46 protein-coding genes and 2 tRNA genes (2 of these 48 only partly in view) are annotated in these 57671 nt (G+C 71.8%); 38 read left to right on the forward strand and 10 right to left on the reverse strand.

Features of this window, described 5'->3' with window-relative positions:
* Nucleotides 1–507, reverse strand: partial view of a hypothetical protein gene (locus ACQZOG_RS05685; protein ID WP_359519574.1) — the 5' portion only. 450 nt of this gene lie to the left of the window's left edge; 507 of the gene's 957 nt are visible here — the first part of the coding sequence; the start codon lies at nucleotides 505–507; its stop codon lies off the left edge, out of view.
* A gap of 37 nt (nucleotides 508–544) precedes the next feature.
* Nucleotides 545–1534 carry a hypothetical protein gene (locus ACQZOG_RS05690; RefSeq protein ID WP_033276870.1) on the reverse strand — a complete coding sequence of 330 codons (990 nt, stop codon included), beginning with the start codon at nucleotides 1532–1534 and terminating at the stop codon, nucleotides 545–547.
* Nucleotides 1535–1670: 136 nt separating this feature from the next.
* Between ACQZOG_RS05690 and ACQZOG_RS05695 the strand changes: the two genes are divergently transcribed.
* The 12 genes from ACQZOG_RS05695 (at nucleotide 1671) to ACQZOG_RS05750 (ending at nucleotide 18508) form a co-directional block, all read left to right on the forward strand.
* Nucleotides 1671–4295 (forward strand): valine--tRNA ligase, encoded by a 2625-nt coding sequence (locus ACQZOG_RS05695; protein WP_193468148.1) that lies wholly within the window; start codon nucleotides 1671–1673, stop codon nucleotides 4293–4295.
* Nucleotides 4296–4438: 143 nt separating this feature from the next.
* Nucleotides 4439–5491 (forward strand): acyltransferase, encoded by a 1053-nt coding sequence (locus ACQZOG_RS05700; RefSeq protein ID WP_203550854.1) that lies wholly within the window; start codon nucleotides 4439–4441, stop codon nucleotides 5489–5491.
* 54 nt (nucleotides 5492–5545) lie between these two features.
* Nucleotides 5546–7066, forward strand: coding sequence for a bifunctional tetrahydrofolate synthase/dihydrofolate synthase (gene folC / locus ACQZOG_RS05705; protein ID WP_033276873.1), 1521 nt, complete (start codon nucleotides 5546–5548; stop codon nucleotides 7064–7066).
* Nucleotides 7067–7072: 6 nt separating this feature from the next.
* Nucleotides 7073–7423 carry a DUF4233 domain-containing protein gene (locus tag ACQZOG_RS05710; RefSeq protein ID WP_058916128.1) on the forward strand — a complete coding sequence of 117 codons (351 nt, stop codon included), beginning with the start codon at nucleotides 7073–7075 and terminating at the stop codon, nucleotides 7421–7423.
* A 64-nt stretch (nucleotides 7424–7487) separates the two neighbouring features.
* The gene (ndk, locus tag ACQZOG_RS05715; RefSeq protein WP_033276875.1) at nucleotides 7488–7901 is read left to right on the forward strand and encodes a nucleoside-diphosphate kinase; all 414 of its coding nucleotides are present in this window, start codon (nucleotides 7488–7490) and stop codon (nucleotides 7899–7901) included.
* Nucleotides 7902–8338: 437 nt separating this feature from the next.
* On the forward strand, nucleotides 8339–9358 hold the full coding sequence (locus tag ACQZOG_RS05720; protein WP_033276876.1) for a rod shape-determining protein: 1020 nt from the start codon (nucleotides 8339–8341) through the stop codon (nucleotides 9356–9358).
* A gap of 167 nt (nucleotides 9359–9525) precedes the next feature.
* Nucleotides 9526–10467, forward strand: a complete 942-nt coding sequence (gene mreC / locus ACQZOG_RS05725; RefSeq protein WP_193455223.1) for a rod shape-determining protein MreC — start codon at nucleotides 9526–9528, stop codon at nucleotides 10465–10467.
* 13 nt (nucleotides 10468–10480) lie between these two features.
* Nucleotides 10481–11149, forward strand: a complete 669-nt coding sequence (mreD, locus tag ACQZOG_RS05730; RefSeq protein ID WP_033276878.1) for a rod shape-determining protein MreD — start codon at nucleotides 10481–10483, stop codon at nucleotides 11147–11149.
* A gap of 114 nt (nucleotides 11150–11263) precedes the next feature.
* Nucleotides 11264–13591, forward strand: a complete 2328-nt coding sequence (mrdA, locus tag ACQZOG_RS05735) for a penicillin-binding protein 2 (RefSeq protein WP_033276879.1) — start codon at nucleotides 11264–11266, stop codon at nucleotides 13589–13591.
* Nucleotides 13588–14790, forward strand: coding sequence for a rod shape-determining protein RodA (rodA, locus tag ACQZOG_RS05740; RefSeq protein WP_033276880.1), 1203 nt, complete (start codon nucleotides 13588–13590; stop codon nucleotides 14788–14790). Before mrdA ends, rodA begins: the two co-directional genes overlap by 4 nt.
* A gap of 71 nt (nucleotides 14791–14861) precedes the next feature.
* Nucleotides 14862–16439: a CHAD domain-containing protein gene (locus ACQZOG_RS05745; RefSeq protein WP_391605190.1), complete on the forward strand. Its 1578-nt coding sequence runs from the start codon at nucleotides 14862–14864 to the stop codon at nucleotides 16437–16439.
* Between the two features lie 104 nt (nucleotides 16440–16543).
* Nucleotides 16544–18508, forward strand: coding sequence for a TIGR03960 family B12-binding radical SAM protein (locus ACQZOG_RS05750; protein ID WP_033276882.1), 1965 nt, complete (start codon nucleotides 16544–16546; stop codon nucleotides 18506–18508).
* Between the two features lie 224 nt (nucleotides 18509–18732).
* On the opposite strand, the gene ACQZOG_RS05755 is transcribed toward ACQZOG_RS05750, so the two are convergent.
* Both ACQZOG_RS05755 and ACQZOG_RS05760 read right to left on the reverse strand, forming a co-directional pair.
* Complete coding sequence (locus ACQZOG_RS05755) at nucleotides 18733–19278, reverse strand: IS5 family transposase (protein ID WP_107115341.1); 546 nt, start codon at nucleotides 19276–19278, stop codon at nucleotides 18733–18735.
* A 23-nt stretch (nucleotides 19279–19301) separates the two neighbouring features.
* Nucleotides 19302–20921: a recombinase family protein gene (locus tag ACQZOG_RS05760; RefSeq protein ID WP_058917881.1), complete on the reverse strand. Its 1620-nt coding sequence runs from the start codon at nucleotides 20919–20921 to the stop codon at nucleotides 19302–19304.
* A 184-nt stretch (nucleotides 20922–21105) separates the two neighbouring features.
* Between ACQZOG_RS05760 and ACQZOG_RS05765 the strand changes: the two genes are divergently transcribed.
* Nucleotides 21106–21684 carry an SAVMC3_10250 family protein gene (locus ACQZOG_RS05765; RefSeq protein WP_430741339.1) on the forward strand — a complete coding sequence of 193 codons (579 nt, stop codon included), beginning with the start codon at nucleotides 21106–21108 and terminating at the stop codon, nucleotides 21682–21684.
* 197 nt (nucleotides 21685–21881) lie between these two features.
* Here the strand turns inward: ACQZOG_RS05765 and ACQZOG_RS05770 are convergent, their stop codons facing one another.
* The gene (locus tag ACQZOG_RS05770; RefSeq protein ID WP_058916125.1) at nucleotides 21882–22670 is read right to left on the reverse strand and encodes a DUF2637 domain-containing protein; all 789 of its coding nucleotides are present in this window, start codon (nucleotides 22668–22670) and stop codon (nucleotides 21882–21884) included.
* A 264-nt stretch (nucleotides 22671–22934) separates the two neighbouring features.
* Between ACQZOG_RS05770 and ACQZOG_RS05775 the strand changes: the two genes are divergently transcribed.
* The 8 genes from ACQZOG_RS05775 (at nucleotide 22935) to obgE (ending at nucleotide 33721) form a co-directional block, all read left to right on the forward strand.
* On the forward strand, nucleotides 22935–23903 hold the full coding sequence (locus ACQZOG_RS05775) for a hypothetical protein (protein WP_430741340.1): 969 nt from the start codon (nucleotides 22935–22937) through the stop codon (nucleotides 23901–23903).
* 93 nt (nucleotides 23904–23996) lie between these two features.
* Nucleotides 23997–24950 carry an MHYT domain-containing protein gene (locus ACQZOG_RS05780; RefSeq protein ID WP_107685364.1) on the forward strand — a complete coding sequence of 318 codons (954 nt, stop codon included), beginning with the start codon at nucleotides 23997–23999 and terminating at the stop codon, nucleotides 24948–24950.
* Between the two features lie 190 nt (nucleotides 24951–25140).
* Entirely contained in the window at nucleotides 25141–25929 is a 789-nt protein-coding gene (locus tag ACQZOG_RS05785; protein ID WP_033276885.1) for a TIGR03936 family radical SAM-associated protein, read from the forward strand.
* 261 nt (nucleotides 25930–26190) lie between these two features.
* Nucleotides 26191–30543, forward strand: a complete 4353-nt coding sequence (locus ACQZOG_RS05790) for an Rne/Rng family ribonuclease (RefSeq protein WP_430741341.1) — start codon at nucleotides 26191–26193, stop codon at nucleotides 30541–30543.
* Nucleotides 30544–30625: 82 nt separating this feature from the next.
* Nucleotides 30626–31378, forward strand: a complete 753-nt coding sequence (locus tag ACQZOG_RS05795) for a sugar phosphate nucleotidyltransferase (RefSeq protein ID WP_037639479.1) — start codon at nucleotides 30626–30628, stop codon at nucleotides 31376–31378.
* Between the two features lie 203 nt (nucleotides 31379–31581).
* Entirely contained in the window at nucleotides 31582–31902 is a 321-nt protein-coding gene (gene rplU, locus ACQZOG_RS05800) for a 50S ribosomal protein L21 (RefSeq protein WP_006132815.1), read from the forward strand.
* A gap of 14 nt (nucleotides 31903–31916) precedes the next feature.
* The gene (gene rpmA / locus ACQZOG_RS05805) at nucleotides 31917–32171 is read left to right on the forward strand and encodes a 50S ribosomal protein L27 (RefSeq protein WP_003976205.1); all 255 of its coding nucleotides are present in this window, start codon (nucleotides 31917–31919) and stop codon (nucleotides 32169–32171) included.
* 104 nt (nucleotides 32172–32275) lie between these two features.
* Entirely contained in the window at nucleotides 32276–33721 is a 1446-nt protein-coding gene (gene obgE, locus ACQZOG_RS05810) for a GTPase ObgE (protein WP_037639475.1), read from the forward strand.
* A gap of 93 nt (nucleotides 33722–33814) precedes the next feature.
* On the opposite strand, the gene ACQZOG_RS05815 is transcribed toward obgE, so the two are convergent.
* Together ACQZOG_RS05815 and ACQZOG_RS05820 are read right to left on the reverse strand one after the other, a co-directional pair.
* Nucleotides 33815–35992, reverse strand: coding sequence for an acyltransferase family protein (locus ACQZOG_RS05815; RefSeq protein ID WP_193455218.1), 2178 nt, complete (start codon nucleotides 35990–35992; stop codon nucleotides 33815–33817).
* Nucleotides 35993–36408: 416 nt separating this feature from the next.
* On the reverse strand, nucleotides 36409–37398 hold the full coding sequence (locus tag ACQZOG_RS05820) for a CDP-alcohol phosphatidyltransferase family protein (RefSeq protein ID WP_230227916.1): 990 nt from the start codon (nucleotides 37396–37398) through the stop codon (nucleotides 36409–36411).
* Between the two features lie 448 nt (nucleotides 37399–37846).
* Between ACQZOG_RS05820 and ACQZOG_RS05825 the strand changes: the two genes are divergently transcribed.
* From ACQZOG_RS05825 to ACQZOG_RS05835, 3 genes are all read left to right on the forward strand, one after another.
* Nucleotides 37847–39526 (forward strand): stealth family protein, encoded by a 1680-nt coding sequence (locus ACQZOG_RS05825; protein WP_430741866.1) that lies wholly within the window; start codon nucleotides 37847–37849, stop codon nucleotides 39524–39526.
* Nucleotides 39526–41232, forward strand: a complete 1707-nt coding sequence (locus ACQZOG_RS05830) for a stealth family protein (RefSeq protein ID WP_037639471.1) — start codon at nucleotides 39526–39528, stop codon at nucleotides 41230–41232. Before ACQZOG_RS05825 ends, ACQZOG_RS05830 begins: the two co-directional genes overlap by 1 nt.
* Before the next feature lie 279 nt (nucleotides 41233–41511).
* Nucleotides 41512–43131 (forward strand): phosphodiester glycosidase family protein, encoded by a 1620-nt coding sequence (locus tag ACQZOG_RS05835; protein ID WP_430741342.1) that lies wholly within the window; start codon nucleotides 41512–41514, stop codon nucleotides 43129–43131.
* Nucleotides 43132–43175: 44 nt separating this feature from the next.
* Here ACQZOG_RS05835 and ACQZOG_RS05840 read toward each other — a convergent pair whose 3' ends face one another.
* A complete protein-coding gene (locus tag ACQZOG_RS05840; protein ID WP_430741867.1) occupies nucleotides 43176–45242 on the reverse strand; it encodes a hypothetical protein in 2067 nt (688 codons plus the stop codon).
* Between the two features lie 348 nt (nucleotides 45243–45590).
* Between ACQZOG_RS05840 and proB the strand changes: the two genes are divergently transcribed.
* The 5 genes from proB (at nucleotide 45591) to ACQZOG_RS05865 (ending at nucleotide 50512) form a co-directional block, all read left to right on the forward strand.
* Nucleotides 45591–46697 carry a glutamate 5-kinase gene (gene proB / locus ACQZOG_RS05845; protein WP_033275847.1) on the forward strand — a complete coding sequence of 369 codons (1107 nt, stop codon included), beginning with the start codon at nucleotides 45591–45593 and terminating at the stop codon, nucleotides 46695–46697.
* Between the two features lie 133 nt (nucleotides 46698–46830).
* Entirely contained in the window at nucleotides 46831–47301 is a 471-nt protein-coding gene (locus ACQZOG_RS05850; RefSeq protein WP_063834633.1) for a hypothetical protein, read from the forward strand.
* A gap of 105 nt (nucleotides 47302–47406) precedes the next feature.
* A complete protein-coding gene (locus ACQZOG_RS05855) occupies nucleotides 47407–48693 on the forward strand; it encodes a glutamate-5-semialdehyde dehydrogenase (protein ID WP_033275845.1) in 1287 nt (428 codons plus the stop codon).
* A 74-nt stretch (nucleotides 48694–48767) separates the two neighbouring features.
* Nucleotides 48768–49349, forward strand: coding sequence for a hypothetical protein (locus tag ACQZOG_RS05860; RefSeq protein ID WP_033275844.1), 582 nt, complete (start codon nucleotides 48768–48770; stop codon nucleotides 49347–49349).
* Nucleotides 49350–49435: 86 nt separating this feature from the next.
* Nucleotides 49436–50512: a hypothetical protein gene (locus ACQZOG_RS05865; protein ID WP_193455215.1), complete on the forward strand. Its 1077-nt coding sequence runs from the start codon at nucleotides 49436–49438 to the stop codon at nucleotides 50510–50512.
* Between the two features lie 530 nt (nucleotides 50513–51042).
* On the opposite strand, the gene ACQZOG_RS05870 is transcribed toward ACQZOG_RS05865, so the two are convergent.
* The gene (locus tag ACQZOG_RS05870) at nucleotides 51043–52158 is read right to left on the reverse strand and encodes a M48 family metallopeptidase (RefSeq protein ID WP_382002045.1); all 1116 of its coding nucleotides are present in this window, start codon (nucleotides 52156–52158) and stop codon (nucleotides 51043–51045) included.
* A gap of 296 nt (nucleotides 52159–52454) precedes the next feature.
* Between ACQZOG_RS05870 and ACQZOG_RS05875 the strand changes: the two genes are divergently transcribed.
* The 9 genes from ACQZOG_RS05875 (at nucleotide 52455) to ACQZOG_RS05915 (ending at nucleotide 57348) form a co-directional block, all read left to right on the forward strand.
* Nucleotides 52455–52619, forward strand: coding sequence for a hypothetical protein (locus ACQZOG_RS05875; RefSeq protein WP_006136080.1), 165 nt, complete (start codon nucleotides 52455–52457; stop codon nucleotides 52617–52619).
* A gap of 70 nt (nucleotides 52620–52689) precedes the next feature.
* Nucleotides 52690–53328 (forward strand): nicotinate-nucleotide adenylyltransferase, encoded by a 639-nt coding sequence (nadD, locus tag ACQZOG_RS05880; protein WP_019523116.1) that lies wholly within the window; start codon nucleotides 52690–52692, stop codon nucleotides 53326–53328.
* Between the two features lie 16 nt (nucleotides 53329–53344).
* Complete coding sequence (locus ACQZOG_RS05885) at nucleotides 53345–55075, forward strand: LCP family protein (protein WP_430741343.1); 1731 nt, start codon at nucleotides 53345–53347, stop codon at nucleotides 55073–55075.
* A 90-nt stretch (nucleotides 55076–55165) separates the two neighbouring features.
* Complete coding sequence (rsfS, locus tag ACQZOG_RS05890; protein WP_033275869.1) at nucleotides 55166–55612, forward strand: ribosome silencing factor; 447 nt, start codon at nucleotides 55166–55168, stop codon at nucleotides 55610–55612.
* Nucleotides 55603–56277, forward strand: a complete 675-nt coding sequence (locus tag ACQZOG_RS05895; protein ID WP_193468174.1) for a histidine phosphatase family protein — start codon at nucleotides 55603–55605, stop codon at nucleotides 56275–56277. Before rsfS ends, ACQZOG_RS05895 begins: the two co-directional genes overlap by 10 nt.
* Before the next feature lie 162 nt (nucleotides 56278–56439).
* Nucleotides 56440–56512 (forward strand) — tRNA-Ala (locus ACQZOG_RS05900).
* A 202-nt stretch (nucleotides 56513–56714) separates the two neighbouring features.
* A complete protein-coding gene (locus tag ACQZOG_RS05905; protein ID WP_006136075.1) occupies nucleotides 56715–56888 on the forward strand; it encodes a hypothetical protein in 174 nt (57 codons plus the stop codon).
* 3 nt (nucleotides 56889–56891) lie between these two features.
* Nucleotides 56892–57125, forward strand: a complete 234-nt coding sequence (locus ACQZOG_RS05910) for a hypothetical protein (RefSeq protein ID WP_006136074.1) — start codon at nucleotides 56892–56894, stop codon at nucleotides 57123–57125.
* Nucleotides 57126–57275: 150 nt separating this feature from the next.
* Nucleotides 57276–57348: transfer RNA gene (locus tag ACQZOG_RS05915), tRNA-Ala, on the forward strand.
* 156 nt (nucleotides 57349–57504) lie between these two features.
* On the opposite strand, the gene ACQZOG_RS05920 is transcribed toward ACQZOG_RS05915, so the two are convergent.
* A protein-coding gene (locus ACQZOG_RS05920) for a ferredoxin (RefSeq protein WP_430741344.1) crosses the window boundary here: on the reverse strand, nucleotides 57505–57671 show its 3' portion. 1447 nt of this gene lie beyond the right edge of the window; only the last 167 of its 1614 coding nucleotides appear in the window; its start codon lies beyond the right edge, outside the window — the gene reads right to left on this strand; the stop codon is at nucleotides 57505–57507.

The raw sequence follows: 57671 nt of genomic DNA on the forward strand, positions 1-57671 counted from the left end.
GGCCTTCGCCAGGTCCTTCTCGTCGCTGGAGCTGGCCGACTCCTCCTGGGCCGGGCCCTGACGGTCGTACGTGTCCGAGAGGACGGTAGCGGGCGCGGTGAGCTTGTGCGGGCCGTCGTCCTCCAGGCCGCCCGCGCTCCCGCCGCCGCCGATCAGGAAGTAGGCGCCCACGCCGATGGCCGCGACGACCGCGACCGCGCCGACGATGATCCCGGCCTTCTTGCCGCCGCCACCGCCGGACGCCGGGGGCTGGGGCGGCATGCCGTACTGCGGCTGCTGGCCGTAGGGCGGCTGCTGCGGCGGGACACCCGGGTGTCCCGGCTGGCCGGGCTGCTGCGGGTAGCCGTAGCCGGGCTGGCCGGGCGGGGGCGTCTGCTGGGGGTACCCGTAGCCGGGCTGCGGCTGGGGCGGGGTCGGCGGCTGCTGGCCGTACGGTCCCGGCTGCTGGCCGTACGGTCCGGGCTGCTGGGGCTGCCCGCCGTACGGGCCCGGCTGGTTGAAGCTCATGACTGGGTTCCCCCTCGTGTTCGCTGCTGCGGTGCCGTCAGGCGGTGACGCGGATCTGCTCGCGGAGCTTGGTGGTGAGGTCGACCGCCGTGTCCTTGCCGACCCCCGTGCCGGCGTTGTCGCCGGGCGAGACCATGCCGACCGTGCTGTGGTCGGCCCAGGCGCAGAACCAGTCCGTCGACTCCTTCTTGGTGAGCGCGTTGGTGCTCTTCGTCGACTGGCACTTGGCCACCGTACCGGCGATCTCGACCTCCTCGGGCTCGCCGACGAGCTCCGCGTTGTCCATGCCCCCGGTGTTCTGCCCGGCGCTCTTCTCCACCTTGTCCTGGATGTTGGAGAAGAACGTGTCCAGCGTCTTCTGCGGGTCGGAGATCTCGCCGTAACCGCCCACCATGGTGATGCCCTTGGCCGTCAGGAGTTCCGACTGGTCGGGGAAGTCGCCCGCGGTGCTCGGGTCGGCCGGGTCGTAGTTCCCGAAGTCGGCGGTGGACCACTGGCCGAGGATGGCGGTGCCGTTCTTGACCCCGCTCCTCTCCATGTCCTTCGCGTTCTCCGCGCCACTCTCCTCGGAGCCGTCGCCGAACCGCTGGTACTCGCCCAGCACGGTCTTCGGCACGGTCAGCTTGTGCGGGCCGTCGTCCGTCAGGCCCGCCGCGGTGCTGCCGCTGTCGCCGCCGAGCAGGAGGTACGCGCCGACGCCGATGGCCGTGACGACCGCGACGGCGCCCACGACGATCGCGGCCACCTTGCCGCCGCCACCGCCGCCGGAGGCGGGGGGCTGGGGCGGCATGCCGTACTGGGGCTGCTGGCCGTAGGGCGGCTGCTGGGGCGGGACGCCCGGGTGTCCGGTCTGGCCGGGCTGCTGCGGGTAGCCGTAGCCGGGCTGGGCCGGCGGGGGCGTCTGCTGCGGGTAGCCGTAGCCGGGCTGCGGGGCCTGCGGCTGCTGGCCGTACGGTCCCGGCTGCCGGCCGTACGGGCCGGGCTGCTGGGGCTGCCCGCCGTACGGGCCCGGCTCGTTGTAACTCATGACTGGGTTCCCCTCCAGACGCTTACGTGGTCCACACATCCTGGCTCAGAGTCGACGGCTCCAGTCCGGCGGGGGGCGCACCGTTACAAACGAAACGCGTTTCGGGACACCCCCGTGACGCCTCTAAACTGGGCGCGTGACCGACAACGCTCAGCAGCAGCCACCAGCGCCCACGACCGAACTGCCGACCCAGTACGCGCCGGCCGACGTAGAGGGGCCGCTGTACGAGCGCTGGGTGGAGCGGGGTTACTTCGAGGCGGACGCGAAGAGCGACAAGCCTCCGTACACCATCGTCATCCCCCCGCCGAACGTCACCGGCAGCCTGCACCTGGGCCATGCCTTCGAGCACACGCTGATCGACGCCCTGACCCGCCGCAAGCGCATGCAGGGGTACGAGACGCTGTGGCAGCCCGGCATGGACCACGCCGGCATCGCCACGCAGAACGTGGTCGAGCGGGAGCTCGCCAAGGAGGGCAAGTCCCGCCACGACCTGGGCCGCGAGGCGTTCGTCGAGCGCGTCTGGAAGTGGAAGGGCGAGTCCGGCGGCCAGATCAGCGGCCAGATGCGCCGCCTCGGCGACGGCGTCGCCTGGACGCGTGAGCGCTTCACCATGGACGAAGGCCTGTCCAAGGCCGTCCAGACCATCTTCAAGCGGCTTTACGACGACGAGCTGATCTACCGCGCCGAGCGCATCATCAACTGGTGCCCGCGCTGTCTGACCGCGATCTCCGACATCGAGGTCAACTACCAGGACGACGACGGCGAGCTCGTCTCCATGAAGTACGGAGAGGGCGACGAGACGATCGTCGTCGCCACGACCCGCGCGGAGACGATGCTCGGTGACACGGCCGTCGCCGTCCACCCCGAGGACGAGCGCTACAAGCACCTCGTCGGCAAGCTGATCAAGCTGCCGCTGACGGACCGCTCCATCCCGGTCGTCGCCGACGAGCACGTCGACCCGGAGTTCGGCACCGGCGCCGTCAAGGTGACCCCGGCCCACGACCCGAACGACTTCGAGATCGGCCAGCGCCACGACCTGCCGTCCATCGCCGTGATGGACGAGCACGCCGTCATCACCGCGCACGGTCCCTTCCAGGGCCTGGACCGCCTCGAGGCCCGCTCCGCCATCGTCGCCGCGCTGCGCGCCGAGGGCCGGATCGTCGCCGAGAAGCGCCCCTACGTCCACTCCGTCGGCCACTGCTCGCGGTGCAGCACCACCATCGAGCCGCGGCTGTCCATGCAGTGGTGGGTCAAGGTCGGCCCGCTCGCCAAGGCCGCCGGTGACGCGGTCCGCGACGGCCGCGTCAAGATCCACCCGCAGGAGATGGAGAAGCGCTACTTCGACTGGGTCGACAACCTGCACGACTGGTGCATCTCGCGGCAGTTGTGGTGGGGCCACCGCATCCCCGTCTGGTACGGGCCGGACGGCGAGGTCGTCTGCGTCGGACCGGACGAGGAGCCGCCGAGCGGCGAGGGCTGGCGCCAGGACTCCGACGTCCTCGACACCTGGTTCTCCTCGGGCCTTTGGCCGTTCTCCACGCTGGGCTGGCCCGAGCAGACCGAGTCGCTCGCGAAGTTCTACCCGAACTCCGTCCTGCTCACCGGCTACGACATCCTCTTCTTCTGGGTCGCCCGGATGATGATGTTCGGCCTCTACGCGATGGACGGCACCCCGCCGTTCCACACCATCGCCCTGCACGGCATGGTCCGTGACCAGAACGGCAAGAAGATGTCCAAGTCCTTCGGGAACGTGGTCAACCCGCTGGACTGGATGGACAAGTACGGCTCCGACGCCCTCCGCTTCACCCTGGCGCGCGGCGCCAACCCGGGCGTCGACGTGCCCATCGGCGAGGACTGGGTCCAGGGCTCGCGCAACTTCGCCAACAAGATCTGGAACGCCACGCGCTTCGCGCTGATGAACGGCGCCACGGTCGAGGGCCCGCTGCCGGACGCGTCGAAAATGTCGCCCACCGACCGCTGGATCCTGTCCCGGCTGAACTCGGTCGTCGCCGAGGTCGACGCGTACTACGACGACTACCAGTTCGCCAAGCTGTCGGACGCGCTGTTCCACTTCGCCTGGGACGAGGTCTTCGACTGGTACGTCGAGCTGTCCAAGACGACGTTCCAGGCGGGCGGCGAGGCGGCCGAGGTCAGCAAGCGGGTCCTCGGAGAGGTCCTGGACGTCACGCTGCGGCTGCTGCACCCGGTGGTCCCGTTCGTCACCGAGACCCTGTGGACGACGCTGACCGGCGGCGAGTCCGTCGTCATCGCCGACTGGCCGGCCGACAGCGGTTTCCGCGACGAGGCCGCCGAGCGGGAGATCGGGACGCTCCAGTCGGTGATCACCGAGGTCCGCCGGTTCCGCGCCGACCAGGGCCTCCAGCCCGGCCAGCGGGTTCCGGCCCGGCTGACGCTGGACGGCACCGCCCTCGCCGCGCACGAGCCGGCCATCCGCCAGCTGCTGCGCCTCCAGCCCGAGGGCGACGCCTTCACGGCCACGGCGACCCTGCCCGTCGCCGGTGTCGAGGTCGCGCTGGACCTGTCCGGCGTGATCGACGTCGCCGCCGAGCGCAAGCGGCTCGCCAAGGACCTCGCCGCCGCCGAGAAGGAGAAGACGCAGGCGACGGCGAAGCTCGGCAACGAGGCGTTCCTGGCGAAGGCCCCGGACCACGTGGTCGACAAGATCCGCACGCGGCTCGCCAAGGCGGAGGAGGACATCGTCCGCATCCGCACCCAGCTCGAGCGGCTGCCGCAGGCCTGACCGCAGGCCCGCGGCCCGCACGGCCCCCGACCGGTACGCACCGGCCGGGGGCCGTTCACGTCGTGGTGGGGACCTCGTAACCCGGACGAGGGAATCTGCGGAGCCGCCCGCCGCAGGACCCCGCCGCCAGGAGCTTCCCGCCGATGCCCTCTCCCGCGTCCCCCGCCGCTGTGCCGTCCGCCGCCCGGGACACCCCGGACCGCACCCCCGGCCGGGAGCGGCGCCACGACGTCGACCTGCTGCGCGTGCTGTGCACCGCCGCCGTGGTCCTGGTGCACGCCTCCGCCGCGTTCATCGACGCGGGCCACCGCACCACCGGCGTCCTCGGCGACACGGCCGGGCGGTTCGCGGTCCCGGTGTTCTTCGCCATGGCCGGCTGGGCCGCGCTGTCCGGCGCGCCCGTGGACGACCAGAGCCGCCTGCTGTCCCGGCTCGGCCGGATCCTGCGCCCGATGGCCGTGTGGACCGCCCTGTACCTGCTCTGCGCGTACCTCACCGGCGCATCCGGCGCGGACACGGGCGAGGAGGCGGCGCGGGCGCTCCTCGGCTCCGTCGAGGCGGCCTTCCACCTCTGGTACCTGTACGCCTACGTCCCCCTGCTCCTGCTGCTCGGCGTCCTGGTGCTGGTGGTGCGGCGGCGCACCCTGCCCCGCAGGTCACTGGCGCTGCTCGTCGCCCTCGCGGTCGCGCCCGCGCTCGCCGGGGACGTACGGGAGATCACGGGCTGGACCCTGCCCGGCTGGGGCTGGTCGGTGCCGCTGTCCACGGTGGTGTACGCGGTGGCGGGCGCCGCCCTGCTCGCCGCCCCGCGCCTCGGTCCGAGGGCGCTGTGGGCCGCGGGCGCGGCCGTGGCTTTCGCCGCCCTCGCCGTGTACCAGCTCACGGTGCGCCATCCCGCCGCGTACGGGAGCGTGGCCGTGGCCGCCCTGACCTTCGCGGTGATCGGCACGGTGGCCGGGGTGCGGGTGCCGGAGCGGGTGCGGCCCCTGGTGGCGCGGCTGTCGGACGCGTCGTTCGGGACGTACCTGGTCCATCTGCTGTGGGTACGGCTGCTGGTGGCGCCGGTCGCCGGGCGGCTGCCGGACGGGCCCTGGGCGCCGGCCGCGCTGGCCGTGACCGCGGTGGCGGCGGCCGCGCTGTCCTTCGCCGTGAGCCTGCTGTGGGGGCGGCCGGCGTGGCGGAAGTGGCTCGGCTGACGCCGCGCCGGGGTGTGCGGGGGACCACCCGCGCCGCTCCGTAGACTGGGGACCGTGAGCGAGCGCCCAGATTCAGCAGGTCCCGACCCCGACGACGCCTTCGACGAGTTCGAGGAGCTCGTGGAGGAGGAGACCCGCCGCGACCCCGACCTCGCGGTGATCGAGGCCGGCAGCCGTACGCTGCGCGCCCAGGGCGGCCCGCCGCAGGCGGACGTCCCGGCGCGCCCCGCCGACCCCGAGGTCGACAAGGCCCTGCGCGAGGTGGAGGCGGAGCTCGCCACCCGCTGGGGCGAGACCAAGCTCGAGCCGTCGGTGGACCGCATCGCCGCCCTGATGGACGTCCTGGGCGAGCCGCAGCGCTCGTACCCCTCGATCCACATCACCGGCACCAACGGCAAGACCTCCACCGCCCGCATGATCGAGGCGCTGCTCGGCGCCTTCGACCTGCGCACCGGCCGCTACACCTCCCCGCACGTCCAGTCGGTCACCGAGCGGATCAGCCTCGACGGGGCGCCCGTCTCCGCCGAGCGGTTCGTCGAGACGTACCAGGACGTCAAGCCGTACGTGGAGATGGTCGACGCCGCGCAGGAGTACCGGCTGTCCTTCTTCGAGGTGCTGACCGGCATGGCGTACGCGGCCTTCGCCGACGCGCCCGTGGACGTGGCCGTCGTCGAGGTCGGCATGGGCGGCACCTGGGACGCGACGAACGTCATCGACGCCGGGGTCGCCGTGGTGACGCCGATCGACCTGGACCACACCGACCGGCTCGGCGGCTCGCCCGGCGAGATCGCCGGTGAGAAGGCCGGCGTGATCAAGCCGCAGGCGACGGTCGTCATGGCGCAGCAGCCGGTGGACGCGGCGCAGGTGCTGCTGAAGAAGGCCGTCGAACTGGACGCCACCGTGGCCCGCGAGGGCCTGGAGTTCGGCGTCCTGGACCGGCAGGTCGCCGTCGGCGGCCAGCTGATGACGCTGCGCGGGCTGGGCGGCGAGTACACCGAGGTGTTCCTGCCGCTGCACGGCGCCCACCAGGCGCACAACGCCGCGGTCGCCCTCGCGGCCGTCGAGGCGTTCTTCGGCGTCGGCGCCCAGCGTGCCGAGCCGCTCGACATCGACACGGTGCGCCGCGCCTTCGCCTCCGTCGCCTCGCCGGGGCGGATGGAGGTCGTGCGCCGTTCGCCGACCGTCGTGCTGGACGCCGCGCACAACCCGGCGGGCGCGCGCGCCGCGGCCGCCGCGATCGGCGAGGCCTTCCAGTTCAGCAACCTCGTCGGCGTGGTCGGCGCGAGCGGCGACAAGAACGTGCGCGAACTGCTGGAGGCGTTCGAGCCGGTCTTCGCCGAGGTCGTCGTCACCCAGAACTCCAGCCACCGCGCGATGGACGCGGACGCCCTCGCCGCCATCGCGGTCGAGGTGTTCGGGGAGGAGCGCGTGCAGGTCGAGCCGCGGCTGCCGGACGCCCTGGAGGCCGCGATCACGCTGGCCGAGGAGGAGGGCGAGTTCGCCGGGGGCGGTGTGCTCGTCACCGGTTCCGTCATCACGGTCGGCGAGGCCCGGCTGCTCCTGGGGAAGGGCTGACATCCCGTGCGTACGCTCTGTTCTTCGACGCTGATCGGTGAGTTCTTCGTCATCGGGTTCGCCGGTCTCGTCGCCATGAAGCAGCCCGACCTGTCGACCGGCACGGTGTGGACGGTCTGCGGCGTCGCGATGTTCCTGTCCGTCGCGCTGTGCGGGATGGTCGGCCGGCCGGGCGGCGTCGCCCTCGGCTGGGCGCTGCAGATCGCGCTCATCGCCTCCGGCGTGTTCGTCCCGATGATGTTCTTCCTGGGCGCGGTGTTCGCGCTGCTGTGGTGGGCTTCGGTGCACTTCGGGCGAAAGGTGGACGAGGCGAAGGCCCGTTTCGCCGCGCAGGCGCAGCAGCCCGACACTGCGTGACGGGCCGTCCGACACGCCCGGTAATCTCGGTGCCCCGCACCATTTGACCCGCAAGGAGCCCGCAGTGAGCCAGCGCACCCTCGTCCTCCTCAAGCCCGACGCCGTCCGTCGTGGCCTGACCGGCGAGATCATCAGCCGCATCGAGCGCAAGGCCGGCTGGGTGATCACCGCGCTGGAGCTGCGCACGCTGGACCAGGACACGCTGGAGCAGCACTACGGCGAGCACAAGGGCAAGCCCTTCTACGAGCCGCTGGTGGAGTTCATGGCGTCCGGTCCGGTCGTCGCGATGATCGTCGAGGGTGAGCGGGTCATCGAGGGGCTGCGCCGGCTGGCCGGCCCGACCGACCCGATCGCCGCCGCCCCGGGCTCCATCCGCGGTGACTTCGGCGTCATCGTCCGCGAGAACCTGATCCACGCGTCCGACTCGGAGGAGTCCTCCGCGCGCGAGATCAAGATCTTCTTCCCGGGCCGCGCCTGAGCGTCCCCCGACGCGCGCCGGTCGCGGCCGTGACCGGCGCGCCTGTCCCTCCGGGCGGTCCCTGGCGGTGACCCGGTGCGGCCGCGCGGACACACCGGGGATTCGCCGCGCGCGGGCGTGCCACCGCGACGAAATCCGCGCATAACGATCACGTCGCGGGCGCGGCCCGGTTATTTGTCGTACCTCGCATGGTCTGAGAGCTTTGCCCTCGGGTCTTTTCTGGCATATGCACGGCGTTCGGGGGAACGGATGCCCCCGTTGGCCCGTCTCCAAAGGCAGGGCGACGCGCCATCTGATGACAATGGCGAAGACCCTCGCACAGTGTGCGCGAAGGCACGTCTACCATGGACGCCATCGCGTCACCGCACCCACCTCGCCGACCTGAAAAGCCCTCAAAAGCTCGTGGGAAGGCCAGACGAATCCTGATGGGGAACTCAATGTCGTTCATCGGCCGTGACATGGCTGTCGACCTCGGGACCGCCAACACGCTGGTGTACGTCAGGGGTCGCGGAATCGTACTCAACGAGCCGTCCGTCGTCGCGATCAACACCAACACCGGTGGCATCCTCGCGGTCGGTGCCGAAGCGAAGAAGATGATCGGACGCACGCCGGGCAACATCGTCGCCGTGCGCCCGCTGAAGGACGGCGTCATCGCCGACTTCGAGATCACCGAGCGGATGCTCCGCTACTTCATCCTGAAGATCCACAAGCGGCGGTATCTGGCTCGTCCGCGGGTCGTCGTCTGCGTGCCCTCCGGCATCACGGGCGTCGAGCGCCGCGCCGTCATCGAGGCGTCGTCGCAGGCCGGCGCCCGCCAGGTGCACATCATCGAGGAGCCCATGGCGGCCGCCATCGGCTCGGGACTGCCGGTCCACGAGGCCACCGGCAACATGGTGGTGGACATCGGCGGCGGCACGACGGAGGTCGCGGTCATCTCCCTCGGCGGCATCGTCACCGCCCAGTCCATCCGCGTCGCGGGCGACGAGCTGGACAACGCCATCATCCAGCACATCAAGAAGGAGTACTCGCTCCTGCTGGGTGAGCGGACGGCGGAACAGATCAAGATCACGATCGGTTCGGCGTACGACCTCGACTCCGACGAGCACACCGAAATCCGCGGCCGGGACCTCGTCTCCGGACTGCCGAAGACCGTGGTGGTCTCCGCCGCCGAGGTGCGCAAGGCCATCGAGGAACCGGTCAACGCGATCGTGGACGCGGTCAAGACGACCCTCGACAAGTGCCCGCCCGAGCTGTCCGGCGACATCATGGACCGCGGCATCGTGCTGACCGGCGGCGGCGCCCTGCTGCGCGGCCTCGACGAGCGGCTGCGCCGGGAGACCGGCATGCCGATCCACATCGCCGAGGACCCGCTGGACAGCGTGGCGCTCGGCTCCGGCAAGTGCGTCGAGGAGTTCGAGGCGCTGCAGCAAGTCCTGGACGCCGCTCCCCGCCGATGACACACCGCCACGACTCCGCCGCACGGGACCTTCCGTCCCGTGCGGCGGAGCGCTGGTGTCGAGGGGCGGTCCGGGCGGCAAGGCCCCGAAGACCCCTCGCGCGACCTGACACCTGAACAGAAACCACCTCTTACCCGTTCTCGACGAGGAAGGCACGGCCGCCGCACGTGAGGGACACGAAAGAGAGCCGGCTGCTCCTGGTGCTGCTGATCGCCATCGCGTTCGCGCTGATCACGGTGGACATCCGCGGCGGGGAGGACTCGCCGGTCGACGGTGCCCGCCAGGCGGCGGCGTCGGTCTTCGGCCCGATCGAGAACGGCGTGTCCGGCGCGGTCGACCCGATCGGCAACGCCGTCACCGCCGTCCGCGAGTCCGGCGACCGCCACGACCGGCTCGCCCAGCTGGAGCGGGAGAACGCGGCGCTCAAGGCCGAACTCGGCAGTGACGACCGCAGCCGCAGCCGCCTCAAGCAGCTCGACAAGCTGCTCGGCGTCGCCGGCAAGGGCCAGTACGGCATCAAGGGCGCCCAGGTCATCGCCATAGGAGCGGCCCAGGGCTTCTCCTGGACCATCACCATCGACGCCGGCGCCGACGACGGCATCCGGCGCGACATGACCGTCCTCAACGGCGACGGCCTGGTCGGCCGCGTCACCACCGTCGGACCGAGCACCGCCACCGTGCTGCTCGCCAGCGACCCCGACTTCACCGTCGGCACCCGCATGGAGGCCGGCGACGAACTCGGCTTCGCCTCCGGCCAGGGCGACCGCCCGCTGCGCGTCGAACTGCTCAACGGCAAGGCCGAGGTCAAGAAGGGCGACCGGCTGGTCACCTTCGGCTCGCAGGCCGACAAGCCGTTCGTGCCGGGCGTCCCCGTCGGCGTCGTCTCCCGCGTCGACCCCTCCGGCGGCGACCTGACCCGCACCCTGTACGTCACGCCGTTCGTCAACTTCAGCAAGCTGGACGTGGTCGGCGTCGTCGTCCAGTCGCCGAAGAAGGACCCCCGCGACACGGTGCTGCCCGCGAAGCCCAAGCCGACCCCTACGCCGACCGTGACCGTGACCGTCACGCCCTCGGCGCCCGCCGGCGGTCCCGACCAGCAAGAGCAGTAGGAGCTGTCACCCCATGCGCGTCAACCGGATCCTGCTCTCCAGCTCGCTGATCGTCGTCGCCCTCGTCCTCCAGGTGAGCGTCCTCGCCCGCCTCCACCTCCCCGGCGCCGTGCCCGACCTGCTGCTGCTCGTCGTCCTCGGACTCGCCCTGGTCTACGGCCACGTCGGCGGCGCCCTCGTCGGCTTCGCCGCCGGCCTCCTCGCCGACCTCGCCCCGCCCGCCGACCACGCCGCCGGGCGCTACGCCCTCGTGCTGTGCGTCATCGGCTACCTCGCCGGACTCGTCAAACCCGAGAGCGGGCAGGTGAAGACGGCAGCCGGACCGATGCTCGTCGTGGTCGCCGCCGCCGTCGGCTCCACCCTGCTCTACGCAGGCGTCGGCGCCCTCGTCGGGGACACCGCGGCCCGTCATGTCGGCCTCAGCAGCCTGCTGTTCACCGCCGCCCTGTACGACCTGCTGCTCGCGCCCTTCGTGGTGCCGGGCGTGATGGCCCTGGCACGGCGCGCCGAGAACGACCCGCTCGCCGAGACCAGTTCCGGCACGTCCGGGGACATCTCCTCGGGCTGGCTGTCCGGCGGCACCGGCCTGCGCATCGGCGGCCAGCGCAACGGCCTGCGGGTCAGGGCGGCCCGCGCCCGCTCGGCCCGCGCCGGACGCATCAAGGGGGTCAAGCGCCTGTGACCTCCAAAAACTTCACCGGTACGGGTGAACGCGGCTGGAACGCGCGTCCACCGGCCGGTCGTTCACCACTCGTCACCATCCGCACGCACGCGCTCTGAGAGGGGAGGAAGCAGCGTGACCAACATCCCCGAGACCGGCCGCAGCACACGCGTCCAGGTCCGGCTCGTCGTCATCCAGGTCCTCGTCATCTCCCTGCTCGGCACCCTCGGCGGGCGGCTGTGGTACCTCCAGATCCGTGAGGGCGACCAGTACGCCAAGGAGGCCTCCGGCAACCACGTGCAGCAGGTCGTCCAGCCCGCCGTGCGCGGCTCCATCCTCGACGCCCGAGGCGTGCCCCTCGCGGACAACGAGACGCGGCTGGTCGTCTCCGCCTCCCGCACGGACCTCATGAAGATGGAGGACGACGGCAAGGCGGTCCTCACCAAGCTGGCCGGCGTCCTCGGCATGAAGCCCGAGGACGTCATGATGAAGGTCCGGCTGTGCAACGCCGAGACCCCCCAGCCCTGCTGGAACGGCTCGCCGTACCAGCCGATCCCCATCACCGACGAGGCCACCCCCAAGCAGGCCCTGCAGATCCGCGAGCGCGCCGAGGACTTCCCCGGCATCACCGCCGAGCCCCAGGCACTGCGCCGCTACCCGAGCCCCGGCAAGGCCAACACCGCCCAGGTCCTCGGCTACCTCTCCCCGGTCACCGACGAGGAGATCCAGCAGGCCCAGGACACCGACTCGCCCTACCTGCGCTCCGACATGGTCGGCCGCTCCGGCCTGGAGCGGCAGTACGACAAGCAGCTGCGCGGCAAGGCCGGCGTCACCCGCTACGAGGTCGACAAGCTCGGCCGCGTCCTCGGCCAGGCCAAGGCCGACCCGGCCGAACCCGGCGCCAACCTCGTCACCAGCATCGACTCCCGCGTGCAGCGCATCGCCGAGTACGAGCTGAACGAGGCGATGAAGGAGGCCCGCAAGCAGCACGACCGCAACACCGGGCGGAACTACGAGGCCGACTCCGGCGCCGTCGTCGTCATGGAGGCGAAGACCGGCCGCGTCGTCGCCATGGCCTCCAACCCGACCTACGACCCCAACGCCTGGGTCGGCGGCATCTCCGCCAAGGACTACGCCCAGCTCACCGGCACCAAGTCCAACTACCCGCTGCTGAACCGCGCCATCCAGGGCCTGTCGGCGCCCGGCTCCATCTTCAAGGTGATCCCGACGGCCGCCGCCATCAAGGCCGGCTACTCCTTCGAGGGCCCCTACAACTGCTCCAGCGCGTACTCCATCGGCGGCCAGGTCTTCAAGAACTTCGAGTCGCAGAACCACGGCCCGATCAGCCTCGGCCGGGCGCTCGAGGTCTCCTGCGACACCGTCTTCTACGCCCTCTCCCACGAGGAGTGGAAGCGCGACGGCGGCAACAAGCCGAAGAAGAACGCCAACGACTGGTTCTACAAGACCGCCCACCAGTTCGGCCTCGGCGAGGAGACCGGCATCGACCTGCCCAACGAGGTCACCGGCCGCGTCCCCGACCGCCAGTGGAAGGCCGACTACTGGAAGGCCAACAAGGACGCCTGGTGCAAGTACGGCAAGAAGGGCGGCAGCTACGCCGAGCAGATCGCCTACGAGAACTGCCTCGAAGGCAACCGGCTGCGCGCCGGTGACTCGGTGAACTACTCCATCGGCCAGGGCGACACGCTCGTCACCCCGATCCAGATGGCCACCATCTACGCGGCCATCTCCAACGGCGGCACGCTGTACGACCCGACCGTCGGCAAGGCCGTCATCAGCCCCGACGGCAAGACGGTCAGGGAGATCGAGCCCAAGGCGCACGGCAAGCTGCCCACGTCGAAGAAGACGCTCAAGCAGATAGACGAAGCCCTCGAGGGAGTCGCCACCCGCGGTACGGCCGCGTGGCGGTTCGGGGGCTGGCCGCAGGACAAGATCCCGATGCACGCCAAGACCGGTACGGCCGAGGTGTACGGCAAGCAGACCACCTCGTGGTTCGCCACCTACACCGAGGACTACTCGATCGTGATGACGATCTCCCAGGGTGGTACCGGTTCCGGCGCCTCGGGCCCCGCCGTGCGCAACATCTACAACGCCCTCTACGGCGTGTCCGAGGACGGCGAGATCGACAACAAGAAGGCGCTGCTGCCCAAGCCGCAGAAGACCCTTCCCAAGGTCCGCACGGACGGCACCATCACCTCGCCGAAGATCGCCAAGGACTTCGCCAAGGAGTTCCGTCCCTCGCCCTCCCCGGACGGCGAGGCCACCACCCCGCAGGGCGACGACCCGGCCGACCCGCAGCAGGCGGGCACGACCCCGTCGCCGGAGAACACCAACCGCGACACCCGCCGCGGACGACGGCGGGGCGGCGGCCCCGGCCGCGGGGGACACCCGCGCCGCCGTGCACCCCGGCCGCGCGCGGCACGCCCGGAGAGGACGGCGTCATGACCGGCGGCGTCAACAGCTTCCAGGTCTCCGGGTACGGACCCGAGCGGGCCGGCTGGACGCGGGTGTTCGCCCGCGACGGCCTGGCCCGCCGGCTGGACTGGCCGATACTGCTTGCGGGGCTCGCCCTGTCCCTGCTGGGCTCGCTGCTGGTCTACTCGGCCACCCGCAACCGCACCGAGCTGAACCAGGGCGACCCGTACTACTTCCTGGTCCGGCACTGGCTGAACACCGGCATCGGCGTCGCCCTGATGATCGGCGCCATCTGGCTCGGCCACCGCGGGCTGCGCACGGCGGTCCCCCTGCTCTACGGCGCCTCGGTGTTCCTGATCCTGCTGGTGCTCACCCCGCTGGGCTCCACGATCAACGGCGCCCACTCCTGGATCAAGCTGCCCGGCGGCTTCTCCCTCCAGCCCTCGGAGTTCGTGAAGATCACGATCATCCTGGGCATGGCGATGCTGCTGGCGGCACGGGTCGACGCGGGCGACAAGCCCTACCCCGACCACCGCACGGTGCTCCAGGCGCTCGGCCTCGCCGTCGTGCCGATGCTGATCGTGATGCTCATGCCCGACCTCGGGTCGGTCATGGTGATGGTCATCATCGTGCTCGGCGTGCTGCTCGCCTCCGGGGCCTCCAACCGCTGGATCTTCGGCCTGCTCGGCGCGGGGGCGGCCGGCGCGATCACCGTCTGGCAGCTCGGGATCCTCGACGAGTACCAGATCAACCGCTTCGCCGCGTTCGCCAACCCGGAGCTCGACCCGGCCGGTGTCGGCTACAACACCAACCAGGCCCGCATCGCCATCGGCTCCGGCGGCCTGACCGGCTCCGGCCTCTTCCAGGGCTCGCAGACCACCGGCCAGTTCGTCCCCGAGCAGCAGACCGACTTCGTCTTCACGGTCGCCGGCGAGGAACTGGGCTTCGTCGGCGGCGCGCTGATCATCGGCCTGCTGGGCATCATCCTGTGGCGCGCCTGCCGCATCGCCCGCGACACCACCGACCTCTACGGCACGATCGTCGCGGCGGGCATCGTCGCCTGGTTCGCCTTCCAGACCTTCGAGAACATCGGCATGACCCTCGGCATCATGCCGGTCACCGGTCTGCCGCTGCCGTTCGTGTCCTACGGCGGCTCCTCGATGTTCGCGGTGTGGCTGGCCATAGGGCTGCTCCAGTCGATCCGGATGCAGCGCCCCATGTCCGCCTGACACCGGGCACCGCCTCACCGGTGCGGAGCGGCCCACTGCCGCTCCGCGCCCAGGGCGACTAGATTCGGTACATGGCGGACACCAAGCGCGAGATCGAGCGGAAGTACGAGTCCGACGACGCCGCTCTGCCCGACCTGACCCGCGTCCCCGGCGTCGCGTCCGTGCGCGGCCGGGGCGTCACCCACCTCGACGCCACCTACCACGACACCGCCGACCAGCGTCTCGCCGCGTCCTCCGTCACCCTGCGCCGCCGCACCGGAGGCGCCGACGCCGGCTGGCACCTCAAGTTCCCCGTCGCCCCCGGCGTGCGCGACGAGATCCGCGCCCCGCTCTCCGACACCCTCCCGGACGAACTCGCCGCCCTGGTCCGCTCCCGCGTCCGCGACCGCGAACTGCGGCCCGTGGTCCGCCTCCGCTCCGACCGCGACGTCCGGCACCTCCTCGACGACCAGGACCGGCTGCTCGCCGAGGTCAGCGTCGACACCGTGCACGCCGAACGCCTCACCGGCGGGGGAGGAGAGGCGCGCTGGACCGAGATCGAGGTGGAACTCGCCGACGACGGCGACCCGGCCTTCCTCGACAAGGTGGAGAAAAAGCTGAGGAAGGCAGGCGTACGGCCCTCGTCGTCGTCCTCGAAGCTGGCCCGCGCCCTCGCCGAGACGGAGCCCGCCCCGGCCGCAGGATCCTCCGCGCACCAGGCCGCCGCCCGCACACCCCCCGCGACCGCGCCCGAGGCCGCCCCCCGGCACAAGCACCGCCCCCGCCCGGACGGCACCCCCGTCACCGCGGGCGACCACGTCCTCGCCTACGTCCGCGCCCAGCGCGACGCCCTCGTCGAGCTGGACCCCGCCGTGCGGCAGGACGTCCCCGACGCCGTGCACCGGATGCGGGTCGCCACCCGGAGGCTGCGCAGCACCTTCCGCAGCTTCCGCGCCGTCCTCGACCGCGCGGACACCGACCCGGTCGCCGCCGACCTGAAGTGGCTGGCCGCCGAGCTGGGCAAGGACCGCGACCAGGAGGTCCTCGCCGAACGCCTCACCCAGGCCCTCGGCCGGCTCCCCGCCGACCAGGTCACCGGGCCGGTCGCCGAGCGCCTCGCCGCCTGGTCCGAGGCCCGCCACAAGGGCGCCCACCACGAACTCGTCGCCATCCTCGACTCGCGCCGTCACCTCGCCCTCCTCGACACCCTGGACGCCCTGCTGGAAGGGCCGCCCCTGCGCAGAAAGGCCGCCGCCCGCCCGGACAAGGTCCTCGCCAAGGCCGTCGCCAAGGACTTCCGCAAGCTCGCCGGACTGGTGGAGCACGCGCTGGAGCTGCCGCCCGGCACGGAGCGCGACACCGCGCTGCACGAGGCGCGCAAGAAGACCAAGCGCACGAGGTACGCCGCCGAGACCGCCGTCCCCGCGCTGGGCGGGCCGGCCGAGGAGGCGGTCAGGGACATGAAGGCGTTGCAGAGCCTGCTCGGCGACCACCAGGACAGCGTCATGGCCCGTCGCACCCTGCGCGAGCTGGCCGCCGTGGCGCACGCGGCGGGGGAGAGCGACTTCACGTACGGGGTGCTGCACGCCGGTGAGGCGCACCGCGCCCGGGTCGCCGAGGAGGCGCTGCCCGAGGCGTGGAGCTCGATCAGCCGGGCGTTCCCGTTCTGAGCGCCGTACGGGAGACCCCTCCGGGCGGGTTAGGCTGGATGGTCACCCGCCCCTGAGGCATCGGCCCGGGGGACCAGCAGTCACCCCACACGAAGGTTCGCGAGATGCCTGCCGAAGCCGCCGAGTCTGTGTTCCCGCAGCTCGAAGCTCTGCTCCCGCATGTGCAGAAGCCGATCCAGTACGTCGGCGGAGAGCTCAACTCCACGGTCAAGGACTGGGACTCCTGCGACGTCCGCTGGGCCCTCATGTACCCGGACGCGTACGAGGTCGGACTCCCCAACCAGGGCGTCATGATCCTCTACGAGGTCCTCAACGAACAGGACGGCGTCCTGGCCGAGCGCACCTACAGCGTCTGGCCGGACCTCGAGGCGCTGATGCGCGAGCACCGTGTGCCGCAGTTCACCGTCGACAGCCACCGCCCGGTCAAGGCCTTCGACGTGTTCGGCCTGAGCTTCTCCACGGAGCTCGGCTACACCAACATGCTCGCCGCCCTGGACCTGGCCGGCATCCCGCTGGAGGCCAGGGACCGCGGCCTCGACGACCCGATCGTCATGGCCGGCGGCCACGCGGCGTTCAACCCGGAGCCGATCGCCGACTTCATCGACTGCGCGGTCATCGGCGACGGCGAGCAGGCCGTCCTCGAGGTCACGCGGATCGTCCGCGCCTGGAAGGAGGAGGGCCGTCCCGGCGGCCGCGAGGAACTCCTCCTGCGCCTGGCCAAGACCGGCGGGGTCTACGTCCCCGGCTTCTACGACGTCGAGTACCTCCCCGACGGCCGGATCGCCCGTGTCGTGCCGAACCGCTCCGGCGTGCCGTGGCGTGTGTCCAAGCACACCGTCATGGACCTCGACGAGTGGCCCTACCCCAAGCAGCCCCTCGTGCCGCTCGCGGAGACCGTCCACGAGCGCATGTCGGTGGAGATCTTCCGCGGCTGCACCCGCGGCTGCCGCTTCTGCCAGGCCGGCATGATCACCCGCCCGGTGCGCGAGCGCTCCATCACCGGTATCGGCGAGATGGTCGACAAGGGCCTGAAGGCGACCGGCTTCGAAGAGGTCGGCCTGCTCTCCCTGTCCTCCGCCGACCACTCGGAGATCGGCGACATCGCCAAGGGACTCGCTGACCGCTACGAGGAGGACAAGGTCGGCCTCTCGCTGCCCTCGACCCGCGTCGACGCGTTCAACATCGACCTGGCGAACGAGCTGACGCGCAACGGCCGCCGGTCCGGTCTCACCTTCGCGCCCGAGGGCGGCTCGGAGCGCATCCGCAAGGTCATCAACAAGATGGTCTCGGAGGAGGACCTGATCCGCACCGTCGCCACGGCCTACGGCAACGGCTGGCGCCAGGTGAAGCTGTACTTCATGTGCGGCCTGCCCACCGAGACCGACGACGACGTGCTGCAGATCGCCGACATGGCCACGCGGGTCATCCAGAAGGGCCGCGAGGTCTCCGGCTCGAACGACATCCGCTGCACGGTGTCCATCGGCGGCTTCGTGCCCAAGCCGCACACGCCGTTCCAGTGGGCGCCGCAGCTCTCCTCCGAGGAGACGGACGAGCGGCTGGCCAAGCTCCGCGACAAGATCCGCGGTGACAAGAAGTACGGCCGCTCCATCGGCTTCCGCTACCACGACGGCAAGCCCGGCATCGTCGAGGGCCTGCTCTCCCGTGGCGACCGCCGTATCGGCGCCGTCATCCGCGCGGTCTACGACGACGGCGGCCGCTTCGACGGCTGGCGCGAGCACTTCTCCTACGACCGCTGGATGCGGTGCGCGGACAAGGCGCTGGCCCCGTTCGGCGTGGACGTCGACTGGTACACCACCCGTGAGCGCACCTACGAGGAGGTCCTGCCCTGGGACCACCTCGACTCGGGCCTGGACAAGGACTGGCTCTGGGAGGACTGGCAGGACGCCCTCGACGAGACCGAGGTCGAGGACTGCCGCTGGACCCCGTGCTTCGACTGCGGCGTCTGCCCGCAGATGGACACGGCCATACAAATCGGACCGACCGGGAAGAAGCTGCTGCCTCTGACGGTCAAGAATGCCGCGCCGGCGCCGAGCGGGCACCCACACTGAGATGAGTGACGCACTCGTTCGGGTGATGGATGCCCTGGTGGGGGCGAGTGAGGACGAGGTGGCGGCTGCGTTGGCTGCTGTCGGGGCTTCGAGCCTTCGGCAGTCGGCGCAGCAGAGTGGGCCTTGTACGCCTCTGCCGTGCCCGGGAGGGGCCTCGACCATCCATTCTGAGGTGGAGTGGGTCTGAGGGCTCTCGGAGCTTGCCTGAAGCCTCTTCGCACCTGCTAGAGCCCCCTTCGATCCGGAGGGGGCTCAGTGGTATCGGCGCCCGATGACGGCCCTGCACGGTGTGACGAGGAGGGCCAGAGGACGGCCTTTGCCGTCGCAGGCGAGGTGGATCTTGGTAGTCGGTCCGCCTCGGGATCGGCCGAGGGCGTGATCGTCCGGTTCGTCCGGCCGGTGGATCCCCCTTTTCGGCCGGTGGCGGCGGCGTGCTGGTGGGCGCGGACGATGGTGGAATCGATCTGGACCAGCCAGTCGATGTCCCCGGCGGCGTCCGCCTGGGCCTGGATGTGCTGCAGGGGCCGGGTGAACACGCCGTCGATCGCGTAGCGGCGGTAGCGGGTACAGACCGTCTGCCAAGGCCCGTAGCGTTCGGGCAGGTCACGCCACGAGATGCCGGTGCGGATCTTGTAGGCCATCCCGTTGATGACCTGGCGGTCTGGCACCCGAGGCCGTCCCGTAGCGGCCCGCGGTATCAGCGGAGCGGGCAACTCCCACTTCTGATCGGTGAGTTCATGGCGGCGAATCACGCCGCCATGATCCACCACCCGATGATCTTTGAAGACGGACCCTAGAAGGCCTCCGCGAAGTCGTCTTCCTTGAGTATCAGCCGGTCCCGCACGTCCTTGGGGATCATCAGCTTCATGTGGATGTGTGGGGCGCGTACGCCCTTCACCCTGGTCCGCTTGATCACGCACTTCACGCCGACCCGGAGTAAATCAGCGGCCATGGCCTCCATGCCGCCTTCCTCCCAGTGGCGACGGAACGACTTGCCGTTGTGCACGGCCACCCACCGGTCCTTGGTCGACTCGGGGTCGATGGCCTCCAGATGCTTGATGAGGTCGTCCAGTGTCTTCTCAGCCTGCTCTTTGGTGAAGCGCGTCTTCGTGAAGCGGCCTCCGGGCTCAAGCCCTGTCATGTAGTAGGTGATGGACTGTTCGAGGCGCCGTTGTTCCTTGCGGGCCTCGGCGCCCTGCCGGTACTCGCGTGTCATGACGGGTTCGTCCCCGAGAACCCTCAGAACGTCGTCGACGAGCTTGCTGTAGATCTCATCTGGGTTCGGAGCACCGTGGCCTCCGGCCTTGCACTTGCCGCACCGGAGGTACAAGTAGGACCGATCCTTGACGCGGGTCCTCTGCACGGTCATGTTCGAGCCGCAGTCATGGCACATCAGCACACCGAGGAACTTCGTTGCCCCATCCGGACGCCGGGTGGGCTGGTTCTTGCCTCGGCGGTCGAGGGCCTCTTGGAGGCTGTTGAACTCGTCCTCGGTGAAGATCGGGTCTGCCACGCGGATGGGCTTCGCGTCGCTGCCAAAGACGATCTTCGAGCGGCGTACGCCCCCGTTCTTGTCCTCTTCTACGCGGTAGCCCATGAGTGCCGGGTTCCTGAGTCGGCGAAGCTGTGTGGACGCCGTCAGGCCTGGTCCGCTGAGGCCCGCCCGCACCAAGACCTTGACCATGCGCCGGGCGGAAGCAGGCTTGTCCCGCATGGCGGCCTTGCGGCACCAGTGCAGCGCCCGGTGCGCGTCCTTGTCGATGACGAGTACGACCCTGCCGTTCTCGTCCTCCGCCGTCTTGTAGCCGTACGCCGGCTTGCCCACAAGCCAGTCGCTCTGTGTCTTGGTGTAGTCCCAGAGGCTCGCTACGCGCGTGCTGGTGTTGGCGGCCTCGATCTCCGCGATGCCGCCGACGATCGTGACCATGATCTTCCCGGCCGTCGTGGTCAGGTCAATCGAGTCGTTGTTGGAGACAAGGTTCTTCCCGTACTTCAAGCACCAGTCGATCATGGTGCTGAGGTCAGAGAGACGACGTACGAAGCGGTCCAGCTTCCAGAAGAGGATCTCGTCGAATTCGGGGGCCCGGTTGTTCAGCCAGTCCCCGAGTTCCTTGCGCTTCCACGGCGGAACCTTCGTCGCCGAGACGTTGAGGTCGCTTGCTACTCCGACCACTCGGCAGCCGCGCTTCCTGGCAAGCATGCGCAGATCCAGTTCCTGCCGGACGGGCGACGTCGTGTCGTCGGTGAGGACCGACAGGCGCACGGACAACAGCGCCCGCGGTGCGTCGTCCGGAAGTAGTGCTTCCGCCTTCTTCAGCTCCTGTAAGAGGGCTAAGTCCGCCTCGGACCATTCGGCATCAACTGAGTACTGCCCGCGGTCAGTGGCGGCGCGGGTCCTCGTTCGCTTCCCCATGAGTTGCACGGTAACGGTTATGGGTCCGTTGGCGAATGCCTCTTTATGGAAACGCACATTCAGGCAGAGGATTTGCGACGTCTGACCGTCGTGAGAGGAGAATCCGGTTGGGCTCAAGGTGCCTCCGGGAAGGCTCACATAGTCTTTCTGCACGATGGGCTCGGCTGGCGGTCCTGAAGGTGCCATGAGGGAGTTGCTCTACCTGTCCAATGCGAAGCTCGGAGAGTTTCCGGCCGAGGACAGCGGCGGATTCAGCGACCGCGCAGTGGAGGTAGAGGCATCGGCCCTCGGAGCTGGGGTGCGCCTTGCGGTGGGTGAAGTACCGGCGGCTGAGGAGCCTCTTGGGCAGCGATTGGAGCGGGTGCTTGCTCACGTCCGTGCGAAGTGTGGCGCACACGTCAACGTCCCCGACTCCTGTGAGTCGTTGGCAGCCTATGACTGGATGAAGTTCACGGGCTTCTTCCGGCATGGGCCGAGGCTGCGCGACTGGGGTCTCGACGACAGGGGCGTGTACACCTTTATGTCGCTTGAGGACCCGCCGTGCTCGCTGGGGCGTGGCGAAGGCGCATGCTCCGGTGTTCAGATCATCCTTTGCGGTTCGCGGAACCATGTTTTGACCGAGTTCGATGCCTCACCGACACGGATGGGCTCCGGCTGCTCCGGGTCTGACTGGCTCCATGATCTGGCCGCTGTACTCGCCGAGAGGGAAGCGCAAGGGGGATACGTCCTTGCCGGAGGGCCTCCACTCGACCAGCCGGCGTGACAAAGATGGACACCAGCATCCAGATCGGCCCGACGGGCAAGAAGCTGCTGCCGCTGACGGTCAAGAACGCGGGTCCGGTGCCGAGCGGTCACGCGCACTGAACCCGGCCCGGTCGGCCGGGCGCGGGAACGGAACGGAGCAGCGGCCCCTGGTGAAGGGGCCGCTGCTCCGTTTCGTACGGGTGCGCGATATGCGGGTCATGGGACCTGGCGGCCGTTGAACGTGCGGACGCGGTGGCGGGGGCTGACCGTGCGGCGGGGCGGGCGGGTGAGGGTGATCTGGCGGACCAGCTGCTGGAAACAGGCCAGGGCGGCGACGCCCGGGAGGGCCGCGGCCGCCGTGTCCGTGACGGTGCGGGGCGCCTGGGCCACGCACAGCAGGACCGCGACGGAGGAGAAGAGCAGGACGACGAACCAGGAGTGCAGGGCGCGTCGTTGGTGGAGGGCCGCGCGGAGGATGGAGAGGGAGCCGGCCAGCCAGGGGCCGTAGACCAGGATCGGCCACCAGGACGAGGAGTCGCCGCTGCTGTGCGCCGTGGTGACGAGGAGCAGCGGCTCGTACGTGACCACGCCGCTGAAGACGCTCACCATCGACACGGTGACCGCCGCCATCGCGGCGATGGCGTAGCTGGCGACGCGCAGGGCGTCGGGGCGGGGCCGCGGGGGCTTGCGGTGGGCGCGCGGCGCGGAGCGCAGGGGCGGCAGTTCGGCCGTGATCTCCTGCAGGTTGCCCATGGGGCTGCCGGCCGGGGGAGCGGTGACCGAGCTCTCCTCGCGCGGCGGCGGCACCGTGGGGGCGGCGTACTCGTCGGTGCGGGCCTCCTGGAGGAGGTAGGCCAGTTCCTCGGCCGGGTCCCAGGGGGGCACGGCGGGCTCGACGGGCTCCGCGTAGACGGCTCCGGCCCGGTGCCGGCCGGTTCCCATTTCGGTGAACGGGTCCGCTGCGTCGGCGTTGTACCAGAGCGGGTCGTAGCGTTCATCATTCATGTCAGGATTGATTCATCGGGCCGGCGGGAGCACTCAACAGCGGTCGCTTGAAGTGCAGTTGGGGCGGAGCTGACCTGCTTGCCTTCATACAGCGACTAACGGCGGCACTTTCACTTGGATGCGCGGCGAATGAGTGAACGGCCATAGCGACAATTGGTTTGTCGAAGGCTCCGAAATTCCTTTTTTCGATGGGCCTTTCAGCATATGAAGAGTCCGGAACGGCGTGTCCGGATCCGCGCGGGCGTCGGCGGCGTCCTTGTCGGTATGGATCTGGAGAAGTCGAGGGAGCGGCAGGCCGGAGAGGGCTGCCTCGTCGTCGCGCTGCGCATGCCGGTGCGGATCGTGGCGCTCGTGCTGGTGGTGCCGGTGCGGATGGTGTGGGACGCCCTCGTGGTCGTGGGGCGGTTCCTCCACGACAGGGTGCTCCGTCCGGTGGGGCGCGCGCTGGCATGGGTGGGGCGCGCGGTGTTCGTGTGGCCGTTCGTCGCGCTCTGGCGCTGGGTGCTCGTGCCGCTCGGCGTGGCGCTGCGGTGGCTGGGCACGGTGCTGGTCGTCGTCCCGGCCGGGTGGCTGTACCGGAAAGTGCTGACGCCGGTCGGGCACGCCCTGGCCTGGCTGGGGCAGCGGCTTCTCGTCGTGCCGTCGGTGTGGCTGTACCGGTGGGTGCTCACTCCGGTCGGGCACGCGCTGGCGTGGTGCGGCCGGGGGCTCTACGCGCTGGCCTCGCTGCTCGTCGCCGGGATCGCCACGGCCCTGTACTGGACGGCCCGCGTCCTGCTGGTGTGGCCCGCGTACGCCGTGTGGCGTTGGGTGCTGGCGCCCGTGGGCCGGGTGCTGGCCGTCGTGGCGCGGGAGGTCGGGGCGGCCCTCGGGCACGCCTGGCGGGTCGCCGGGTACGTCTCGCTCGCCGTGGGCCGGGCGATCGCCGCCTTCTTCCGGTGGACGGTCGTGGAGCCGGCCCGATGGGTCCACCGGACCGTGCTCACGCCCGTCGGTCACGCCGTCCGCGACGCGGTGCTGAGGCCCGTCGCACAGGCCGCGCGCGGTGTGGGACGCCTCACACGTGACACCCTCCGTGGCGTGCGTGTGACTGTCCGTCAGGTCCGTCAGGACGTCCGGCGGGCGCTCCTCGGTGATCCCAAAACGCCAGGTGAACAAGGCAATCACGAGGTAAAGGGATCTGTCGGGGTATCAGGCGGGCGGGATGACCGGATTCTGCTGACCAAGCCCTGACCAGGCGTTTCGTCTCAGCTGGGCTTGTTTTTACATGCCTTCTACATGTAGATGTCGCCTTCACGAAAGCTACACACGAGATGCACATCGCACATGCAAGGCACCGTGGACGGATTCAGCTACGGCCTGGTCACCCCTGTCGCGGCCTATCTCGTCGCCTGCCTGGGCGGCGCCCTCGGCCTGCGCTGCACCACCAGGTCACTCCGTGAGGGCGGCCAGTCGTGGAAGCCGGGCTGGCTGGCGCTCGGCGCCGCCTCCATCGGCTGCGGCATCTGGACCATGCACTTCATCGCGATGCTCGGCTTCTCCGTGAACGAGACGTCCATCCGCTACGACATGACGCTCACGCTGATCAGCCTCGCTGTCGCGATCGCCGTCGTCGCCGTCGGCGTGTTCATCGTCGGCTACCGCGGCACCGGCCGGGCGACCCTCCTCACCGCCGGCGTCATCACCGGGCTCGGCGTCGCGGGTATGCACTACATCGGCATGGCGAGCATGCGGATGCGCGGCGCCCTGGAGTACGACACCTTCCTGGTCGTCCTCTCGGTGGTCATCGCGATCGTGGCCGCCACCGCGGCGCTCTGGGCTGCCGTGTCCGTCCGCGGCTTCAAGGCCAGCATGGGCGCCAGCCTGATCATGGGCCTCGCGGTGACCGGTATGCACTACACCGGCATGGCGTCCATGAGCGTCCACCTCCACGGCGCGGGCGGCGCCTCCGGCACACACGTGCTGTCCGTCATGCTCCCGATGCTGCTCGGCCCCCTCGTCTTCCTCCTCTTCGCCACCGCCGTCGTCATGTTCGACCCGCTGCTGATCGCGGGCGACGAACCCGCGGTGGTCGGCCCCGCCCGCCGCGGGCAGACCCCCGTTCCCGGCTTCCCCGCCCAGCGCGACACCGCGTCCGACCCGGCCCCCGCCTTCTTCCACGACCCCGCTCCCGGCTTCCCCGGACCCGCCCCCGCCCCGCACGGGGACGGCATGCCCGACGCGGCCCGGGGTACCGGAGCGGGTACCGGCGGGCAGGGAGAGCGTCCCGCCGGCTGGTGACGCCGGGGAACCGGCGTCCCCACGGGCACGTACCCTGAAGGGGACACGGTCCCGGCGCCCGGCCGGGCCCGCCGGGGCCGTCCCGTACGGCCGTACCCTGGAAGGGGAAGGCGCTCCCCGCGCCCCCTTGCGACAAGGAGAAGATCCACTGGGCAAGCGACAGCCCGAAGGCCCGCCGCCCGCACCCGCGGTGCAGCGCATCCGACTGCGCTACACCAAGCGCGGCCGCCTTCGGTTCACCAGCCACCGTGACTTCCAGCGTGCCTTCGAGCGCGCGCTGCGCCGCGCCGAGGTGCCCATGGCGTACTCGGCCGGTTTCACGCCGCACCCGAAGGTGTCGTACGCCAATGCCGCACCCACCGGCACCGGCAGCGAGGCCGAGTACCTGGAGATCGCGCTCACCGAGCCGCGGGACCCCGAGCGTCTGAGGGCCCTGCTCGACGAGTCGATGCCCGCCGGGCTCGACATCGTCGAGGCCGTCGAGGCCCGCACCTCCGGGCTGGCCGACCGGCTCACCGCCTCGGTGTGGGAGCTGCGGCTGGACGGCGTCGCCCCCGAGGACGCCTGCCGCGCGGTGGACGCCTTCGAGGCGGCCGGGACCGTCGAGGTCCAGCGCCGCATGAAGAACGGCATCCGCACCTTCGACGCCCGGTCCGCGGTCGCCTCCCTCGAAACCGTCGAGGAAGACGCCGCGACGGACTCCTCGCCGGCTGATAGGCCGACCGACCGGCCCTGTGCGATACTGCGGCTGGTTGTTCGGCACGTGACGCCTGCCGTACGACCCGACGACGTCCTGTCCGGTCTCCGCGCCGTGGCCGACCTGGCGCCGCCGGTCCCCGTAGCGGTGACCAGGCTGGCGCAGGGGCTGTTCGATGAAGAGACCGGCACGGTGACCGACCCGCTCGCGCCCGACCGCGAGGCAGCAGCGACCGAGCCGCACACGGCCGCCGCCACTGCCGCCGCGACGGCGCCGGCGTAAGGAAGGTCCCGCGTAGGGACGGACGTCGTAAGCGCCGCCCTCGAACTCGGGAGCCACCTGGGTCGGGCAGCGCACCGACCAGAAGACTTTCGCCAGGCCGTACGCATTCGGCGTACGGAACCGGCGAGACAGGACACAGAGAGCTTCCGAGCGGCGCCCGCGCCCCGGACGGCGGCCACCGCGCACCGCGCGGGCCGCGGACGTCACCGGCATCGCCGGACCAGGCGCGGCGCCCGGGAGCCTGACGGGAGAAACGCCCGCATGCTCGAACCGACCGAGCCCACCGAGGGCTCCGAACCGAACAGCCCGAGCGACACCCTGCCGCCCCGCCGGCGACGCAGGGCCGCTTCCCGCCCGGCGGGACCGCCCGCCGCCGCCGAAGGCGGCACGGCGGAAACGGTCACGCCGGCCATACCGGCCGCCGAGGCCCCCGCCGAGCCGGCGGAGACGCCCCAGGCCGCCGAGGGCGCGACCGACACCCAGCAGGAGACCGGGGCACCCGCGCCCCGGCGTCGCCGTGCGGTCCGCCGCGCGGCCGCGCCCGCCGGAGCACCGGCGTCCGCCGAGGCCGCCGAGACCGTCGTCCCCGCGGCGCAGCCCGCGTCCGAGGCCGCCGCCCCGGCATCCGAGCCGGCCGCCGACACCACCGAGGACGCCGCCCCGCGCCGCGCCCGCCGCCGTGCCACGCGCAGCGTGACCGCCCCGGCGCCGGCCGCCGGCACCGAGACCGCCGCGGCCCCCGAGACCGCCGCGGCCCCCGAGACCACCGACACCCCGGCCGAGTCGGCCGCCGCCGCGACGGAGGACGCCGCCCCGCGCCGCACCCGGCGCCGTGCCACGCGCAGCGTGACCGCACCTGCGGCCGAAACCCCGGCCGAGCCGAAGGCGGAGGAGCCCGCCGCGGAAGAGGCGGAAGAGACCGCCCCGGCCGCCGACACGGCCCCCGAGCCCGCCGCCGGCACCGAGGACGCCGCCCCGCGCCGCGCCCGCCGCCGTGCCACGCGCACCGTGACCGCCCCGGCGCCGGCCGCCGGCACCGAGGCCGCCGACGAGACCGCCGGGGCCCCCGAGACCACCGCGGCTCCCGAGACCACCGACACCCCGGCCGAGCCGGCCGCCGCCGCGACGGAGGACGCCGCCCCGCGCCGCGCCCGCCGCCGTGCCTCTCGGCGCGCGTCCGCGCCCGCCGGTGCTCCCGCCTCCGACGCGACGGCCGAGGCCGTCGCCGCTCAGGGCGACGACGAGACCGAGCAGGCCGCCCCGACCGCCGAGGAGGCCCCGGTGACGGAGAACGACAAGCAGGACGAGACCCCCGCCGAGGCGCCCGCCGTACAGGCCCCCGCCGAGGAGGGCGGCCCGCGCCGCCGCCGGCGCGCCGTCCGCAAGGCCGCCGCCGGGTTCGCCGAGCCCGCGCGCCCCGCCCGCGGCGCCGAGGCCGAGGACAAGGACGACGCCCCGCGCCGTCCCGCGCGTCCCGCCGTCGCCGTGTTCCAGCCGCCGGTGTTCGCCGAGCCCCGCTTCCAGACCCCGGAGCGCGCCGCCGCCGAGGCCGCCGCAGGACTCGCCGAGGCCGCGGAGCCGGAGGAGGAGACCGAGGAGCTCCCGGAGGAGCAGCCCGCCGCCTCCCGCCGTCGCCGTCGCCGCAAGGGCGCCTCCGAGGAGCCCGAGGCCGCCGCTCCGGCCGCCGCCGAGGAGGCTCCCGAGGCCGACGCCGAGGAAGAACCCGATCAGGCCGAGGACCGGAGCGACAACGACGAGGGCGACGACCACGACGACCACGAGTCGTCCGGTTCGCGCCGCCGTCGCCGTCGTGGCGGCCGTCGCCGTCGCCGTGGCGACTCCGCCGACGCCGACAGCGGCGAGCAGCAGGACGGCGACACCGAGGACGCCGAGCGGGCCGGAACCGGGCAGTCCGCGCAGGACGCCGAGGACACCGACGCGCAGAGCGACGAGGATGCCGAGGAGCGCGACGAGCGCGAGGACAACGGCGGCTCCAGCAGCAGCCGTCGCCGTCGCCGCCGTCGTCGCCGCGCCGGGGACAGCGGCGGTGAGCCCGAGCCGTCCGCCGACGACCCCGAGCGCACCGTCGTCAAGGTCCGCGAGCCCCGCCCGAAGGCCGAGCCGTCCGACGAGGTGCAGTCCATCAAGGGCTCCACCCGTCTGGAGGCCAAGAAGCAGCGCCGCCGCGAGGGCCGCGAGCAGGGCCGCCGGCGCGTGCCGATCATCACCGAGGCCGAGTTCCTCGCCCGCCGCGAGGCCGTCGAGCGCGTCATGGTGGTCCGCCAGCACGGCGACCGCACGCAGATCGGCGTCCTGGAGGACGGCGTGCTCGTCGAGCACTACGTCAACAAGGAGCAGGCCACCTCGTACGTCGGCAACGTGTACCTGGGCAAGGTGCAGAACGTGCTGCCGTCGATGGAGGCCGCCTTCATCGACATCGGCAAGGGCCGCAACGCCGTGCTCTACGCCGGCGAGGTCAACTTCGACGCGCTCGGCATGTCCGGCGGTCCGCGCCGCATCGAGTCCGCGCTGAAGTCCGGGCAGCCGGTGCTGGTCCAGGTCACCAAGGACCCGATCGGCCACAAGGGCGCCCGCCTCACCAGCCAGGTCTCCCTCCCGGGCCGTTACCTCGTGTACGTCCCCGAGGGCTCGATGACCGGCATCAGCCGCAAGCTGCCCGACACCGAGCGGGCCCGGCTGAAGACCATCCTCAAGAAGATCGTCCCCGAGGACGCGGGCGTCATCGTGCGCACCGCCGCCGAGGGCGCGAGCGAGGACGAGCTGCGCCGTGACGTCGAGCGTCTCCAGGCGCAGTGGGAGGAGATCAAGAAGAAGTCCAAGAACGGCGGCACCGCCCCGACGCTGCTGTACGGCGAGCCGGACATGACCGTCCGTGTCGTCCGGGACATCTTCAACGAGGACTTCTCCGAGGTCATCGTCAGCGGTGACGAGGCCTGGGAGACCATCCACGGCTACGTCTCCCACGTCGCGCCCGACCTGGCCGAGCGTCTGCAGCGGTGGACCAGCGAGGTCGACGTCTTCGCCACGTACCGGATCGACGAGCAGCTCGCCAAGGCGCTGGACCGCAAGGTCTGGCTGCCCAGCGGCGGTTCGCTGGTGATCGACCGGACCGAGGCGATGGTCGTCATCGACGTCAACACCGGCAAGTTCACCGGTCAGGGCGGCAACCTCGAGGAGACGGTCACCAGGAACAACCTGGAGGCGGCCGAGGAGATCGTGCGCCAGCTGCGGCTGCGCGACCTCGGCGGCATCATCGTCATCGACTTCATCGACATGGTGCTGGAGTCCAACCGGGACCTGGTGCTGCGCCGTCTGCTGGAGTGCCTGGGCCGGGACCGGACCAAGCACCAGGTCGCCGAGGTGACCTCGCTGGGCCTGGTGCAGATGACCCGCAAGCGGGTCGGCCAGGGCCTGCTGGAGTCGTTCTCCGAGACCTGCGTCCACTGCAACGGCCGCGGTGTCATCGTCCACCTCGACCAGCCGTCCTCCTCCGGCGGTGGCAAGCGCCGCAAGCGCGCACGGGCCGGCGCGGCGGACCAGCCGCACGAGCACGAGGCCGCCGTGGAGACCCCCGAGCAGGAGGCCGAGGCCGAGTCGGAGACGCCGGCCGAGGTCGCCGCCGAGGTGGCCGAGCCGGCCGCGCTGCCGGCGCCCGAGTTCACGCCGGACGAGGAGCTGTACAGCAGCGCCGCCGAGGCGGAGGCCGCCGCGTCCCGGGGCCGTACGCGCCGCCGGGCGAGCCGTCGGGCCTCCGCGCCCGCGGGCTCCCCGCAGCGTGAGAGCGCCAAGGGCGGCCGCAAGCAGGCCGAGGAGCGCGCCGAGGAGGCGCCCGCCGCCGAGGAGACGCAGGCCGTCCCCACGGCGCAGGACGTGACGGCCACCGAGGAGGCGCGGCGTCCCGTGCAGCCCGAGTCGGCCGCCGAGGCGCTGGCCGAGCCGGCCGCCGCCGAGGACGTCGTGGTGCCGCAGGCCGAGGAGGCCGCTCCCAAGGGCCGTACCCGCCGCCGCGCCACCCGCAAGGCGACCGCGCCGGCCGGTTCCCCGGCGGGCGCCGAGGCCGCGGTGGTGACCGTCGCCGAGTCCGCGAAGGCCGAGCCCGCGAAGGCGGAGGAGACGCCGAAGGCCGAGGAGACCCCGGCCGAGGCCGCCGCCCCCGAGGCCGCGCCCGAGGCGTCCGCCCCGGCCCGTCCGCGGCGTCGCGCGGTGCGCAAGCCGAGCACCTCGACCGCGTCCGAGGACACCGCCGTCGTGGTCCTGCCGTCCGCCCCGGCGGACGAGCGGAAGCCCGACGAGGAGCCCGCCGCCGAGCCGGAGGCCGTTCAGGCCGCCGAGCCCGTCGAGGGCGCCGGGGGCGCCGAGGAGGCCGCTCCGGCCAAGAAGGCCGCCCGCAAGACGGCCAAGAAGGCCACGGCGAAGAAGGCCGCCACGAAGAAGACGACGACGGCCAAGAAGACGGCAGCCAAGAAGACGACGACGGCGGCGAAGAAGACCACCGCCAAGAAGTCGACGGCGAAGAAGGCCACGACGAAGAAGACGGCCGCTGCCGAGCAGCAGGCGCCCTCCTCCGTCACGGCCGCGGCCGACGAGAGCTGACCAGCGTCTACGCTGTGTGGTCCTGTCCCCTGCGGGGCAGGGCCACACGCTTTTTTTCAGTCCCCGAAGGAGAACGACCGCGATGATAGGCCTCGTGCTCGCGGCCGGCGCCGGCCGGCGTCTGCGCCCGTACACCGACACGCTGCCCAAGGCCCTGGTGCCGGTGGGCGCGGAGGGCGACCCGGACGCCGCGACCGTCCTGGACCTGACGCTCGCCAACTTCGCGGAGATCGGGCTGTCCGAGGTCGGTGTCGTGGTCGGGTACCGCAAGGAGGCCGTGTACGAGCGGCAGGCGGCGCTGGAGGCGAAGTACGGGCTGAAGCTGACGCTCATCGACAACGACAAGGCGGAGGAGTGGAACAACGCCTACTCGCTGTGGTGCGCGCGGGACGCCCTGAAGGACGGTGTGATCCTCGCCAACGGCGACACGGTGCACCCGGTGTCGGTGGAGCGGACGCTGCTGGACGCGCGGGGTGACGGCAAGCAGATCATCCTGGCGCTGGACACGGTGAAGCAGCTCGCCGACGAGGAGATGAAGGTCGTCGTCGACCCGGAGAAGGGGATGCGGCGGATCACGAAGCTGATGGACCCGTCCGAGGCGACGGGCGAGTACATCGGCGTGACGCTGATCGAGGGCGGTGCGGCCGAGGCGCTGGCGGACGCGCTGAGGGCGACGTTCGAGCGGGACCCGCAGCTGTACTACGAGGACGGTTACCAGGAGCTGGTGAACCGGGGCTTCCGGATCGACGTGGCGCCGATCGGCGACGTCCGGTGGGTCGAGATCGACAACCACGACGACCTCGCCCGCGGACGGGAGATCGTCGCCGGTCGCTGAGCGGCGCGGGCGCACGGGGGTCCGGTTTGACCCCCGTGGCTCCGGCCCCGTAACCTTGACCGTCGGCGTGTCCATCGGGACCGCCACATCCCCGTAAACCTCTTCCTCCCGGACGCGGGCCGCGACCGGGAGAGGTCGCCCGCGTATGTGCGTGGGCGACTGGCCTGCGGGGGTGCCGTTCTTCGAGTGAGAGTGAGATCCGCGTGTACGCCATCGTGCGCAGCGGTGGTCGCCAGCACAAGGTTGCTGTCGGCGACATCGTCGAGGTTGACAAGATTTCCACCGCCAAGGTCGGCGACACGGTCGAGCTCTCGACCCTGCTCGTCGTCGACGGCGACTCCGTGACCAGCGACCCGTGGGTGCTGGCCGGGATCAAGGTCCAGGCCGAGGTCGTGGACCACCACAAGGGCCAGAAGATCGACATTCTGCGCTACAAGAACAAGACCGGCTACCGCCGTCGTCAGGGCCACCGCCAGCAGTACACGGCGATCAAGGTCACTGAGATCCCCGCGGCTGCGAAGTAAGGGACTGAGGAGAGATGGCACACAAGAAGGGCGCATCGTCCACCCGTAACGGTCGTGACTCCAACGCTCAGCGCCTCGGCGTGAAGCGCTTCGGCGGTCAGGCCGTGAACGCGGGCGAGATCCTGGTCCGCCAGCGCGGCACCCACTTCCACCCGGGCGCCGGTGTCGGCCGTGGCGGCGACGACACCCTGTTCGCGCTGCAGGCCGGTGCGGTGCAGTTCGGCACCCACCGTGGCCGTAAGGTCGTGAACATCGTTCCGGTCGCCTGATCGGACACTTTCGCGAGGCGGACCTCACTTCCCGACGGGAAGCGGGTCCGCCTTTCGCGTGTTACCCAAGAGACACAACCCCGTAGTAGCTGGAGGCACATTCCATGACCACCTTCGTGGACCGCGTCGAACTGCATGTCGCCGCGGGTAACGGAGGTCACGGCTGTGCCTCCGTCCATCGCGAGAAGTTCAAGCCGCTCGGCGGACCCGACGGCGGCAACGGCGGACGGGGCGGCGACGTGATCCTCACCGTCGACCAGTCCGTGACCACCCTGCTCGACTACCACCACTCGCCGCACCGCAAGGCCACCAACGGCAAGCCCGGCGAGGGCGGCAACCGCTCCGGCAAGGACGGCCAGGACCTGGTCCTGCCCGTGCCGGACGGCACCGTGGTGCTCGACAAGGCGGGCAACGTCCTCGCCGACCTCGTCGGCCACGGCACCTCCTACGTCGCCGCCCAGGGCGGCCGCGGCGGGCTCGGCAACGCCGCCCTCGCCTCGGCGCGCCGCAAGGCCCCCGGGTTCGCGCTGCTCGGCGAGCCGGGCGACCTGCGCGACGTCGTCCTGGAGCTGAAGACCGTCGCCGACGTGGCCCTCGTGGGCTACCCCAGCGCCGGCAAGTCGTCCCTGATCTCCGTGCTCAGCGCCGCCAAGCCGAAGATCGCCGACTACCCGTTCACCACCCTGGTGCCCAACCTCGGTGTGGTGACCGCCGGTTCGACCGTCTACACCATCGCCGACGTCCCCGGCCTGATCCCCGGCGCCAGCCAGGGCAAGGGCCTCGGCCTGGAGTTCCTGCGCCACGTCGAGCGGTGCAGCGTCCTGGTGCACGTGCTGGACACCGCCACCCTGGAGTCCGACCGCGACCCCGTTTCCGACCTCGACGTCATCGAGGAGGAGCTGCGCCAGTACGGCGGCCTGGACAACCGGCCGCGGCTCGTCGTCCTCAACAAGATCGACGTGCCCGACGGCAAGGACCTCGCCGACATGGTCCGTCCGGACCTGGAGGAGCGCGGCTACCGCGTCTTCGAGGTGTCCGCCGTGGCCCACACCGGTCTGCGCGAGCTGTCCTTCGCGCTCGCCGACCTGGTGGGCAAGGCGCGCGAGGCCAGGCCGAAGGAGGAGGCGACCCGCATCGTCATCCGTCCCAAGGCGGTCGACGACACGGGCTTCACCGTCACCCGTGAGGAGGCCGGCGGCGAGCTGGTGTTCCGGGTGCGCGGCGAGAAGCCCGAACGCTGGGTGCGCCAGACCGACTTCAACAACGACGAGGCCGTCGGCTACCTCGCCGACCGGCTCAACCGCCTCGGCGTCGAGGAGAAGCTGATGAAGGCGGGCGCCCGCGGCGGCGACGCCGTCGCCATCGGCCCCGAGGACAACGCCGTGGTCTTCGACTGGGAGCCGTCCGTCAGCGCCGGCGCGGAGATGCTCGGCCGCCGCGGTGAGGACCACCGCTTCGAGGCGCCCCGCCCGGCCGCCCAGCGCCGCCGCGACCGTGACGCGCAGCGCGACGAGGCCGAGCGGGAGTTCGACGGCTTCGAGCCGTTCTAGTCCGCACGGCGCACCGCACGCACGACGCGCGCACCGCACGCACGAGAAGGGCCCGTTCCGAATGGAACGGGCCCTTCTCGTGCGTGACGTGGCTCAGTTGCCGGGCGTCCGGCTCAGGTCCGCCCCGAAGAGCCGCAGCAGCCGCTCCTCCACCACCGGGGTCAGGGCCTCGACGTAGGCGTCCGCCAGGTGGCCGTAGTCCCGGTACACCAGCGTGTTGCCGACCACGACCGGGCAGTTGCCGGAGGGGGCGCAGACCCAGGGCGACGGGTCGACGACCGTCACGTCCTCGGCGGCCGCCGCCTTGCGGATCGCCTTGGTCACCGAAGGCTGCTTGTCGGACTCGGAGAGCTTGTTGGCGCACGAGGACAGGTCGTCCGGGTTGGCGACCGCGCAGTCCACCGAGTTGTTCTTCGGCCAGGGGTTGTCCAGCAGCGTGAGCACGCGGGTACGGCCCCGCTGGAGGATCCGGTACGTCTCGGCCTGGCCCTCGCCCCACTCGGTGGCGGTGTCGCCCTCGCCCCACAGCTTCGCCGAGTTGGAGCTGGAGGTGACGACCAGATCGGGTTCCATCGCGCGGATCTTGTCGATGGTCACCTCACGCCAGTCGTCGCAGGAGGAGTAGGGACCGTTGTTGTAGGCGATGGTGATGTCGGCGACCTTGCAGGCGTTCTTGGTGAACGAGTACAGCTTCCAGCCGTGCTCCCGGGCGATCGCGTCGAACGCCGGGAACCACTGCGCGACGTGCGAGTCGCCGAACAGCACCACGCTGCGGTCGCCGTCCTTGTCGCCGTACAGACACGGCTCGGTCTGCTTCTCCTCCGACATGGTCAGCGCACAGTCGTCGTTGTAGACCGCCGTCCGCTTGTACGCCACGTCGTGCACGCTCGGTGAGAGGTTGGACGGCATCTTGTCCGCCGGGTTCTGCAGCAGCCGGGTCAGCGCCGCCTGCGGGTCGGGAGCCTGGGCGATCGCCTCCTTGGTGTTCTGCTGCGCGCCGCCCGAGGACAGGCTCGGCGGGAACTGCGCGGCGACCAGCGCGGCCACCGCCGCGACCGCCGACAGACCGAGGCCCAGCGACAGGCCGCGGGCCGCGTGCGCCTTGAACGCCCGGTGGAACCGCATCGGGTCCTCGACCAGCTTCAGCGTCAGCCAGGCCAGCACCAGGCCGCCCAGGGCCGCGATCAGCCGCAACGGACCCTCGTGCTCGCCGAACCCGGCGGCTGCGGGCACGATGACGATGAGCGGCCAGTGCCACAGGTACCAGGCGTAGGAGACGCCGCCGACCCACACGGCGGGACGCAGCGACAGCACCAGGCCCGCGCCGTACCGCCCGCCCGCCGCACCGCCGGCCAGGACGGCGGCCGCGCCGAGCACCGGGACCACGGCGTTGTGGCCGGGGAAGACCGTGTGGTCGTCGAACGCCACCGCCGCGTAGGCGATGGCGGCCAGGCCGGCCCAGCTGAGGACCGCGGCGACCGGACGCGGGATGTCGTTCAGCCGGTGCGCCACCAAGGCCAGCAGGGCGCCCACCGCGAGCTCCCAGATGCGGCCCTGCGAACCGAAGTAGGCCCAGGACGGGGACGTCTCGGTGAGGTGCAGGTTCACGGCGAACGACGCGGCGGCGAGGGCCAGCAGCGGGATCGCCAGCAGGGCGCGGCGCCGGAAGATCTTCAGCGCGACGATCAGCAGGACGGGCCAGATCAGATAGAACTGCTCCTCCACCGCCAGCGACCAGAAGTGCTGGAACGGCGAGGGCGGCACGTCCGTGTTGAAGTAGTCGGTGCCCGTGTCGGCCAGACGGAAGTTGACGACGTACCAGGCGGAGGCGATGGCGTCCTTGGCGTAGTCGGCGAACCGCAGCGGGCCCAGGAACAGCCACGACCCGGCCAGCGTCGCCATGACGACCAGTGTGGAGGCGGGCAGCAGGCGCATGGCCCGGCGGGCGTAGAAGCGGCCCAGCGAGATCCGGCCCTCGCGCTTCCACTCGCGGAGCATCAGCGAGGTGATGAGGAAGCCGGAGATGACGAAGAAGACGTCCACTCCGACGAAGCCGCCGGCCAGGGACGACACACCCGCGTGAGCGACCACCACGAGTGTGACCGCGACGGCGCGCAGGCCCTGGATGTCCAGCCTCAGTCCGGCGCCGCCCGCGGCGGGGGCGGGCCCGCCGCCGGACGGCGGTGCGGGCGAGTCGCCCCGTGTACGGGGGACGGACGGGGCACCGTCTGCTGACGGCCGCGGCGGGGACGCGAGATCGCGGGCGGACAATTCGGGGATTCTCCTTGTTCGGGGAGCGTCTGCGAGACGTGAGAAGTCTGCGACACGGTCCGGGGCCAGGCGCCGCCGGGACCTGCCGACTCCGGATGATCCACGCGGAGTCTGACGCTCGAGCGTATCTCTGCCCGAGTGGGCAACCGTCGCATCTTCTGTCGCATTGTCGTAACAAGTGAGATCCTGCGCGGGATCGGCGCACTCCGACCAGGGCGACACGCGGAAAAGGAATCGCGTAGATGTTCCGGTCGAATTCCGTGTGCTTCCCGAGGAGATCCCGCACCGCGGAATGCACGCCGACCGGAAGTGCGGGCACGTTCCGTCCCGGAGCACGTCCAGCCGCTCCGTGGACTTCTGTTGAGCGACTGGACGGACTCCGGCACGGGGACCCCCGCAGGGAGGGCCGCTCCCTCTCAGACCAGCGTGGCCTGCTCCGACGGGCTGGACGTCTCGGACCTCATCTCCGCCTCCAGGCGGTCGTACCGGGCCATCGTGCGCTGGAAGGCGCGGGTGGCCAGGAGGAGGCGGTAGACGACGAGCACCTCGAAGGCGAGGAGCAGGGCGCCCGCGGCGACCGTCGGCCAGAAGATCGAGTTGAGCAGCGGCGCGACGATGAAGATCGTCATCTGGAACTCGATGCCGCTGAACAGGTGGATGCGGATCCGGTGGCTGACGAGGAAGTCACGCAGGCGCACGTACCCGGGCAGGCGCGTGATGAAGGTCTTGGCCGGGGGCACCACGTGCGCGGGGGCGGCCGGCGCCGTGGAGGCGGCCGCGGAGGCGTCGCCGGCCGTCGGCTGGGCGGGGACCTTGGGGGTGCCCTTGACCGGGGTGTCGTCGGCCTCGTCGTCCGAGCCGTTGTCCTGGGAGGTGTCGATCAGGCCCAGCTCCTCGGCGCGCTCACGCTGGCGCCGGCGCATGTTCAGGCGGACCTTCCATATCTCCAGCGCGTCCATGTAGCGGAGCATGTCGAGGAACACCACGGCCACGGCGAGCCATATGTAGGTGACGTCCTCCGTCCGCTGGTACTGCCCGCCCATCAGGGCGATGGCGCACACCAGCACGCGGACGCGGTCGAAGATGTAGTCGAGCCAGGCGCCGAACGCCGAGCCCTTCCCCGTCAGACGGGCGAGCTTCCCGTCCATGCAGTCCAGGATGAAGCTGACGTGATAGACGACGGCTCCGGCCACCAGCCACTGCCAGTCACCCTGTGCGAAACAGGCCGCGGCCCCGATGCCGAGCACCAGGGCGGCCCAGGTGATCTGGTTCGGGGTCACCCGTGTCCACATGGCGGTCCAGCGGACAAGAGGGGTGGCGACGGGATCGACCAGGAGAACGGTCCACCAGGCGTCTCGCTCTTTCTCCGTGAGGCGGCGGACTTCGGGGAGTGAAGGTACACGCATGACCGTAAGTCTGCATGCTCGCCCGAACACTCTGCGCTCAAACGCGAGTGTGTGCTACGTCACGAATATGATCGCCGGGCGACCGTGAACGGTCGGAATCTCAAGAGGGATGGATAAGTCCGAAGAATACCCTTACGGGAGATGTAAGTGCCGGAATTGACGGTCGCAAACGCGAGCAACGAAGGTGTGCACTCCGCCCGTCGTGGCGGCCCATGTCATCGAACAGGAATGTGACACCGTTGCTGTAAACTTCCCCCCTGCGGCTTGACCCTGGAGGAGCCTCGAACGCTCCGCGTGTGGCGCCGTACGGGGGTACAGCGCTCGTTGCCGCTGGTCGCCTGATGCCTCCGTCATGTAGGCCACGTCGGGACTCGCCGAAAGGTTTGGGATTGAAGTGAGTGTGCGTACCCGCATCGGAAGCAGTCTGAAGTCGCGCACCAAGAGCGCGATGCAGGCGCAGAAGCGCCGGGCGTGGTTGGTGCGGGTCACGCGGCAGCGGCAGGGCCTGCTGCGGTCCGACACGGGTGTGCGCCAGGTCTCGTTCGACGGCGAGCCGCTGTGGGGCCGGGTGGCCGACGGGTTCACGGCGGCCGGCGCCGCCGCGGACAACCTGGCACTGGTCGCCGACGCGCTGGAGCGCGCCGAGATCTCCTACTTCGTGGTGCCGGGCGTGTCGCGGACCGCATGGACGCTGGGTGTGCGCGAGTCCGACCGTGAGGCGTTCCTCAAGGCGATGCGCGAGCTGTACGCGGGCACCGTCGTGTTCGCGGCGCGTCCCCGTCCCGGCGGTGTGTCGGACTTCTCGCTCTACGCCGACGAGGTGTGGCCGAAGTCGCTGTCGACGGCCCCCGTGATGCGTTTCGGCGTCGTGCGTCTCGGCCCCAAGGGGCAGGTCCTGGGCGGCCCGCTGCTCGGCTGCGACGTGGAGTTCTGGCAGGACGGCGCCGAGGTGCTGGCGGGCCCCGACGCGGAGGCGGAGCTGGCGCGCGTGTCGCCGCAGGCCTCCGCGGACGTGCTGGCCGACTCCCTGGTCGCCCCCCGGCGCAACCGGATATCGGACGTCATGCCGACGAGCGAGCAGAAGTCCGCGAAGATCACCGTGCAGGGCCGCGACTACCCGACGTTCGCGCCGTTCACGGTGACCACGGTGGAGGACGTCACGTTCCCCATCGACGTCGTCTACACCTGGGTCGACGGCGAGGACCCCGAGCTGCGCGCCAAGCGGCAGAAGTACAAGAGCGAGGGCGTTCCGGCGATCCTCGACAAGGAGACCAACGAGTCCCGCTACACCAGCCACGACGAGCTGAAGTACTCGCTGCGGTCGCTGGAGATGTACGCCGACTTCGTGCGGCACATCTACATCGTCACCGACGGCCAGAAGCCGGAGTGGCTGGACGCCGACGCGCCCGGCATCACGGTCGTGGACCACAAGGACATCTTCCCCGAGGGCGTCCTGCCGGTCTTCAACTCGCACGCCATCGAGACGCGGCTGCACCACATCCCCGGCCTCTCGGACCACTACCTGTACTTCAACGACGACGTGTTCGTCGGTCGCAGCGTCACCCCGCAGCACTTCTTCTACGCGAACGGCATCGCCCGCATCCCGTTCTCGCCGCTCAAGGTCGGCGTCGGCCAGCCGCACGGCGGTGAGACCGCGACCAACTCGGCCGGCAAGAACGTGCGCCAGCTGCTGATGAAGGCGCACGACCGCTTCATCACGCACAACTTCATGCACACCCCGCTGCCGCAGGTGCGGTCGGTGCTGAACGAACTCGAGGAGATGTTCCCCGAGGAGGTCGGCCAGACCATGCGCTCGCGCTTCCGGTCGCCCGACGACATCGCGATGACCGCGTCGATGCACTACAACCACGCGTACATCACCGGCAAGGGCGTCCCCGGCAAGTTCCGCTTCCGGTACGTCAACATCAGCCGCGAGGACGCGGACCGCCGTCTCGAGGGCATCCGGGCCAAGCGCAACTACGACTTCTTCTGCCTCAACGACGTCGACGTGCCGCCGGAGCAGCGCGAAGAGGTCACCGCCCGCATGTTCTCCTTCCTGGAGGAGTACTTCCCCTTCCCGAGCTCCTTCGAGAAGGCACCTGAAAGCACCTCCTCCGGGAAGCGTTGATGGCACCGGCCTCGCGGCGGATCCGCCGGCTGGCCCGCCGGGGACTCGGAGTCGGCCGCAAGGTGCGCGACCGGGCCTCGGCGGCCCGGCTCGCCAGGCAGCGGCAGGGCCTGCTGGGGTCGGAGGCGGGTGTGCGCCAGGCGTCGTTCGACGGTCAGCCGCTGTGGGGCCGGGTGGCCGACGGGTTCACGGCGGCCGGCGCCGCCGCGGACAACCTGGGGCTGGTCGCGGACGCGCTGGAGCGCGCGGAGATCTCCTACTTCGTGGTGCCGGGCGTGTCGCGGACCGCGTGGGTGCTGGGTGTGCGCGAGTCCGACCGTGAGGCGTTCCTCAAGGCGATGTGGGAGCTGTACGCGGGCACGGTCGTGTTCGCGGCGCGTCCCCGCTCCGGAGGTGTGTCGGACTTCTCGCTCTTCGCGGACGAGGTGTGGCCGAAGTCGCTGTCGACGGCGCCCGTGATGCGTTTCGGCGTGGTGCGTCTCGGCCCCGAGGGGCAGGTCCTGGGCGGCCCGCAGCTGGGCTGCGACGTGGAGTTCTGGCAGGACGGCGCCGAGGTGCTCGCCGGTCCGCAGGCGCAGGCGGAGCTGGCACGGGTGTCGCCGCAGGCCTCCGCCGACGTCCTGGCCGACTCCCTCGTGGCGCCGCGCCGCAACCGCGTCGCCGACGTGGTGCCGACCGCGGAGCAGACGCCCGCGAAGGTCACGGTCGGCGGGCGGGACCACCCCACCTTCGCGCCGTTCACCGTGACCACGGTGGAGGACGTGACGTTCCCCATCGACGCCGTCTACACCTGGGTCGACGGCCAGGACCCCGAACTGCGCGCCAAACGGCAGAAGTTCCGCGGCGACGGGGACGCCGGCATCGCCGCCCGGGAGGTGGGCGAGTCCCGCTACACCAGCCACGACGAGCTGAAGTACTCCCTGCGGTCCCTCCAGATGTACGCCGGCTTCGTGCGCCACGTGTACATCGTCACCGACGGCCAGACCCCCCAGTGGCTCGACCCGGAGGCCCCCGGCATCACGGTCGTGGACCACAAGGACATCTTTCCCGAGGGCGTCCTGCCGGTCTTCAACTCGCACGCCATCGAGACGCGGCTGCACCACATCCCGGGCCTCTCGGACCACTACCTGTACTTCAACGACGACGTGTTCGTCGGCCGCGGCGTCACCCCGCAGCACTTCTTCCACGCCAGCGGCGTCGCCCGGCTGCCCTTCTCGACGTACCAGATCGGCGTCGGCCCCCCGCACCCGCAGGCCTCCGCCCCCAACTCCGCCGGGCGGAACGTGCGGCGGCTGCTGGAGGAGACCTACGGGGCGTCCATCACCCACAAGTTCCTGCACACCCCGCACCCCCAGCGGCGGGACGTGCTGACCGATCTGGAGCGGGACTACCCGGAGGCGATCGAGCGGACCATGAGGTCCCGGTTCCGGTCGATCGAGGACGTGTCGCCCGCCACCTCCTTCCACCACCACCTGGCGCTGCTCACCGGCCGAGCCGTCCCGGCGAAGTTCAAGTACCGCTACGTCGACGTCGGCAAGCCCCACCTCGAGGAGCGCGTCGAGTCCCTCAAGGCGCGCCGCGGCTACGACTTCTTCTGCCTCAACGACGTGGACACGGCCCCCGAGCGCCGCGACTACGTGCGCTCCTACGTCCACGACTTCCTGGAGTGGTACTTCCCGTACCCGAGCTCCTTCGAGCGCGCCTGACGGCACCGCCCGGACCCCGGCGGGCCGCCGCGCGTCCACGCGCGGCGGCCCGCCGCTCCGCTCAGTGAGCCCGTCCACTCGAGGCTGACCACCCCCGGCCTCGGTGGTTGCACGTGCCACCCATATGATCTTGCTTCCGTCGCGGAACCTTCACGTTCCCGTCACGCGGACGAGCGCTGCCCGGATCCGTCCGGTGACGGCCGTCCACCACCGTTGTCGCCTCGGCCCGTGCCGTCGCAGGGACACGGGTTCCGTTCGATTCCCTCCCAGTTGGTGTCAATGATCAAGAGACTGTGCGGTGCGGGCCTCGCCCTGGCCGTCGGCGTCGTCGTCATGGTGAACGTGCCGTCGCTCCAGGCGTCCTCGGCCGCGAACAAGGGGGAGAACGCCCTGCCGCTGGGCCCCTCGGGCCTGAAGGAGACCCGCACCACGCGGACCGTGCAGCCGGGCGTCACCCTCACTCGCATGGTCCGCGGGACCAAGGACCCCTCCCTGCGCTGGACGGTCGAGGTCGCCGTCCCGGGCGGTGACACCTCACCGGACCCCGACGCGCCGCCGACCGTCCTGAAGGACGGGCCGAGCGCCGAGGAGTGGGCCGGCGAACTGGAGCGGGACGGTTTCCGGCCCCGGGTCGAGCAGGTGACGACTCCGGAGGTGGCCGACTACGCCGGAGGCACCCTGGGCTGGCGGGTCCGCGTCGGATCGTTCGCCTCGCAGTCCGCCGCGAAGTCCGAGCAGGCGCGGCTGAAGGCGGCCGGATACAAGGGGACCGTCGTGTACACCGGCTGGGACGGTGACGTCACGGCCGAGGGCCCCTGGCGCCTCGACGTGCTCACCGTCGACCCCGGCCGGTTCCGCGGCAGCCTGCGGGCGTCGTACGGCGCGGACCTGGAGAACATCGAGACGACCAGCGAGCTGGCGGAGGAGGCCGGCGCCGTCGCGGCGGTGAACGCCGGGTACTTCGTCTTCGACCCCGACGCGGGCGCGCCCGGGGACCCGGCCGGCACGGGTGTGTACGACGGGCGCCTGCTGAGCGAGCCGGTGGGCGGACGCCCCAGCCTGGTGGTGCACGCCGACGGGCAGGGGACGGAGATCATCCGGTACACGTGGGAGGGGCACGCCGTCGGCGGGGACACCTCGCTGCGGCTGACCGGCCTCAACCGCGTGCCGGGCCTGATACGCAACTGCGGCGGTTCGGCGGACGACACCCCCACCTCCCTGCCGCTGCACGACGTGACCTGCACCAACGACGACGAACTCGTCGCCTTCACACCCCACTACGGGCAGCGCACGCCGGAGGGCGAAGGGCTGGAGGCCGTGCTGGACGCCGACGACCGGGTCGTCGAACTGCGCTCGCCGCGCGGCGGACCGCTCCCGGAGGGCGGCAGCTCCGTCCAGGCGACCGGACGCCGCGTCGCCGGGCTGACGGACCTCGCCGTGATCGGGGAGAGCCTGCGCGTGGAGACGGCCCTGCTGGACCCGAGCGGAAACCGGGTCGAGCCCGTGCCCGGGACCCACGTCCTCAACGGCGGTCCGGAACTCGTCCGCGGCGGCCGGATCCACGTCACCCCCGCCACCGACGGCATGGTGCGCCGGGACGACCCGAGCTTCTACTACGGCTGGGCGCACAAGCGGAACCCGCGCACGTTCGCCGGGGTGGACGCGAAGGGACGCACCGTGCTGGTCACCGCCCACGGCCGCACCGCCGACGCCCTCGGGCTCAGCGTCCTGGAGAGCGCCGAGGTCGCCAGGACGCTCGGTCTGCAGGAAGCGGTGAGCCTCGACGGCGGCGGCTCCACCACGATGGTGGTGGACGGCGCGGTGTTGACCACGCCGTCCGACTCCACCGACGAACGGTCCGTGGGCGACGCCCTGCTGATCATGCCCCGCAGGGACTGAGGGCCCACCGGGTCCCCCAGCCGGGCTGATCCGGACGAACGGTCCTAGGCGAGCTGCCCCGGCCGTTCCGGCGCGGGCAGCGTGATGCGGGCGGGTGTCGGCCGGGCCTGGCGGGGGGCCGGGACGCCCGCCGTCGTCCTGCCGGTCATCCGGGCCCTGTGCGCCGCGGCCGCCGCGCCCAGGGCGCGCACGGCCTCGGCGAAGCGCTCCTGGGACGGGGGCTCGGACGGGCCCAGCAGGCGAAGGCGCAGCTTCGCGCGCTCCTCGGCCAGACCGTCCTTCTCCGGGTGCCGGACCGTCTCCAGCAGGGCGGGCACGCCCGTCGCGTCCGGGGTGAGGACGGTCGCCGCCGCCACCGTCGGGAACCGGGCGCGGAACGTCTCCTCGGTGAGGCCGCCGGTGTTCGTCACCGCGTACGGCTTGCCGCTCGCCAGGAAGTCGCTGATCACGCTCGACACGTCGCTGATCAGCAGGTCGGCCACGTCGAAGCAGGAGTACAGCGAGGGGCGGGCGTCCACGACGACCTGGTGCTCCCACTCCGGCAGCGACGCCCAGTACGCCGCCTCCCAGGCCTCGGTCGCCCGCGCCACCGCCTCCGCGCGGCCCGCCGGGGGAGCGGACTGGACGAGCATCCGCTCCACCTGGTCGGCGCCCTCACGGAACTCGGCGGCGGTCAGCCGGTCCAGCTCGGCCGTGCGGGCGGCCTGCTCCTCCGACGGGGCGGGCCGCGGACCGGAACGGGCCCGGTTGGCCGCGCGGACCATCTCCCGGATGCGGCGGTCCACGGCACCCGCGCGCGGGTCCACCGAGCCGGTCAGCGGGTGCGGCTTGTACAGCAGCCGCACGCCCGGGTCCGCGAGGAGCGCCCGAACCAGGTTCTCGCCGGCCGCGATCACCGAGGTGTTGCCCGGGTTGCCGTCCCAGCCCTCCCAGGTCGGCGCGTACAGCACGGTGACGTACGTGCCCGTGGGCGGCCCCGCGTACGGCCGGACCGCGTCCAGCTGCGGGCGGCCGATCTCCACCACGTCCTTGTCCTCGACCCCGACCTCGGCCAGCGCGTACCGCTCGCGCGCCGCCGGACCCGCGACCCACACCTCGTCGTACGCCTTCGCGTACGGGTTGCAGGACGACAGCTTGTCGCTCTCCCCGTGGTTGACGAACGCGTGCTTGATCGTGGGGATGCGCAGCACCTGCGAGGTCTTGCCGGAGTTGGACGGGTGGATGAGCACCTGGAGCGTGGAGTGCTCCAGCCGCATCAGCGTCGGCACCTTCGGCAGGCACACGATCGGGATGTCGGTCGCCGGGATCCGCGACACCATGTACCGCTCCCGCAGTACGATCAGCGGCCGTCCGTCCAGCCGGGCCAGCGGCTCCAGCCACATCCCCGCCTGGTAGACGGAGGAGGGCCCGCCGGAGAAGTACAGCCCCACGGTGGGGCGGTACTCGGCCAGCCAGGCGTCGAACCAGGCGAGCACCTCCTGCTCGCCGGCCGGGCGCCTCCCGGGCAGCAGCCGCAGCGACAGTACGGCCAGACCGCCCAGCGCGAGCGCCAGCGACAGCGCGATCCCGGCCGCCGCGCACCGCGCGTCGTCCGTCACCGCCGTCGCCGTCAGCCCGGCCGTCGCCGGCAGGCCGAACACCAGCAGCCGGTGCCCGGGGCGGCGCAGCAGAGCGGGCGGGGCGGGGGACAGGCGCAGCGCGGAGGCGTCGATGTTGCGGGTCACCACCGGCAGCGTGCGGGTGCGGCGCACCAGCACGGACACCGCCTGGATGGCGCAGTGCAGGGCGTAGCACAGCAGCAGGCCGGCGAGCAGCGGCGCGTACTGCGTCTCGCGGTGCTGCTCGCCGAGCCGCAGCAGGCCGACCACCAGCAGCAGGTCGCGCAGCACATGGCGGACGGTGACGTCCGCGTGGGCCTTGGCGAACAGCGCGGGAACCCCCCGCTGCCAGCGGTACAGCACGCCCTCCACGGCCAGCGAGAGGGCGGTGGCGGCCAGCAGCAGCGGCACGTGGGGGGCCAGCGCCGCCACGGCCTGCACCGCGTAGGCGCCGGCCAGGACGGACGCCGTGAGGAGCGTGGCGAGCGCGGGGCGGCCGGGCGCGCGGAGCAGCGGGAGGCGAGGCCGGCGGACAACCGCCCTGAACCGCCGACGGGACGTGGGTAGGGGCACTGCGGTCACTCCAGGGTCGTGAGGGACGTGCGCCGGGTTAACGGCCGTCGGCCGGAAGACGACACGCGTGTGTCGCGCCGCCGCAGGCCAGGTGTCGTCGCACTGGTGTCCACACCCCGGTTCGCACGGACGGAGTACGGCCTCCCGTGGGCCGCCGGGCCGTGTCCGGCGCGGTGTCCGGGGGCTGGACCGCCGAGCGTCCTTCGATGCGCTTCGCGTAGATTGCCTGCCGGGCGAAGCGATCGACGACGAGGGAGCGACGGCACAGTGGCAGGGGCACGGCAGACCGTGGGCGAGGCGCGCAGGATCGTCGTCAAGGTCGGCTCCTCGTCGCTGACCACCGCCGCGGGCGGACTGGACGCCGACCGCGTGGACGCGCTGGTGGACGTCCTCGCCAAGACCAGGAGCGCGGGGGAGCGCGAGGTCGTCCTCGTCTCCTCCGGCGCCATCGCCGCCGGACTCGCCCCCCTGGGGCTGCGCCGCCGCCCCCGCGACCTGGCCCGCCAGCAGGCCGCCGCCAGCGTCGGCCAGGGCCTGCTCGTCGCCCGCTACACCGCCTCCTTCGCCCGCTACGGCGTCCGCGTCGGCCAGGTGCTGCTGACCAGCGACGACATGAGCCGCCGCGCCCACCACCGCAACGCCTCCCGCACCCTGGACAAACTGCTCGCGATGGGCGCCCTCCCGGTCGTCAACGAGAACGACACGGTCGCCACGGACGAGATCCGCTTCGGCGACAACGACCGTCTCGCCGCGCTCGTCGCCCACCTGGTCCGCGCCGACCTGCTGGTGCTGCTGTCCGACGTGGACGGCGTCTACGACGGCGATCCGTCCCGCCCCGGCACCTCACGGATAGCCGAGGTCAGGGGCCCCGAGGACCTCGCCCACGTGGAGATCGGCAGCGCCGGCAAGGCGGGCGTCGGCACCGGCGGCATGGTCACCAAGGTCGAAGCCGCCCGGATCGCCGCCGCCGCGGGCATCCAGGTGGTGCTGACCAGCGCGGTCCACGCGGCCGAGGCGCTCGGCGGCGGCGACACCGGCACCTATTTCCACCCCACGGGGCGCCGCTCCGCCGACCGGCTGCTGTGGCTCCAGCACGCCTCCACCCCGCAGGGCGCGCTCACCCTGGACGACGGAGCGGTGCGCGCGGTCGTCGAGGGCCGCAAGTCGCTGCTCCCGGCCGGCATCGCGGGCGTCGAGGGCGACTTCAGCGCGGGCGACCCGGTGGAGCTGCGGGACGGGGAAGGGCGCGCGGTGGCCCGCGGGCTCGTCAACTTCGACGCCAAGGAGATCCCCCTCCTGGTGGGCCGCTCCACCCGCGAACTCGCGCGGGAGCTCGGCCCCGGGTACGAACGCGAAGTCGTACACAGGGACGATCTCGTGGTCCTGCATCCGTAATGCCCTGAAACGTCGGCCCTCGGTGGTGGACGTTCCGCGAAACCGCCCCGCGATCCGCGACGGCCTGCTCAACTCTGTCGCAGGGACAATTTCCGCCCGGCGTGAGGGCGGTCCGCGTGTGAAGGAGGCCGGCGTGAGACGAGTGCGCCCCGGGACGACGGTGTCCCACGGTGGCCGCGGTTCCCGGACGGCGGGTGAGGAGCGCGCCCTGACCAGCGTCGCGGCCGGGGACCGGCACCGGGGCGGCGAGGCGCGTGACCTGCCCCGCCTGTGGCACGTCACCCTCAGCGTCTCGGGCGAGCCCGCGCCGGTCGCGGAGGTCCGGCGGGCGCTGGAGCAGCTCGCCCACGACCACCCGTTCCTGCTGACCAGCCGCTACGCCGACGACCACGCGGAGATCCGCTACTGGGAGGAGGCCCGTGATCTGCACGACGCGGCCGCGGTGGCGCTGCGCCTGTGGGGCGAGCACCGGAGGACCGCGGGACTGCCGCCGTGGGAGATCGTCGGCCTGGAGGTCATCGACCGGGCCACCTACCGCAGTCGCGTCGCCGCGGGGAACGGCCCGGTGCCGGCCACGCCGGTCGGGGTGCACCCGTTCCCGTGACGCCGGGGGCCTCTCCCGTCACACCCGTTTTGACCCTGAATATCCCTGTCTCGGGGTGTGGGACGAACGCCTCCGCCGCGGCCCGGGCACACTACGCTTCCCCCCATGACCACGCTCTCGCCGTTCGACTCGATGTCCCCGGTCAGCCAGGCCGCCTACCGCGCCAAGGGCGCCGCCGCCACCCTCGCGCCGCTGCCGCGCGCCGCCAAGGACGACGCGCTGCTCGCCATCGCGGACGCGCTGGAGGTCCGCACGAGCGAGATCGTCGAGGCCAACGCCCAGGACGTGGCGAAGGCGCGCGAGGCCGGCATCAGCGAGGGCATGATCGACCGGCTCACGCTCACCCCGGAGCGGGTCCGCGCCATCGCCGCCGACGTGCGGGACGTCGCCGCGCTGCCCGACCCGGTCGGCGAGGTCGTCCGCGGCTCGACCCTGCCCAACGGCATCGACCTGCGCCAGGTCCGGGTGCCCCTCGGCGTCGTCGGCATCATCTACGAGGGCCGGCCCAACGTGACGGTCGACGCCGCCGCCCTCTGCCTGAAGTCGGGCAACGCGGTCCTGCTGCGCGGCTCCTCCTCCGCCTACCGCTCCAACACCGCGCTGGTGCGGGTGCTGCGCGACGCCGTGCACGGCGCGGGCCTGCCCGCCGACGCCGTCCAGATGGTCCCCGGGGAGAGCCGGGACAGCGTGCGGGAGCTGATGCGCGCCCGCGGCCTGGTCGACGTGCTGATCCCGCGCGGCGGCGCCTCGCTGATCAACACGGTCGTGCAGGAGTCCACCGTCCCCGTCATCGAGACCGGCACCGGCAACTGCCACGTCTATGTCGACGCCCACGCCGACCTCGACATGGCCGTCGACATCCTGGTCAACAGCAAGGCGCAGCGCGTCGGCGTGTGCAACGCGGCCGAGACGCTGCTGGTGCACCAGGACATCGCCGCCGAGTTCCTGCCCCGCGCGCTGGACGCCCTCGCCGACGCCGGGGTGACCGTGCACGCCGACGAGCGCGTGATGGCGTACGCCAAGGACTCCCGGGCCACCGTCGTGGAGGCCACCACGGAGGACTGGGAGACCGAGTACCTGTCCTACGACATCGCCGCAGCGGTGGTCGACTCCCTGGACCGGGCGGTCGAGCACATCCGGCTGTGGACCTCCGGCCACACCGAGGCCATCGTCACCACCTCGCAGCAGGCCGCCCGCCGGTTCACCCAGCTGGTGGACTCCACCACGGTCGCGGTGAACGCCTCCACCCGGTTCACCGACGGCGGCCAGTTCGGCTTCGGCGCGGAGATCGGCATCTCCACGCAGAAGCTGCACGCCCGCGGTCCCATGGGCCTGCCCGAGCTGACCAGCACGAAGTACATCGTCACCGGCGACGGCCACACCAGGCGCTGAGCGGCCCGCCCGCCGGCGCGGCCCGGCGGGGCGGTGTCCGGTGGGCGGACGAATTTCCGTACCGTCTGCCCAAAATGACCCCCCAGGTCTACTCTGGACGCGTGCCGGAGGACGTGGGGGGCACGCCGTTCCCGGACGGCTGGAAGCCCGACGACGACGACCACGACCGCGGGGTGTCGGACGAAGAGTTCGCCTCCGTGGTCTTCGACGAGGCCTTCGTACAGGCGGCCGCGGTGCACGAGCCGACCGCCGTCGAACGCCTCCTGGCCGCCGCGCAGGCCAGAGCCGAGGCCTCCGAGGCCGAGGCCCACCGCGCCCGCCCCCGGCGGTACGACGACGGCTACGGCGGCTACCGCGCCGGGGGCCACGACCCCGACGACGAGGACGCCGACGCCCCGGAGGCCGAGTACGGCTCCCCCTACGGCAGACAGGTCCGCTGGCACCGCCCGGTCGCCTGGATGCTCGCCCTGGTGATGGGCGTCGGCATGGTCGCGCTCGCCTTCTCGGCGGTCTACCGGGGCGGCTCCGCGCAGCGCCAGGAACCCGCCCCGCCGCCCGCCACCACCGGCGTCGGCCAGGGCGCCGGCGCGGCGCCCTCCGCGTCGGCCGACTACTCCCGGCCGGCCGTCCCGGTGATCCCCTCCGCCGGGCCCTGACCCCTGCTCCGCCTTGGTGAGAACCTGTCAGAAGTTGGGTCCCCGGCGGGCGTTTACGGGCACCCCGCCAGACCTACCCTGAAGGTATGGGAGAGCCTTCGGACCCGCCCGAGGGGACGCCCGAGGGAGCCCCCCGAGGCGGCGACGACGAGTACCGGTCCGTCGTCTTCGACGAGACCTTCGTGCGCGCTGCCCGGCTCCAGGAGTTCTCCGCGCAGGAGCGCATCACCGATCACACGCCCGCCGTGCGCCGCCTCCCGCCGGCCCGCCGCAGCGGCCTCTCCCGGCAGGCACTGGTCCTGGTCCTGCTGATCGCCGTGGCCTTCGGCACCGCCGTCTACATGGGCGTACGCCACCCATACCGCACCCCCGCCGCCGAGCGGCCTGCGGAGCCCTTACGGATGACCGTGGTGCCCCTGGCCCCCGAGGGCGCGGTGCCCGGCGCCCGCGACGTCGACCAGCTGTACACGCACAGTCCCGCCGCCCACTTCCGCGCCGGCGCCGAGGGCGTCCCCCTCCCGCCGACCCGGCGCACCGCGAACTTCTCCGACGACCAGGTGGTGTCCGCCCTGCTCACCGCCCGGGACTACGTCGTACGCTCCGCCCTCGACCCGGCCGTCGTCACCGGCCGTGAGACCCGCGCCGTACGGGTGCTGCTCGACTCCCGCCAGCAGGAACAGTTCGACGAGAGCCTCGACCGGCCCGCCGCCGACGGACGGCACGCGGTCACCGGATGGCTCGTCCGCTTCGACCCCGCCCACGTGCGGCTCGCCGACCCGCACATCCGGGTCCGGGGCACCCTCCAGGCCGCCGAGGCCGACTCCGGGACGCTGGAGGTCACCACCGACCACACCGTCGTCTACGCGCTCCGCCCGGCCGGCGCGGGCCCGGACACGGAGGCGTCCCTGTTCACGGTCCGCCGCGAGCTGCGGTTCCGCTTCGACCGCGAGGACCTGCGGCTGCACCAGGCGGAGCTGGTCGTCTCCCACGTGCAGGCCGGCCCCCAGTCCTGCGCCCTGGACCCGGCCCCGGTTTTGCACCCCCTGCTCGCCGGCCAGCGCGCCCCGCGCACCGCCCCGCCCGGCACCGACCCCTACGCGCCCGACACCACCGCCCCGGCGCTCTGCGGCACCCTGGCGGACACGGCCCAGCCCCGGCTGTGAGCAGCCCGTGGACGCACGCCGCGCGCCCGCCTGACAGGTGCCCGCACATGGGCCGCGCGCGGGCTGTGAGCGGCGGTGTGCGGTCGGCCGGACGCTGCGCTCCGGAGGCGGCTGCGCACCGCTGTGTGCGGGGGCCGGTGCCGGACGGCCGGGTCTCCGGCCCGTCCGGGGAACGGGGGCGAAGCCGCGCCAGGGTGGCCGGACGCCGCCGCGCCCGCCGGACGCCGCCGCGCCCGCCGGACGGTGCCGGGGCGGCCGGACGGTGCCGGGTCTGCCGGACCCCGCTGCGCCTGCCGGACGCCGATGGTCCCGCCGGACGCCGCCGCGCCCGCCGGACGGTGCGGCGGCCGGGCGTCACGGCCGCCGGCCGCCGGCAGCGCGTGGTACGTCAGGTGATCGGCGCGCCCGCCCGGCCGCCGTGCCCGCGACGCGCACCCGCGGTCGGGCGAGGGTGGGCAGGACCGGGCGCGCTCCGAGGGCCGCGCCCCAGGCGCGCACGCAGGCCGCTCGGCCTGTCCCGTGTCACCCGCTCACGCCTGGTCGCGCGGAGGGCTCCCGTCGGTGTCGCCGTCGCCGTCGCCGTCCGGGCGGGACGGACCCGGCTTGGAGCCCGTGAAGCCGCCGAAGCCGCGGCGGACCCGGCCGCCCAGGTCGCCGGCGCCGCCCGCGATGTCGCTGACCAGCTTCATCAGCGGGTCCTTGGAGGTCCGCATCTCGTCGGCGTAGGTGCTGGCCGACTCCCGCCAGGAGTCCCGCACCGACGCCTCCTTGTCGTCCTCGCGGCGCGGGTAGTGGCCGTCCATGATCCGCTGGAAGTCCCGGGAGGCCGCCCACTTCTTCAGCTCGGCCGCCCGCACCGTGGTGAACGGGTGCGAGCGCGGCAGCACGTTGAGGATCTTCAGCACGGAGTCGCGCAGGTCCCCGCCCGACTCGTACTCCTCGGCCTGCTCCAGGAACGCGTCGACGTTCATCTCGTGCAGGTGGTTGCCGCCCGCGATCTTCATCAGGCCGCGCATCGACGCCTGGACGTCCTGCCCCACCAGCAGCCCCGCGCGGTCCGCGGACAGCTCCGACTTGCGGAACCACTCCCGCAGCGCGGTCACGATCGCCATGATCGCCACGTTCCCCAGCGGGATCCAGGCGACCCGGACCGCCAGCGACGTCAGGAACAGCAGGACCGTCCGGTACACCGAGTGGCCGGACAGCGCGTGCCCGACCTCGTGACCGACGACCGCCCGCATCTCCTCCTCGTCGAGCAGTTCCACCAGACCCGTGGTCACCACGATGATCGGCTCGTCGAGCCCGATGCACATCGCGTTGGGGTTCGGGTCCTGGTTGACGTACATCGGCGGGACCTTCTGCAGGTCCAGGATGTAGCAGGCGTCCCGCAGCATGTCGTTGAGATGCGCGAACTGCCGGTCCGAGACCCGCACCGAGTCGGACAGGAACAGCAGCCGCAGACTCCGCTCGGGCAGCAGCCCGCTCAGCGCCTTGAAGACCGTGTCGAACCCGCTCAGCTTCCGCAGCGCCACCAGCGCGGAACGGTCGGCGGGGTGTTCGTACGCACGCGAGGAGATCCCGGGGAAACGCCTGCGCTGCCTGCCGGGCACCCTCTCGTGCCCGTTGTGCTGGTGGCCGTCGGACATGTATCCCCCATGTGCGTCTGATGGACCTGCGCGGTCGCCGGTGCGGCCCCCGCTCCCCCGCGGCGGGACCCAGCCTAGGCGGGATTCCCGTGCGCGGGCAGGGGGACGGCCGCTCCGTGCGGCCCCACGCGGAAGGACGACAGGGCACCGGGCAACGGTTGCCTGCCCCCGCCGGGACGGCCGCACAGGGGCGCCGCACGCCCGCAACGGCGGAGTCGGCGTGATCGCCGGGAAGCCGCCCGCATACGATGAGCGCACGTCTTTATCCCGCCCACACGCGATAGGTCCTGCCGAAGATGAGCTTCCCCAGCACCGCTGCCCAGATGGTCACCCTCGCCGCCGAGGGCGGAGAGCACGGCGGCAACCACGAGAGCCTCAGCCCCTACCTCACCGGCGGCGGCGCCCTGTTCGTGCTGCTGCTCCTGCTGTGGATCACCACCCGCTTCAACCGCGACCGCTGAGCCGCCGGGCCCTCGCCCGGAGGGCACTGGCGCACGAGGCCCACAGGCCGGGCCGGTAGGGTCTGCACGCATGGGAGAGCAGGACATGCCTACCGGCCCCGGCACCGGCCCGGTCGCGCGGGGCAAGCGCCGTCTGGGCGTCATGGGCGGCACTTTCGACCCGATCCACCACGGGCACCTGGTGGCGGCCAGCGAGGTGGCCGCGCAGTTCCACCTCGACGAGGTGGTCTTCGTCCCCACCGGCCAGCCGTGGCAGAAGAGCCACCGCGCGGTCTCGCCCGCCGAGGACCGCTACCTGATGACGGTCATCGCCACCGCCGAGAACCCCCAGTTCTCGGTCAGCCGCATCGACATCGACCGCGGCGGACCCACCTACACCGTGGACACCCTGCGCGACCTCGACGCGCTCAACCCGGACACGGACCTGTTCTTCATCACCGGCGCCGACGCCCTCGCCCAGATCCTGACCTGGCGCGACAGCGAGGAGCTGTTCTCCCTGGCACACTTCATCGGCGTGACCCGGCCCGGCCACCATCTGACCGACGCCGGCCTGCCCGAGGGCGGAGTCTCGCTCGTGGAGGTCCCGGCCCTCGCCATCTCCTCCACGGACTGCCGTGCGAGAGTCGCCAAGGGAGACCCCGTCTGGTACCTGGTGCCGGACGGTGTCGTGCGCTACATCGCCAAGCGCCAGCTGTATCGCGGCGAGTGAGCCGAGAGGGGCACCGGTGAACGAGGGATACGACGCGGGACACGGGGACGGGGGCCCGTACGAGCTCGTCGGCTACGACGAGTACGGCCGGCCGGTCTACCGGCAGGCCGTCGATCAGCAGACGCAGCAGCAGTACGACCCCTACGGCGGGCAGGGCGGCCAGACCCAGCAGGGCTACGGCTACGACCCCTACGCGACCGGCGGCCACCAGCAGCCCGCCTACGACCCGTACGGCAACGGCGGCGGCTACGGCTACGACCCGTACGCCACGGGCGGCCACCAGCAGCCCGCCCACGACCCCTACGGGCAGAGCACGCACCCCGGCGGCACCGGACAGCAGCCCCGGGTGACCGAGCAGACCGCGTACATACCCGAGCAGACCGGCCACGCCCCCGAGCGCACCGCTCACATCCCGCAGCAGGCCCGCCCGGCCGACGACGCGAGGGACGACGGCGACGGCCCGGCCCCCGACTACCGGACCGAGCAGTTCGCCTTCGTCGAGGAGCCCGACGACGACTCCGAGGACGTCATCGACTGGCTCAAGTTCACCGAGAACCGCACCGAGCGCCGCGAGGAGGCCCGCCGCCGCGCCCGCAGCCGGATCATCGCCCTCACCGTGGTGTTCGCGCTGGTCGTCGCCGGCGGCGTCGGCTACCTCTGGTACGCCGGGAAGCTCCCCGGCCTCTCCTCCTCGGACAAGGGCACCGGCACCACCACCGCCGCGGGCGCGCAGAAGCGGGACGTGCTCGTCGTCCACCTGCACGACACCGAGAACGGTGGCACCTCCACCGCGCTGCTCGTCGACAACGCCACCACGAAGCAGGGCACCACCGTGCTGCTGCCCAACTCCCTCGCCCTGACCGCCGAGGACGGCACCACCACCACGCTCGCCAAGTCCGTCGAGGACGACGGCTCCGAGGGCACCAGGACCGCCCTCGACACCGTCCTCGGCACCGACATCGAGGGCACCTGGCGGCTGGACACCCCCTTCCTGCTCACCATCGTCGACCTGGTCGGCAACATCGAGGTCGACACCGACGCCGACGTGCCCGACCCGGACGCCAAGAAGAAGGGCCAGGCGCCGCTGGTCAGGAAGGGCAAGGGCCAGACCCTCAGCGGCAAGATGGCCGTCGCCTACGCCACCCACCGCGGCCCCGGCGAAGCCCAGGACGCCCAGCTGGAGCGGTTCGGCCAGGTGCTGCACGGGGTGCTGCGCAAGCTGACCTCCGACCCGGACGCCGCCACGACCACCGTCCAGACCCTCGGCCAGATCATCGAGCCGCCGCTCACCGACGCGGACCTCGGCGCCTTCCTCGCCGGGCTCTCCGACCTGGCCAAGGGCGGCGACCACCGCACCCAGCTGCTGCCCGTCGAGGAGGACGGCACGCTCACCGCCGAGGCGAGCGAAGGCGTGGTCAAGGACGTCCTCGGCGGCACCGCCAAGAGCCCCGACCGGGACGCCGCGGTCACCGTCTCCGTGCGCAACGCCACCGGAGACGAGGACAACACCGAGAAGGCCCGCGTGGTGCTGCTCAACGGCGGCTTCACCTTCCTGGAGGGAGGCACCGCCGGCTCCGCCGAGTCCGCCTCCGAGGTCGTCTACGCCGACCCCGCGGAGAAGGAGAACGCCGCCGAGGTCGCCAAGACCCTGGGTCTGCCCGCCGACGCCGTCACCAAGGGCAAGGTCTCCGGCAACGCGCGCGTGGCGGTCGTCCTCGGCCAGGACTACGACCCGGGCTCCCAGTGAGGGCGGGCGCACCCCGCGTGACGACGTGGGGTGCGCCCGGCGGTCCGTGAGACCCTGGAGGTCAACCGACCGTCGACCGAAAGCCACGCAGTGACCGCAACCGACCGTTCCATCGAGCTCGTCCACACCGCCGCCCAGGCGGCCGCCGACAAGCTCGCGCACGACATCGTCGCCTACGACGTCAGTGACGTGCTGTCCATCACCGACGCATTCCTGCTGGCCTCCGCGCCGAACGACCGCCAGGTCAAGTCGATCGTCGACGAGATCGAGGAGCGGCTCGGCAAGGAGCTCGGCGCCAAGCCGGTCCGCCGCGAGGGCGACCGCGAGGCCCGCTGGGTGCTGCTCGACTACGTCGACATCGTCGTCCACGTCCAGCACAGCGAGGAGCGGGTCTTCTACGCCCTGGAGCGGCTCTGGAAGGACTGCCCCGAGCTGGACCTCCCCGAGGACGCCAAGGCCACCCGCGGCAAGGCCGCCGAGCACGCCAAGCTCCAGGAGGCCGAGGAGGCGACCGAGCCGGGGGGTGAGTGGCGGTGAGCGCCACCGGTGAGGTGAGCGGCTCCGCGCGCCGGAGCCGCCGCGTCATCCTGTGGCGGCACGGCCAGACCTCCTGGAACGTGGAGCGCCGCTTCCAGGGCTCCACGGACGTCGAGCTGACCGAGACCGGCGTCGCCCAGGCCCGCCGGGCCGCCCGTCTGCTCGCGAGCCTCCGGCCTGACGCCATCGTCGCCTCGGACCTGCGGCGGGCCGCGGCCACCGCCGCCGAGCTTGCCGCGCTCACCGGCCTCGACGTCGTCCACGAGGAGGGCCTGCGGGAGACCTACGCGGGCGTCTGGCAGGGCCTGACGCACGACGAGATCATCGCCCGCCACGGCGAGGAGTACGCCGCGTGGAAGCGCGGCGAGCCCGTCCGCCGCGGCGGCGGCGAGCTGGAGACCGAGGTCGCCGACCGCGCCGCCCCCGTGGTGCTGCGGCACGCCGAGAAGCTCCCCGAGGACGGGACGCTCGTGGTCGTCAGCCACGGCGGGACCATCCGCACCACCATCGGCCGGCTGCTCGGCCTGGACCCGCGCAGCTGGGAGAGCCTGGGCGGCCTCAGCAACTGCTGCTGGTCCGTCCTCGGCGAGGGCGCCCGGGGCTGGCGGCTGATGGAGCACAACGCCGGCACCCTGCCGGAGCCGGTGCTCGGCGACGACACCTGAGGACGGCCGTGCCCGCCGCCGGGGCCTCCGGCGGCGGCCGTGCGACCCGCCCCGCGGGGTCCCGGACCCGGATTTCACTTTCTGGCAGGTCGCAGGCTAAAGTTCTTCTTGTTCGCCCCGCCGAGCGGAGCGAAACCAGGAAGTCACTTCATGTGGCGGCCAGGGGCTATAGCTCAGTTGGTAGAGCGCCTGCATGGCATGCAGGAGGTCAGGAGTTCAATTCTCCTTAGCTCCACATGATGAAGATCCCGTCTCCCTCAGCGGAGGCGGGATTTTTTGTCGTCCGCCGATGAGCACGGCGGTGTTCTCGGACGTATACCTCTACGAGGCGTAGAGCCGTGTCCCTACCGGTACCACGGCGTCGCTGACCGTATTGGCCCGGTCGTGGCAGAATCAAACGACCGGAAGGGGGCGCGGCCCGACGGGAGGGAGTTGTGATGCCTGCGAGCATCCTCGAGGAGGTCGACCACCTCCTCGGAGCGGTGTCGACCCGACGGACCTCTACGCGTCTCAGCTGCCCTTCCTGCGGTTCCGCACACGTCGCCCAGGTGCTCGGCGACAACGGCGGGATCTCCTACGTGTGCACGGCCTGCGGCCACAGCTGGAGCTGACCGATGGGTGCACACAGGCGGAAGTGCGACTGGTGCGGCAGCGGCACGCCCATCGTCCGCGACATGGAGCCGATCAACCCCGACTACCAGTACTGGTGCGAGGAGTGCGCGCGGGCGCTGATCATAAAAGGCGACCCCATCGAGACGTACCGGGAACTCGAGGGGGAGCCGATCTACGGCCGGCTGCTCGAGGAGCACTGCACCCTCAAACGCTTCTACTCGTTCGTGACGGCCTGAGCGCCCGAGGGCGGGGGAGCGTCAGGGAGCGTCCCAGCGAGGGCGGGCGTTCCGGGCGGAACCGGGCGAAGCGAAACCGATTTGGTGTTGGGCCGGGGGGACCGTGTAAAGTTGGCGTCGCCGCCGGGGAAACCCGGGGGAACACCGCAAGGGGCTATAGCTCAGTTGGTAGAGCGCCTGCATGGCATGCAGGAGGTCAGGAGTTCAATTCTCCTTAGCTCCACAGAAGTCGAGGGCGGATCATCCGAACGGATGGTCCGCCCTCGGTCGTTGTGCGCACGCCTCGGACCGTGCCGCACACCGCACGCGAACGGCCCTCTCCGGCGGCCTGGACCGCCGGAGAGGGCCGGCTGCGTGTGTGTCGCCCCCCGTCAGTGCGTCAGCGCCCCAGAGCGCGCCTGCCGCGCCCCTGGGAGAGCACCGGAAGGTTCCGGGACGGCGCCTTCGCCTGGGGCGCCGATTCCTCGATGCGCAGGGCCAGCGCCGGACAGCGGCGCACCGCGCGCAGCGCCTTCGCCTCCGCGTACCGCGGCACCTGCGCCTGAG

The organism is Streptomyces sp. P13-3-3 (assembly GCF_050571355.1).
GTDB classification, from domain to species: Bacteria; Actinomycetota; Actinomycetes; order Streptomycetales; family Streptomycetaceae; genus Streptomyces; species Streptomyces althioticus.

Bases quoted from the DNA above. Each gene is read 5' to 3' on its own strand.
- ACQZOG_RS05690 (WP_033276870.1), bottom strand. From the start codon at position 1,534: ATGAGTTACAACGAGCCGGGCCCGTACGGCGGGCAGCCCCAGCAGCCC.
- ACQZOG_RS05700 (WP_203550854.1), top strand. From the start codon at position 4,439: ATGCCCTCTCCCGCGTCCCCCGCCGCTGTGCCGTCCGCCGCCCGGGAC.
- ACQZOG_RS05720 (WP_033276876.1), top strand. From the start codon at position 8,339: ATGTCGTTCATCGGCCGTGACATGGCTGTCGACCTCGGGACCGCCAAC.
- mreD (WP_033276878.1), top strand. From the start codon at position 10,481: ATGCGCGTCAACCGGATCCTGCTCTCCAGCTCGCTGATCGTCGTCGCC.
- rodA (WP_033276880.1), top strand. From the start codon at position 13,588: ATGACCGGCGGCGTCAACAGCTTCCAGGTCTCCGGGTACGGACCCGAG.
- ACQZOG_RS05745 (WP_391605190.1), top strand. From the start codon at position 14,862: ATGGCGGACACCAAGCGCGAGATCGAGCGGAAGTACGAGTCCGACGAC.
- ACQZOG_RS05750 (WP_033276882.1), top strand. From the start codon at position 16,544: ATGCCTGCCGAAGCCGCCGAGTCTGTGTTCCCGCAGCTCGAAGCTCTG.
- ACQZOG_RS05760 (WP_058917881.1), bottom strand. From the start codon at position 20,921: ATGGGGAAGCGAACGAGGACCCGCGCCGCCACTGACCGCGGGCAGTAC.
- ACQZOG_RS05765 (WP_430741339.1), top strand. From the start codon at position 21,106: ATGAGGGAGTTGCTCTACCTGTCCAATGCGAAGCTCGGAGAGTTTCCG.
- ACQZOG_RS05770 (WP_058916125.1), bottom strand. From the start codon at position 22,670: ATGAATGATGAACGCTACGACCCGCTCTGGTACAACGCCGACGCAGCG.
- ACQZOG_RS05775 (WP_430741340.1), top strand. From the start codon at position 22,935: ATGGATCTGGAGAAGTCGAGGGAGCGGCAGGCCGGAGAGGGCTGCCTC.
- ACQZOG_RS05780 (WP_107685364.1), top strand. From the start codon at position 23,997: ATGCAAGGCACCGTGGACGGATTCAGCTACGGCCTGGTCACCCCTGTC.
- ACQZOG_RS05790 (WP_430741341.1), top strand. From the start codon at position 26,191: ATGCTCGAACCGACCGAGCCCACCGAGGGCTCCGAACCGAACAGCCCG.
- ACQZOG_RS05795 (WP_037639479.1), top strand. From the start codon at position 30,626: ATGATAGGCCTCGTGCTCGCGGCCGGCGCCGGCCGGCGTCTGCGCCCG.
- rpmA (WP_003976205.1), top strand. From the start codon at position 31,917: ATGGCACACAAGAAGGGCGCATCGTCCACCCGTAACGGTCGTGACTCC.
- obgE (WP_037639475.1), top strand. From the start codon at position 32,276: ATGACCACCTTCGTGGACCGCGTCGAACTGCATGTCGCCGCGGGTAAC.
- ACQZOG_RS05820 (WP_230227916.1), bottom strand. From the start codon at position 37,398: ATGCGTGTACCTTCACTCCCCGAAGTCCGCCGCCTCACGGAGAAAGAG.
- ACQZOG_RS05825 (WP_430741866.1), top strand. From the start codon at position 37,847: ATGCAGGCGCAGAAGCGCCGGGCGTGGTTGGTGCGGGTCACGCGGCAG.
- ACQZOG_RS05830 (WP_037639471.1), top strand. From the start codon at position 39,526: ATGGCACCGGCCTCGCGGCGGATCCGCCGGCTGGCCCGCCGGGGACTC.
- ACQZOG_RS05835 (WP_430741342.1), top strand. From the start codon at position 41,512: ATGATCAAGAGACTGTGCGGTGCGGGCCTCGCCCTGGCCGTCGGCGTC.
- ACQZOG_RS05855 (WP_033275845.1), top strand. From the start codon at position 47,407: ATGACCACGCTCTCGCCGTTCGACTCGATGTCCCCGGTCAGCCAGGCC.
- ACQZOG_RS05860 (WP_033275844.1), top strand. From the start codon at position 48,768: ATGACCCCCCAGGTCTACTCTGGACGCGTGCCGGAGGACGTGGGGGGC.
- ACQZOG_RS05865 (WP_193455215.1), top strand. From the start codon at position 49,436: ATGGGAGAGCCTTCGGACCCGCCCGAGGGGACGCCCGAGGGAGCCCCC.
- ACQZOG_RS05870 (WP_382002045.1), bottom strand. From the start codon at position 52,158: ATGTCCGACGGCCACCAGCACAACGGGCACGAGAGGGTGCCCGGCAGG.
- ACQZOG_RS05875 (WP_006136080.1), top strand. From the start codon at position 52,455: ATGAGCTTCCCCAGCACCGCTGCCCAGATGGTCACCCTCGCCGCCGAG.
- nadD (WP_019523116.1), top strand. From the start codon at position 52,690: ATGGGAGAGCAGGACATGCCTACCGGCCCCGGCACCGGCCCGGTCGCG.
- ACQZOG_RS05905 (WP_006136075.1), top strand. From the start codon at position 56,715: ATGCCTGCGAGCATCCTCGAGGAGGTCGACCACCTCCTCGGAGCGGTG.
- ACQZOG_RS05910 (WP_006136074.1), top strand. From the start codon at position 56,892: ATGGGTGCACACAGGCGGAAGTGCGACTGGTGCGGCAGCGGCACGCCC.